The organism is Streptomyces sp. NPDC003027 (genome assembly GCF_053591435.1).
This window is the reverse complement of the sequence record NZ_JBSFTU010000007.1, coordinates 112,102-169,772: the sequence shown is the minus strand read 5'-3', so window position 1 is coordinate 169,772 and position 57,671 is coordinate 112,102. Positions and strand designations below refer to the sequence as shown.

42 protein-coding genes and 1 pseudogene (2 of these 43 only partly in view) are annotated in these 57,671 nt (G+C 72.7%); 14 read left to right on the top strand and 29 right to left on the bottom strand.

All coding sequences use genetic code 11. From position 1 onward, the window contains the following. A protein-coding gene (locus tag ACWDX6_RS08420; protein WP_451484153.1) for a response regulator crosses the window boundary here: on the top strand, nt 1–8 show its 3' end. Its footprint begins 760 nt before the window's first position; 8 of the gene's 768 nt are visible here — the last part of the coding sequence; its start codon lies off the left edge, out of view; the stop codon is at nt 6–8. 371 nt (nt 9–379) lie between these two features. Then, nucleotides 380–2,335 (top strand): BTAD domain-containing putative transcriptional regulator, encoded by a 1,956-nt coding sequence (locus ACWDX6_RS08415; RefSeq protein ID WP_451484152.1) that lies wholly within the window; start codon nt 380–382, stop codon nt 2,333–2,335. 33 nt (nt 2,336–2,368) lie between these two features. Here the strand turns inward: ACWDX6_RS08415 and ACWDX6_RS08410 are convergent, their stop codons facing one another. From ACWDX6_RS08410 to ACWDX6_RS08355, 12 genes and pseudogenes are all read right to left on the bottom strand, one after another. Continuing rightward, complete coding sequence (locus ACWDX6_RS08410; protein WP_451484151.1) at nt 2,369–3,688, bottom strand: MFS transporter; 1,320 nt, start codon at nt 3,686–3,688, stop codon at nt 2,369–2,371. Beyond that, nucleotides 3,685–4,500, bottom strand: coding sequence for a thioesterase domain-containing protein (locus tag ACWDX6_RS08405; RefSeq protein ID WP_451484150.1), 816 nt, complete (start codon nt 4,498–4,500; stop codon nt 3,685–3,687). Before ACWDX6_RS08405 ends, ACWDX6_RS08410 begins: the two co-directional genes overlap by 4 nt. Further along, nucleotides 4,497–6,935: a non-ribosomal peptide synthetase gene (locus ACWDX6_RS08400; protein WP_451484149.1), complete on the bottom strand. Its 2,439-nt coding sequence runs from the start codon at nt 6,933–6,935 to the stop codon at nt 4,497–4,499. The genes ACWDX6_RS08405 and ACWDX6_RS08400 overlap by 4 nt, the downstream gene beginning before the upstream one ends. After that, nucleotides 6,932–8,443, bottom strand: a complete 1,512-nt coding sequence (locus ACWDX6_RS08395; protein WP_451484148.1) for a serine hydroxymethyltransferase — start codon at nt 8,441–8,443, stop codon at nt 6,932–6,934. Before ACWDX6_RS08395 ends, ACWDX6_RS08400 begins: the two co-directional genes overlap by 4 nt. Continuing rightward, nucleotides 8,436–11,615 carry a non-ribosomal peptide synthetase gene (locus ACWDX6_RS08390; RefSeq protein WP_451484147.1) on the bottom strand — a complete coding sequence of 1,060 codons (3,180 nt, stop codon included), beginning with the start codon at nt 11,613–11,615 and terminating at the stop codon, nt 8,436–8,438. The genes ACWDX6_RS08395 and ACWDX6_RS08390 overlap by 8 nt, the downstream gene beginning before the upstream one ends. Before the next feature lie 303 nt (nt 11,616–11,918). Then, complete coding sequence (locus ACWDX6_RS08385) at nt 11,919–13,025, bottom strand: aminotransferase class I/II-fold pyridoxal phosphate-dependent enzyme (protein ID WP_451484146.1); 1,107 nt, start codon at nt 13,023–13,025, stop codon at nt 11,919–11,921. Continuing rightward, nucleotides 13,022–13,930: a diaminopimelate epimerase gene (dapF, locus tag ACWDX6_RS08380; protein ID WP_451484145.1), complete on the bottom strand. Its 909-nt coding sequence runs from the start codon at nt 13,928–13,930 to the stop codon at nt 13,022–13,024. Before dapF ends, ACWDX6_RS08385 begins: the two co-directional genes overlap by 4 nt. 73 nt (nt 13,931–14,003) lie before the next feature. Then, nucleotides 14,004–14,690 carry a 2OG-Fe dioxygenase family protein gene (locus tag ACWDX6_RS08375; protein ID WP_451484144.1) on the bottom strand — a complete coding sequence of 229 codons (687 nt, stop codon included), beginning with the start codon at nt 14,688–14,690 and terminating at the stop codon, nt 14,004–14,006. Nucleotides 14,691–14,725: 35 nt separating this feature from the next. Beyond that, nucleotides 14,726–15,772, bottom strand: a complete 1,047-nt coding sequence (locus tag ACWDX6_RS08370) for an iron-containing redox enzyme family protein (protein ID WP_451484143.1) — start codon at nt 15,770–15,772, stop codon at nt 14,726–14,728. Between the two features lie 195 nt (nt 15,773–15,967). Beyond that, on the bottom strand, nt 15,968–16,696 hold the full coding sequence (locus ACWDX6_RS08365) for a 4'-phosphopantetheinyl transferase family protein (RefSeq protein ID WP_451484142.1): 729 nt from the start codon (nt 16,694–16,696) through the stop codon (nt 15,968–15,970). 40 nt (nt 16,697–16,736) lie between these two features. Beyond that, nucleotides 16,737–17,936 carry a cysteine desulfurase-like protein gene (locus tag ACWDX6_RS08360; protein ID WP_451484173.1) on the bottom strand — a complete coding sequence of 400 codons (1,200 nt, stop codon included), beginning with the start codon at nt 17,934–17,936 and terminating at the stop codon, nt 16,737–16,739. A 149-nt stretch (nt 17,937–18,085) separates the two neighbouring features. Next, nucleotides 18,086–18,166: pseudogene (locus ACWDX6_RS08355) on the bottom strand (RNA polymerase subunit sigma); the annotation flags it as partial. A gap of 128 nt (nt 18,167–18,294) precedes the next feature. Here ACWDX6_RS08355 and ACWDX6_RS08350 point away from each other — a divergent pair. Further along, the gene (locus ACWDX6_RS08350) at nt 18,295–20,019 is read left to right on the top strand and encodes a sigma-70 family RNA polymerase sigma factor (RefSeq protein WP_451484141.1); all 1,725 of its coding nucleotides are present in this window, start codon (nt 18,295–18,297) and stop codon (nt 20,017–20,019) included. Nucleotides 20,020–20,059: 40 nt separating this feature from the next. On the opposite strand, the gene ACWDX6_RS08345 is transcribed toward ACWDX6_RS08350, so the two are convergent. The 3 genes from ACWDX6_RS08345 to ACWDX6_RS08335 all read right to left on the bottom strand — a co-directional run bounded on the left by ACWDX6_RS08345 (nt 20,060) and on the right by ACWDX6_RS08335 (nt 23,391). Further along, nucleotides 20,060–21,394, bottom strand: coding sequence for an ABC transporter substrate-binding protein (locus tag ACWDX6_RS08345; RefSeq protein ID WP_451484140.1), 1,335 nt, complete (start codon nt 21,392–21,394; stop codon nt 20,060–20,062). Between the two features lie 77 nt (nt 21,395–21,471). Beyond that, entirely contained in the window at nt 21,472–22,461 is a 990-nt protein-coding gene (locus tag ACWDX6_RS08340; RefSeq protein ID WP_451484139.1) for a carbohydrate ABC transporter permease, read from the bottom strand. Between the two features lie 3 nt (nt 22,462–22,464). Further along, nucleotides 22,465–23,391 (bottom strand): carbohydrate ABC transporter permease, encoded by a 927-nt coding sequence (locus tag ACWDX6_RS08335; RefSeq protein ID WP_451484138.1) that lies wholly within the window; start codon nt 23,389–23,391, stop codon nt 22,465–22,467. A gap of 271 nt (nt 23,392–23,662) precedes the next feature. On the opposite strand from ACWDX6_RS08335, the gene ACWDX6_RS08330 reads away from it, so the two are divergent. Next, the gene (locus tag ACWDX6_RS08330; protein ID WP_451484172.1) at nt 23,663–24,649 is read left to right on the top strand and encodes a LacI family DNA-binding transcriptional regulator; all 987 of its coding nucleotides are present in this window, start codon (nt 23,663–23,665) and stop codon (nt 24,647–24,649) included. A gap of 30 nt (nt 24,650–24,679) precedes the next feature. On the opposite strand, the gene ACWDX6_RS08325 is transcribed toward ACWDX6_RS08330, so the two are convergent. Then, entirely contained in the window at nt 24,680–25,678 is a 999-nt protein-coding gene (locus ACWDX6_RS08325) for a LacI family DNA-binding transcriptional regulator (protein ID WP_451484137.1), read from the bottom strand. A gap of 439 nt (nt 25,679–26,117) precedes the next feature. Between ACWDX6_RS08325 and ACWDX6_RS08320 the strand changes: the two genes are divergently transcribed. Beyond that, on the top strand, nt 26,118–28,088 hold the full coding sequence (locus tag ACWDX6_RS08320; protein ID WP_451484136.1) for a glycoside hydrolase: 1,971 nt from the start codon (nt 26,118–26,120) through the stop codon (nt 28,086–28,088). A 33-nt stretch (nt 28,089–28,121) separates the two neighbouring features. On the opposite strand, the gene ACWDX6_RS08315 is transcribed toward ACWDX6_RS08320, so the two are convergent. Next, entirely contained in the window at nt 28,122–29,888 is a 1,767-nt protein-coding gene (locus tag ACWDX6_RS08315; RefSeq protein ID WP_451484135.1) for a glycoside hydrolase family 35 protein, read from the bottom strand. 201 nt (nt 29,889–30,089) lie between these two features. Between ACWDX6_RS08315 and ACWDX6_RS08310 the strand changes: the two genes are divergently transcribed. Next, nucleotides 30,090–30,827 carry a response regulator transcription factor gene (locus ACWDX6_RS08310; protein WP_451484134.1) on the top strand — a complete coding sequence of 246 codons (738 nt, stop codon included), beginning with the start codon at nt 30,090–30,092 and terminating at the stop codon, nt 30,825–30,827. A gap of 404 nt (nt 30,828–31,231) precedes the next feature. Here ACWDX6_RS08310 and pstS read toward each other — a convergent pair whose 3' ends face one another. Then, nucleotides 31,232–32,356: a phosphate ABC transporter substrate-binding protein PstS gene (pstS, locus tag ACWDX6_RS08305; protein ID WP_451484171.1), complete on the bottom strand. Its 1,125-nt coding sequence runs from the start codon at nt 32,354–32,356 to the stop codon at nt 31,232–31,234. A 242-nt stretch (nt 32,357–32,598) separates the two neighbouring features. Between pstS and ACWDX6_RS08300 the strand changes: the two genes are divergently transcribed. The 3 genes from ACWDX6_RS08300 (at nt 32,599) to ACWDX6_RS08290 (ending at nt 34,731) form a co-directional block, all read left to right on the top strand. Beyond that, nucleotides 32,599–32,820: a hypothetical protein gene (locus tag ACWDX6_RS08300; RefSeq protein ID WP_451484133.1), complete on the top strand. Its 222-nt coding sequence runs from the start codon at nt 32,599–32,601 to the stop codon at nt 32,818–32,820. A gap of 100 nt (nt 32,821–32,920) precedes the next feature. Further along, nucleotides 32,921–33,280: an ArsR/SmtB family transcription factor gene (locus ACWDX6_RS08295; protein ID WP_451484132.1), complete on the top strand. Its 360-nt coding sequence runs from the start codon at nt 32,921–32,923 to the stop codon at nt 33,278–33,280. Between the two features lie 95 nt (nt 33,281–33,375). Continuing rightward, on the top strand, nt 33,376–34,731 hold the full coding sequence (locus ACWDX6_RS08290; protein ID WP_451484131.1) for an MFS transporter: 1,356 nt from the start codon (nt 33,376–33,378) through the stop codon (nt 34,729–34,731). On the opposite strand, the gene ACWDX6_RS08285 is transcribed toward ACWDX6_RS08290, so the two are convergent. The 5 genes from ACWDX6_RS08285 to ACWDX6_RS08265 all read right to left on the bottom strand — a co-directional run bounded on the left by ACWDX6_RS08285 (nt 34,694) and on the right by ACWDX6_RS08265 (nt 42,187). Continuing rightward, a complete protein-coding gene (locus ACWDX6_RS08285; RefSeq protein ID WP_451484130.1) occupies nt 34,694–37,768 on the bottom strand; it encodes an alpha-mannosidase in 3,075 nt (1,024 codons plus the stop codon). The genes ACWDX6_RS08290 and ACWDX6_RS08285 overlap by 38 nt on opposite strands. Before the next feature lie 13 nt (nt 37,769–37,781). Continuing rightward, entirely contained in the window at nt 37,782–39,089 is a 1,308-nt protein-coding gene (locus tag ACWDX6_RS08280) for a glycoside hydrolase 5 family protein (RefSeq protein WP_451484129.1), read from the bottom strand. A 29-nt stretch (nt 39,090–39,118) separates the two neighbouring features. Further along, nucleotides 39,119–39,961: a carbohydrate ABC transporter permease gene (locus tag ACWDX6_RS08275; protein ID WP_451484128.1), complete on the bottom strand. Its 843-nt coding sequence runs from the start codon at nt 39,959–39,961 to the stop codon at nt 39,119–39,121. Nucleotides 39,962–39,963: 2 nt separating this feature from the next. Then, nucleotides 39,964–40,836, bottom strand: a complete 873-nt coding sequence (locus ACWDX6_RS08270; RefSeq protein WP_451484127.1) for a carbohydrate ABC transporter permease — start codon at nt 40,834–40,836, stop codon at nt 39,964–39,966. A gap of 67 nt (nt 40,837–40,903) precedes the next feature. Further along, nucleotides 40,904–42,187: an ABC transporter substrate-binding protein gene (locus tag ACWDX6_RS08265; RefSeq protein WP_451484126.1), complete on the bottom strand. Its 1,284-nt coding sequence runs from the start codon at nt 42,185–42,187 to the stop codon at nt 40,904–40,906. Between the two features lie 165 nt (nt 42,188–42,352). Between ACWDX6_RS08265 and ACWDX6_RS08260 the strand changes: the two genes are divergently transcribed. Next, on the top strand, nt 42,353–43,372 hold the full coding sequence (locus tag ACWDX6_RS08260; RefSeq protein ID WP_451484125.1) for a LacI family DNA-binding transcriptional regulator: 1,020 nt from the start codon (nt 42,353–42,355) through the stop codon (nt 43,370–43,372). 431 nt (nt 43,373–43,803) lie between these two features. Next, entirely contained in the window at nt 43,804–46,254 is a 2,451-nt protein-coding gene (locus tag ACWDX6_RS08255; protein ID WP_451484124.1) for an endo-beta-N-acetylglucosaminidase, read from the top strand. A gap of 267 nt (nt 46,255–46,521) precedes the next feature. Here ACWDX6_RS08255 and ACWDX6_RS08250 read toward each other — a convergent pair whose 3' ends face one another. Next, entirely contained in the window at nt 46,522–46,974 is a 453-nt protein-coding gene (locus ACWDX6_RS08250) for an SRPBCC family protein (RefSeq protein WP_451484123.1), read from the bottom strand. 76 nt (nt 46,975–47,050) lie between these two features. Beyond that, a complete protein-coding gene (locus ACWDX6_RS08245) occupies nt 47,051–47,236 on the bottom strand; it encodes a hypothetical protein (RefSeq protein ID WP_451484122.1) in 186 nt (61 codons plus the stop codon). A gap of 307 nt (nt 47,237–47,543) precedes the next feature. Between ACWDX6_RS08245 and ACWDX6_RS08240 the strand changes: the two genes are divergently transcribed. Next, nucleotides 47,544–51,668 (top strand): molybdopterin-dependent oxidoreductase, encoded by a 4,125-nt coding sequence (locus ACWDX6_RS08240; protein ID WP_451484170.1) that lies wholly within the window; start codon nt 47,544–47,546, stop codon nt 51,666–51,668. 28 nt (nt 51,669–51,696) lie between these two features. Here ACWDX6_RS08240 and ACWDX6_RS08235 read toward each other — a convergent pair whose 3' ends face one another. From ACWDX6_RS08235 to ACWDX6_RS08220, 4 genes are all read right to left on the bottom strand, one after another. Further along, complete coding sequence (locus ACWDX6_RS08235; RefSeq protein WP_451484121.1) at nt 51,697–53,631, bottom strand: ABC transporter permease; 1,935 nt, start codon at nt 53,629–53,631, stop codon at nt 51,697–51,699. Between the two features lie 39 nt (nt 53,632–53,670). Continuing rightward, a complete protein-coding gene (modA, locus tag ACWDX6_RS08230; protein ID WP_451484120.1) occupies nt 53,671–54,477 on the bottom strand; it encodes a molybdate ABC transporter substrate-binding protein in 807 nt (268 codons plus the stop codon). Between the two features lie 32 nt (nt 54,478–54,509). Next, entirely contained in the window at nt 54,510–54,905 is a 396-nt protein-coding gene (locus ACWDX6_RS08225) for a TOBE domain-containing protein (protein WP_451484119.1), read from the bottom strand. A gap of 187 nt (nt 54,906–55,092) precedes the next feature. Then, nucleotides 55,093–55,575, bottom strand: coding sequence for an Lrp/AsnC family transcriptional regulator (locus tag ACWDX6_RS08220; protein WP_451484118.1), 483 nt, complete (start codon nt 55,573–55,575; stop codon nt 55,093–55,095). A 310-nt stretch (nt 55,576–55,885) separates the two neighbouring features. Here ACWDX6_RS08220 and ACWDX6_RS08215 point away from each other — a divergent pair, with 310 nt between their 5' ends. Next, complete coding sequence (locus ACWDX6_RS08215; protein WP_451484169.1) at nt 55,886–57,397, top strand: FUSC family protein; 1,512 nt, start codon at nt 55,886–55,888, stop codon at nt 57,395–57,397. 147 nt (nt 57,398–57,544) lie between these two features. Continuing rightward, nucleotides 57,545–57,671, top strand: partial view of a lactonase family protein gene (locus ACWDX6_RS08210; RefSeq protein WP_451484168.1) — the beginning only. It continues 923 nt past the right edge of the window; the window shows 127 of its 1,050 coding nt (coding positions 1–127); the start codon lies at nt 57,545–57,547; its stop codon lies beyond the right edge, outside the window.

Here is a 57,671-nt window from a genome sequence, read left to right as displayed (position 1 = left end):
CCCGGTGACCGGCCGCACGTCACAGGGGGCTGGTACGCCTTTCGGAGTACGCCCGATGCTCCCTGCAGGGCATGGTGCGGCCCCGGTCGCCGGATTACATTCGCCGCCATGCCTCGAGTGACGCCCTGCCAGACGCACCTGCACGGCAACGGGACTCCCGGTGCGTGGTCCGGATGTTCCTCCCGGCGCGCGCCCTGGTGACCGGCCCGGGGCATTGACGCATCGCCGAGACGCCGCCGGCCGCCGCCGGCCGGACGCACCGGCTCTCCATGGACGCACGATACGCGGCGCGACCCGCCGCCTTCGCGACCCCGGGGCCCGAACGGCCACCACCGGGACCCGACATGAGAACACGCGAGCCCGAGGGGTGAACGGGAACATGACCGGCACGGGGGCACCTCTGCGCATCCAGCTCTTGGGACCGATACGTGCCTGGCGGCACGGTGAGGAGGTGGCGCTCGGCTCACCCAAACAGCGTGCTGTCCTCAGCCTGCTCGCCACCAGGGCGGGCGAGGTGGTGAGCGGGGAGACCATCACCAGCGCCCTCTGGGGCAGCGACACCCCGCAGACGGCGGTCAACGGCGTCCACACCTATGTGGCCAGGCTGCGCCGCGCCCTGGAGCCCGGGCGCGGCGCCAGGGCGGCCAGTACGGTCCTCTCCTCCGAACCCGGGGGCTACTGCCTGCGCATGGACCCGGCCGGGGTGGACGCCGCGCTCTTCGTCGAGCGGCACGGCCACGCGCGCAGGTCACGCGACGGCGGCAGTGCGGAAACGACTCTGCGGCTGTACGAGGACGCTCTGGCGCTGTGGCGGGGCGAGGCGTACTCCGGGATCCCGGGGCCCTTCGCCGCCATGGAAGGCATCCGCCTGCGGGACCTGAGACTGACCGCGGTCGAGGAGTGGGCCGCCGTCATGCTCGAGGCCGGCCGGTACGGCGAGGCGGTCGACGCGCTCTCGCGCGCCGTGTCGGAGGAACCGCTGCGCGAGAAGCTCCGCTGGCTGCTGATGCTGGCCCTCTACCACGCCGGGCGACAGGCGCACGCCCTCGCCGTGTACACCGAGACCCGGCGGCTGCTGCGCCGGGAACTGGGCATCGAGCCGGGAACCGAACTCCAGGACCTCCACCGGCGGATCCTCGCCGGGCAACGAGAGCTGCGGCCCATCGGCGGGCACATGGCCCCCCGGCCCCGGCAGGGGCCCGGCTCCGGCGTCCCCAAGCCGGCACAACTCCCCTCCACCGCCTGGGGGTTCACCGGACGCGACCGGGAGCTGAGACAGCTGGAGGGTCTCCTGGCCGACGCCTCCGCACAGCGGAGCACCCCGGTGATCGTGGCCCATGGACCCGCCGGTGTCGGCAAGACGGCCCTCGTACTTGAACTGGCGTACCGGCTCGCGCCCCGCTTCCCCGACGGTCAGCTCTATGTGGACCTGTGCGGCAACGGGCTGCGCGGGCGGCCGCTGAGCGCCTCGGACGCCCTGCTGCACCTGCTCACCAGCCTCGGAGCCGACAGCGCGCGGATACCCCGGGACGTGGCGGGCCGTGCCACGCTCTACCGCAGCCTGATGTACGGCAGACGCATGCTGGTGGTGCTCGACGACGCCCTGAGCGCGGATCAGCTCAGGCCCCTGATCCCGCGCGGCGCGTCGTGCGTCGTGGCCACGAGCCGTCAGCGGTTCGGCGGACTGGCCGCACGGGACGGGGCGCGCATGGTCACCGTCGAACCGCTCCCCGACGAGGAGGCGGCACGCCTGCTCGTCACCCTGTCCGGAGGACGGCTCGCCGCAGACGCCGAGGCCGCCGGGCGACTGGCGGCGCTGTGCGGTGGACTGCCGCTGGCGTTGCGCATCACCGCGGAGGGGCTCACCGCGAACCCGGGCGTCCCGCTGGGAACGCTGGTGGAGCGGTTCGCGGCGGAGAGCGGCCGACTGGACCGCCTCACCGTGGAGGACGACGCCCTGGCCAGCGTCCGCGACGCCTTCGAGACCTCGTACCAGACGTTGTCCGCCGAAGCGGCGCGGATGTTCCGCCTGCTGGGGCTGTGCAAGGACGGGCCGATCACGGTCTCCGTCGCGGCGGCGCTCGCGGACACGGACCGCGACACCGCCCGTCGGCAGCTCGATCTGCTGGTCGCCGGCCATCTCCTGGAGGAGCACGGGCACCGCTACCGCCTCCACGACCTGCTGGGGATCTACGCGGCGGAGTGCGCGAAGCGGGAACCGATGCTGAACCGGAGGGCCGCCCTGGCGCGCCTGGCCGAGGCGAGTCCGGGTGCTCCGCACGAGGGGGCGGCGGCCGAGGACCGGGGCGAGGTCTTCGCGGTCGCCCCGGCGTAGCGCGGTGGCCCCGCCCCCGGACCGCCGGGGATCTCACCGCACGGTCAGCGCACTGTCCTCGGGCCCGGTCGGCATGGCGCGCAGCCTGCCGACGGGGGACAGGAAGATCGGGACCAGCATCGCGGCGGAGACCAGGCCCGCGATCCACAGCGCACCGTGGAGACCCGCCATCACCGCCAGCAGGCCGCCGACCGGCCCTCCCAGCGCGCCGCCGCCGTACAGCAGCATGCGCATCGCGGCCGTCATCCGGCCCATCAGATGCTGCGGAGTGATCGTCTGGCGCAGACTCACGATGAGGACGTTCGAGACGCTGCTGCCGAAGTACTCCAGGAAGAACGAGGCCACGAACAGGCCGATGAGCAGCCAGCGCGGTCCGCCCGCCACGGGTATCAGCAGGGGGCCCAGGAAGATGATCGAGACCGACACCCGATAGGCGGTGCCCACCGACAGCCGGCGCACCACCATGCCGGACACCAGCGCGCCCAGCAGACCTCCGACCGCGGCCGCTCCCATGACGAAGCCGACCGCCGCGGCGGACAGTTCCCTGTCGCGCACGGCGTACAGCAGGAACAGCGTCTGCACCATGGTGAGCAGGAAGTTGCAGGAGCAGCCGACCAGTCCCATCGCGCGCAGCCAGCGGTTGCCGAACACCCAGCGCAGGCCCTCGGCGAGTTCGGCGCGCAGCCGGCGTTGGGTCCGGGGCGCCTCCGGGGCGGGTTCCGGCTTCCTGATGAGGAGCAGCGACAGCACCGACAAGGCGTACGAGAAGGCGTTGGCGGTCATGGCGAAGGGCGCCGAGAAGGCGCTCACCAGCGTGCCGGCCAGCCCCGGTCCGGCGATGTCCGCCGACGACAGCGTGGCGTTGAGCTTGGTGTTCGCCTCCAGCAGGCTGCGCCGGTCCTTCACGAGCACCGGAACGTACGACATCCAGCTGACGTCGAAGAGGACCGACGCCACACCGATGCCGAGCGCCAGGAGGTACAGCGCCGGGAGCGTCAGCAGACCGAAGTGGTGGAGGAGGGGGACCAGGCCGATCAGCACCATCCGGACCAGGTTGGCGCCCAGCATCACCGGCCGCTTGCGCACCCGGTCCACCCATACGCCGAAGAGCAGGGCGAGCCCGAGGAAGGGCACCAGCTGGGCGAAGCGCAGCAGGCCCAGCTCCTCGGCCCCCACCTGGAAGACCAGCACCGCGGTGAGGGGCAGCGCGAGATGGGTGATCTGGGTGCCGTACAGGGAGAGCGCCTCGCCCGCCCAGAACACCATGAAGTCCCTGTTGCGCCAGAGCGGCCTAGGGGGGCCCGCCGCCTGGGCCCCGGCGGCCGGCGCGGTGGGCGTGCCGTGCTCCGTCATGCTGGAGTCGCCTCTCGTAGGGCGTGGTCGACGATGGCGCTGATGGCGCTCAGCCCCGGCCCGTGCCACACGGAATGGTGGTCACCGGGGGCGGTGTGCTCGGTGAGCCGGCTGACATAGGGACGCCAGTCCAGCAGCCTCTCCGTCGACTCCGTGGCCTTGATCAGGATCGCGGGGCCCTGGTGCACCGCGTCAAGGCGGTGCTCTCGCATGGCCCGGACGTGCGTGCGGAACAGGGCGTACCGCTCCAGCAGGAACTCCGCGTCGAACTCCTCGGGCACGGCGCCGTCGCGCTCCACCGCGGCGAAGATCTCGCCGGGCTCCGCCTCCGGCCCCATGCCCGCCAGAGCCTTGTCGACGGCCGGTGCGCGGTCACGGGTCACGCCGAGGAAGTCGTACAGGAAGTAGCGGGCCAGCTGGTCCTCCGGCGGCACCGCCTGCGTCCCGGGCAGCGCCGCGTCGACGATGACGAGCAGCGGCACCTCCTCCCCGGCGGCGGCCAGCAGCCGCGCCATCTCATAGGCGACGACACCGCCCAGCGACCAGCCGAGCAACTGGTAGGGGCCGTGCGGGCGGGCCGCCCGGAGCGAGGCCGTGTGCAGCTCGGCCAGCTCCCGGATCGACGTGGCGGGCTCGGAGACGCCGTCGAAACCGGGCGCCTCGAACCCGAACACGGGGCGCCGGGCGTCCAGTCGGTGCGCCATCGGCGAATAGCAGTACGGCGAGCCGGAGACCGGATGGACGCAGTGCAGCGGGAGCAGGTCGCCCCCCGCCCGGAGGGGGACGAGACTGTCGACGGAGGGTTCGATCACGGTGCCGGTGCTCCCTTCGATGTCGATGTCGATGTCGATGCCGGTGCGGGCTGCGCGAGCCGCTGGTCGATGACGGAGGCGATGTCGCCGACGGTGCTCCCGCCGTACAGGAGCCGTACGTTCACCCTGACGCCGAAGTGCTTGTTCAGCCGGGTGACGGCGCGCATCGCCTGCAAGGAGTTGCCGCCGACCGTGAAGAAGCCGCTGTCCGCGCCGATCCCGGGCACCCCGAGCACGGCCGCGAAGATCTCGGCCACCTTCCGCTCGGTCGCCGTGGCCGGTGCGACCCGGCTCCCCATGGGCCCGCCGGTGTCGTCGGGCGGTGCCGGCAGCGCCTTGCGGTCGACCTTGCCGTTGGGCGTCAGGGGCAGCTCCTCCAGGACGACGACGGTGCCCGGCACCATGAAACCGGGGAGGGACCGGGCAGCGTGCTCGCCGAGCGCCCCCGGCTCCACGGTCCGGCCCGCCTCGGCGACGACGTAGGCGACCAGCCGCCGGTCGCCCGTCCCGTCGGGGTGGGCGGTGACGACCGCCTCCCGGACGGTGTCGTGGGAGCGCAGTACGGCCTCGATCTCGCCCAGCTCGATCCGCAGACCGTGCAGTTTGACCTGGAAGTCCGCCCTGCCCAGCAACTCGATCAGCCCGTCGGGCCCGTAGCGGGCCACATCGCCCGTCCGGTAGAGCCGCTCGCCCGACACCTCGCCGCAGGACCACTCGAGGAACCGCTCCGCCGTCTGCTCCGGCCGGCCCAGATACTCCCGGGCCAGCCCGATCCCCGCCAGGAACAACTCGCCGGGAACACCCGGCGGCACCGGCTGGAGGAGTTCGTCCAGGATGTAGGTGCGCTGATTGGCCATGGGGCGCCCGTACGGGATGCTCGTCCAGCGGGAGTCGGTCTTCACCACCTCGTAGAGGGTGGAGTGGATGGACGACTCGGTGGCCCCGCCGAGGGCGACGAAGCGCAGGGCGGGGGCGATCGCCCGGGCCCGGTCGGGGAGCGACACGGGGATCCAGTCGCCGCCGAGCAGGGCCAGGCGCAGGTCGCCGAGCGGCCCCGCACCCGTGCTGTCCAGGTGGTCCACGACCATGTCGAGCAGGGCGGGAGCCGAGTTCCAGACGGTGACCCGGTGGGCGGCCAGCAGCTCCGCCCAGTGCTCGGGGTCCTTGGCCCGCTCCGGCTCCGGCAGGACCACGGTGCCGCCCGCGGCCGTCAGCCCGAGGAACTCGTACACGGACATGTCGAAGCTCGGCGACGACAGGGCGAGGACCCGGTCGCCGGCGCCCACCCCGAAGCGGGTGTTGAGATCCGCGATGTTGTTCATCACCCCGCGGTGGCGCAGGGCGATCGGCTTGGGCGCGCCGGTGGAGCCCGAGGTGTGGATGATGTACGCGAGGTCGTCCGGTGTGGCGCCGCCCCGGGGCCGGTGGGCCGGGCGCCCGGCGAGGAGCGCCTCGTCCCGGTCGAGGAGCACCACCGGAGTGCCCGGTCCGGCGTCCGGGAGGCTCGCGGCCGGACCGCTCCGGCTGACCACCACCGCGCAGTCGGTGCCGGTCACCATCGTGGCGAGGCGCCGGCGCGGGTAGTCCGGGTCGAGCGGCACGTACGCGCCGCCCGCCTTGAGCACCCCGAGGATGGCGACCAGCAGTTCGGCGGACCGGTCCAGGCAGATGCCGACCCGTCGGTCGGGGCCGACGCCCAGCTCCCGCAGATGGTGGGCGAGACGGTTCGCCGCCTCGTCGACCTCGCGGTACGTCCGCGTCCCGGCACCGCCCACCAGGGCGACGGCGTCGGGCGACTCGTCGGCGCGGGCCTCGAACGCGGTGTGCAGGCACACCCCGTGCGGAAGATCCGCCTCGGTGTCGTTCCACTCGACGAGCATCCGGTGGAGTTCGCCCTCCGGGAGCAGGCGCAGCCGCGACACCGGCCTGTCCGGGTGGGCCAGCCCGTCCTCGAGCAGCGTGCGGTAGCCGGCGAGGAGACGGTCCATGGTGGCCTGGTCGAAGAGTTCGGGGGCGTACCGCAGCTCCGCCGGCGGAAGGCCGTCGTCGTCCTCGCCCGGCGGACGCAGCACCAGCTCGAACTCGTCCTGTCGCGTCGGCCCCGCGACCGGCTCCCGCCCGGCGCCCGTGTCACCGGAGCGGGCCAGCTCGGCCAGGGTCGCCTCCCCCGTGACGGTCCGGTCCAGCCGGACGGCACCCCGCGCGGGAGTCCGTACGGCGAAGCCGAAAGCGGACTGTCCGCTCCAGCGGTGGAGGAGCGCGGTGAATCCGGCCAGCAGCATCTCCTCCGTGGCGGTCCCGGCCGAGGGACCGAGCCGTACGCGGACGCGGGCGGTACGGTCCGGAGTGGTTCCGGGCCGTCGGGGCCGGTCGGCCGGCAGCAGTGCGGGCGGCGCCGGTACGGGCGGCCTCAGGGGGGCGGTGTTCCGGCTCAAGACCTCTCTCCCGGCTCGCGGTCGGAGCCTTCGACGCCGCCGATGGCGGCTCCGAAGGGCAGGGGGTGGGTGCGGCACAGGGCGGCGACCTGGGCCGCGACACGGTCGCGGACCTCGGGGTCGGTGCGGAACTCGGTGTCGCCGAGCACGGTGGTGGCGGCGAGCACCTCGTCGAGCAGACCGGCGCAGACCCGCATCTCGTCGGGCCCCATGCCCCGTTGCGCCGCCACGTTGGTGCCCAGTCGCAGACCGCCGGCGACGAGAGGGGGCTTGGTGTCCTTGGGGATGCGGTTGCGGTTGGTGAGGATGCCGCACTCCTCCAGGGCGCGCTCGGCGACCACACCGGTGATGCCGCGGTCGAGCATGTCGAGCAGCACCATGTGGTTGTCCGTGCCACCGGTCAGGACCCGGTGACCGAGCCCGGCCAGGGCGTCGGCGAGCGCCGCGGCGTCGTCGACGACCAGCCGCATGGTCGCCTTGAACGCCGGTTCCGCCACCAGCTTGAGCGCGTGGGCCTTGGCCGCGATCGACGCCGGGTTCGGCGTTCCCTGCGACTGGGGGAAGACCGCGCGCTGCATCAGCCGGGCGAGCGGTGTGCCGCGGCTGTCCGGGCCGGGCGTCCGGTGCTCCCGGCCGATGAGGATCAAGCCTCCACGCGGCCCGCCGAGCTGCTTGTAGGTGCTGGTGGTCGTCACATGGGCCAGGTCGATGGGGCTGGGGTGTTCCCCCGTGGCCACCAGACCGGCGATGTGCGAGATGTCGGCCACCAGGTAGGCCCCGACCGAGTCCGCGATCGCCCGGAACCGGGCGAAGTCCAGCGTCCGCGGGTAGGCGCTGGCTCCCGCGATGAGCACCGTGGGGCGATGGGCCCGGGCCAGCTCGTCCACCTGGTCGTAGTCGATGAACCCTTCGTCGTCGAGGCCGTAGTGGACCGCCTTGTAGTGGCGACCGGTCACGGAGGCGGCGGAGCCATGGGTGAGATGGCCGCCGGAGTCCAGGTCGAGGGCGAGCAGGACGCCGCCCGGGGGCAGCAGCGCGGCCAGTACGGCCTGGTTGGCCGAGGAGCAGGAGTGCGGCTGCACATTGGCGTAGCGGGCGCCGAAGGCGTCTCTGGCCCGTTCGACGGCCAGCCGCTCCGCCACGTCGAACCGCGCGGCGCCGGGGTGGTAGCGGGCCCCCGGATAGCCCTCGGCCGTCACGTTCGACAGGGCGGCGCCGCCGGCCGCCAGGACGGCCGGGCTCGCGACGCTGGCGGACGCCACCATGGCCAGGGTGCCGGCCTGCTCCTCCACCTCGCGGTCGAGGACCCGGGCCAGTTCGGGATCGGTCCGGCTCAGCAGGGTCGCTCCGCGGCGCAGGAGCAGAGCCTGTGCGGAGTCGAAGCCTGAGCCGGAGTCGAAGCAGGGAACGGAGTCGGAGGGGGAGCCGGTGGCGGGCCGGGTCCCGGAGCGGGAGCCGCTCGGCCCGGTGTGCGGGGACGGGATGGGTACCCGTGGGGCATCAAGCACGGTTGCCCGACGCCTCCTTCGACGCCAGCAGCGCGTCGATGGCCGTGGCGACCGTGGCGACCGTGGCACCGCCGTACAGCAGCCGGACGTTGACCTTGACACCGAAGTGCTTGTTGAGCCGGCTCACCACCCGCATCGCCTGAAGCGAATTGCCGCCCAGCTCGAAGAAGTTGCCGTCGGCGCTGACGTGCGGCACGGACAGGACGGCGCCGAAGACCTCGGCCACCTTCTCCTCGGTCGCGGTCACCGGGGCGACGAAGCTCGCCGTCCCGTCACCCGTACCCGACACCGGGGCGGGGAGCTTGGCACGGTCGATCTTGCGCGCCGCCGTCAGCGGGAACTCCGACAGCTCCACCCAGGCCGTCGGCACCATGTACTCGGGCATCGTGCGGCCCAGGTGCTCGCGCAGCTCGGCCACGGTCGGCGAGGTGTCGCCCAGAACGGTGTAGTACGCCACCAGCTGCTTCTCGCCGTAGTCCTCGCGCAGCAGCACCAGAGCCATGCGGACCTTCGGGTGCGTGAGCAGCCCCGACTCGATCTCACCGAGCTCGATCCGCAGTCCGCGCAGCTTCACCTGGTTGTCGAGCCGCCCGATGAAGTCGATCTGCAGATCGCGGGTCCAGCGCACCAGGTCCCCGGTGCGGTAGACCCGGCCCTCACCCAGGAACGGGTCGGGGACGAACTTCTCGTCCGTCAGCTCCGGCAGGTTGAGATAGCCGCGGGCCAGACCCTCGTCACCGCCGATCAGCAACTCGCCGGGGACACCGACCGGCACGAGGTTGAACTGCTTGTCGACCACGTAGTGCAGGCGGCTGAACTCGGGCCTGCCGATGGGCGGCGAGGACAGCCATTCCTTCTGCTCGCACAGGTACTCGGTGGTCGCGATCGACGCCTCGGTGGGGCCGTAGAGGTTGAGGAACATACGACCCGGCAGGTTCCACTTGTTGACCAGCTCGGCCGGCAGCGCCTCCGCACCGCCCATGATGTACTTCAGATCCGGGTACGGCCCCGCCTCCACCACGGACAGGATCGCGGGGGACAGACCGGCGTAGGTGACCCGCTGGTCGCGGATCAGGGCACCGAGGGCCTCGGGCGACGAGGCGTCCTCCGGCGCCACCAGCACCATGGCCGAGCCGCTGATCAGCCCGGCGAAGATCTCGCCCTGGGACATGTCGAAGGTCAGCGCGGGCAGCTGGAGCAGCCGGTCCTCGCTGGTCCACTCGCCGAAGCTGCGCCGATACGCCTCGACGAACATGCGCAGGCCCCGCTGCTCGATCATCACGCCCTTGGGGCGCCCGGTCGACCCCGAGGTGTAGAGGACGTAGACCAGGGACTCCGGCCGCGCCCACTCCTCCAGCGGCTCGTCGTCCGGCTGCGCCTCGATGAGCTCCCAGTCGGCGTCGATGCGGACGCTCTCCCACCCGCACGACTCCGGCAGGTCGCCCAGCGCGGCCTCCCGGGTGACCACCAGCGGGCTCCTGGTGTCCCGGAGCATATGGTCCAGCCGGGCATTGGGGTGCGAGGGGTCGATGATCGTGTAGGCGGCGCCGGACACCATGACGCCCAGGATCGCCACGAGGGTGTCCAGGTCGCGGTCCATCGCGATGGTCACGACCTCTTCCTGCCGGACTCCACGGGAGCGGATGTACCGGGCGAGCTTGCCGGCCCGGCGCATCAGCTCGCCGTACGTCATCTCCACTCCGCGGCAGACCGCCGCGACCAGCTCCGGGTTGTCCCGGGCGATCCGCGCGATCGTCGCGTGCACCGGCTCCGTCGGGTAGTCGAAGTCCTCCCCGCGGCCCACGTCGAGCAGCTCGCGGCGCTCCTCCTCCGACAGCAGCGGCAGCGCGGAGACCGGGGTGTCCGGGGCGTCCGCCGCGGCGGCGAGCACGTTCCGGAAGTGCCCGACCATGGCCTCGACGCGCCAGCGGTCGTACAGGTCGGTCGCGAACTCGACGATCAGACGCAGCCGGTCGGCCCCCTCCACGAAGCTGAAGGACAGGTCGAACCGGGAGCGGGAGGTGGCCAGCGTGATCGACTCGGAGGTCAGCCCCGGCAGCTCCAGCGCGTCTCCGGTGCTCGACTCACCGAGCAGCTGGCAGGCGATCTGGAACAGCGGGTTGCGCCCCGCGTCGCGTGTCGTCTGCACCCGGTCCACGACGTGGTCGAACGGCACGTCCTGGTTGTCGTACATGTCGAGGTTCGCGTCGGCGATGCGCTCCAGGAGTTCGGTGAAGGTGACACCGCCGGACAGGTCGCAGCGCAGCACGGTCATGTTGATGAACAGACCGACGACGTCTTCGAGGTCGGGGTCGGTGCGGCCGAGCATGGGGACCCCGAGCGCGATGTCTTCCTGGCCGCTGTAGCGGCTCAGTACGACGTTGAGCGCCGCGGCGACCACCATGTAGAGGGAAGCGCCCTGCTCATGGGCGAGGGTGCGGGCCTTCGCGAGTAGTTCGGCCGGGAAGTCGACCACGAACGTCTCGCCGTTCTGCGTGGGCTCCGCCGGCCGGAGCCGGTCGGCGGGCAGTTCGAGCGCCTCGAGACCGGCCAGGCGCTCCTCCCAGAACTTCAGCTCCTCCTCCCAGACACCGTCGGCCCGCTGCTTGCGCTGCCGCTTGATGTGGTCGGCGTAGCCGACGGTCAGCTCCGGCAGCGAGGGTGTCCGGCCGGCGGCCAGATCCGTGTAGCCCTGGGAGATCTCACGGCTGATGACACCGCCGGACCAGCCGTCGGTGACGATGTGGTGGAAGCTCATGCCGAGCACGTGGTCGTCGGCGGCCATCCGGAACAGCTGGTACCGGAAGACCGGTCCCGAGGCCAGGTCGAACGGGGTGTCCACCTCGGTCCGCAGCGCCTGGCGCAGCGCGCTCTCGGCGTCCTCGGGCGACAGGCCGGACAGGTCCCGGACGGGCAGGGGACGGTCCTCCGCCGGTGAGACGACCTGGTAGGGGACGCCGTCCGCCGAGTGGAAGGTCACCCGCAGCTGCTCGTGGCGCTTCGCCAGCAGGTTGAGCGCGCCCTCCAGGGCGGAGGTGTCGAGCGGGCCGCGCAGTCGGTAGGCGAGGGGGACGTTGTAGGTGGTCTCCCCGGGACTCATCTGGTCCAGGAACCACAACTGTTCCTGCCCGAAGGACAGTTGGATGCGCGAATCGGCGGTGTGCATGCTCATCGTCACAGGACTCCATTCGGCTGTTCGGGTGGGTGCCGGGCGGGCGCGGAGCAGCCCGGCCGGACACACGTGGGCGGCGGGAAGCCGGCCCCACGGCAGCGGCGAGCAGGGGGCGAGAAGAGAGACGGGGAGGAGAGCCGGTGCCTCGGCGGACCGGGCGTCCCCCTAGGGGAGGGGGGGACGGCTGCCCCCCGGGGCGGCGCGGCGGGACAGCAGCCCCAGGGGGAGAGACCGGGACGGCAGCCCCGGGAGAGGACCCGGGACGGCGGTCCCGGGGGACGAGCGGGACCGGCGGTCCCGCGATCAGCGGGAGGGGACGGTGCCGGCCGCCGGAGAAGAGGGCCTGAGCACCCGCTCGACGCGGGCCAGTCCCTCGGCCACCGCCTCGGGGGAGCGCGCGAAGCAGATCCGGAAGCCGTCACTGGCACCGAGCGTCTCGCCGGGCATGAGCAGCACGCCTCGGTCCAGCGCCCTGCGGCACATCGACAGCGGCTCCTCGCCGGTAATCAGCCAGAGCCAGGCGAACGGAGTGTCCTCGGGCTCCACCAGGGTCACCGCGTCCGCGTTGCGCCGGGCGAAGTCCCGGACCAGGGCGAGACCCTGGCGGGTGAGCTCGTGGTAGGAGCGCAGATGCCGCTCGCGGTGGGCCAGCACATCGCAGGCCAGCGTCTCGCACAGCACCGAGTTGGAGATGGTGGACAGGAACTTGCGCCGGGCACACCTGTCCACGACGTCCGGTGGGCCGTAGAGCCAGCCGACCCGCAGTCCCGGGAAGCCGTACACCTTGGAGAGGCTGGACACCGAGATTACCCGGTCGCTTTCGACGGCGGCGGAGCGCGAGAGGTCGAGCGCGTACTCCTCGTCGAGCAGCAGGTGCGCTCCCGTACGCGACGCCAGCGCCACCAGGCCGTGCAGGTCCTTCTCCGCGATGCGCCGACCGGTCGGATTGCACGGGCTGTTGGCGACGATCAGCCGCACGTCCGGCCCGGCCACCGCCTCGGCGGCCTCGACGTCGAAGCTGAGATCGGGGCGGAACCCGACGAGTTCGACCCGGCAGCCGAGCTCGGGGGGCACGTCCCAGGACTGCTGCCAGCCGGGCCGGAAGGCGATCACCCGGGACCCGGGGGTCAGCAGCGCCGCGTAGACGAGGTAGAGCGCCTGCTGGGCGCCCTGGGTGACGAGGACCGAGTCGGCCGCCCCGCCGTACAGGCCGGCGACCGCCTCGCGCAGGGCGCCGAGGCCCCGGTCGTGACCGTAGTCGAGCTCCAGGCCGGCCGGTACGTCCAGGGCGTCGAGGCGTCCGGGGACCATGTTGCTGTCGCCGAGGTCGATGTCGAAGCGGCCCACGGCGTCCTCGAACACCCACCGCTGGATGGGATAGTCGCGGGACCGCGGAGAGGAGAGGGTCACCGTACGCTCCCCGCCGACGCCATCCGGTCGAGCCGCGCGCGCAGGGCGGGCGCGAACGATCCGGCGGCCACCTGCTCCGCGTCGCCGGTCATGGTGACCCGGCCGTCCTGGGCGACGGCGATCTCCACACCGCCCCCGGGCATCCTCACCTCGACCCGGTCGTCGCACAGCCCGAGTTCACGGGCGGCGGACACCGCGGCACAGGCACCGGCGCCGGACGCCGTCACGTACCCGGCGCCGCGCTCGAACACCTCCAGCTCCATCACGGCCCGGTCCACCATCCGCGCGAACTGCACATTGGTGGCACGGGGGAACCGGACGTGCCGGGCTATCCTCGGGCCGAGCCGCCGGGCCAGCTGGGGGGACGGGGCGTCCACCAGCACCACGGTGTGCGGATTGCCGTTGTACACACAGGTGACGGTCAGCTCGTCGCCGTCCACGGACAGCGGTACGCGCACCGCCCGGCCGGTGTACGGGGACCCGTCCACGTGGAGCAGGGGCAGATCGGCGGCGTCGAAGCTGGGACGCCCCATCTCGACCTCCACCCGCCCCCGGCCCGCGTCGAGGACCCGTACCGCGGAGTCGCCCGCGGCCGTACGAAGGGTGAACCGCCGGCCTGCGGCCCAGGCGCCGGACTCCTGCTCGGCGAGGTGCAGCGCGAACATCCGCAGACCGTTGCCGCTCCTGCCGCAGTCGGACCCGTCGGAGTTGTACAGGTCGAGCATGACCGGCACACCCGGGCGGGGCGGCTCCAGCGGCCCGTGGAGGACTCCGTCCGCCCCGACGCCCCGGTGCCGGTCGCAGACCAGCCGGATCGCCTCGGGGGACACGGGGAAGTCGGTGTGACGGGGGTCGATCACCAAATAGTCGTTGCCTGCGGCCTGGTACTTGAAGAAGTCGATCACGGATGATCTCCCTTGGCTGGGGGCGCGGCGCCGCCCCGAGGCGGCGTGCCTCACCCCGGGGCGGCGCCCCGGTTCACTGCTCGGCGAGAGCGGCGGCGTCGTGGTCGTCGCCGTACCACTTCTCCGCCCACCGGGAGAACGCGACGATGACGATGTCCCGGTGGCCCGGGCCGCCGTCCGCGGAGAGCACGTCCGTGACGTCATGGGCGAGCGCTCGGTCGTCCAGCAGGACGGCCTGTCCCGCTTCCAGCGTGCCGGTCCAGAACGGCGCGTCGGCCCCGGGGTTCCACAGGCGGGTGGTGCCGCCCGCGACGTTGACCTTGTTGAGGACGGCGATCATCACGAACTCGTGCCCGTCGTGGTGCACCCCCTCCGGAGTCAGGGGCCCCGGCCTGCCGCCCTCGGCACGGGTCCTGTTCTGGTGCACGTTGATCTGCCAGTCCTCGGATCTGTCGAGACCGAGTTCACCGATGCCGAATCTGATCAGCGGCGTGAAGTCCACCTTGATCGGCTCGTAGACGCGGCGGATGCCGCCACCGACCGAGTTGAACTTCTTGTACGTCGTGTAGTCGCGGTGCGGGAGACGCTCGAACGACCACTCCTCGCCGCCCCGCGGGGTGAGGCGGTACTGCGAGAACCGCTTGAAGCGGGTGCCGTTGCCCATGTACTCGTCGACCGGGCAGTCCTCGTAACTGGGCACGATCTCGGGCGAGACATCAGGCAGGTCGATGATGGCGAACCGTTCGCTGCCGAGGGGCATGGTCTCTCCTTCAGAAGTGAGGGTCTCGTCGGACGTCAGGAGGCGACGGAGGGCATGCGCTCGTCGAGATAGGCGGCGGAGGAGTTGAGCCGCCACAGGATTCCGCGCGCGATGGCACGGCGCATCTGCGCCGATCCGGCGGCGGGCAGCACCACGTTGTGGAACCATCCCTGCGCGTGCTGGGAGTCGATGGTGATGTGCAGCCGGTGGTAGGTGATCCCCACCTCCGGCAGACCCAGACGCTCCCAGGCGTGCACGACCTGGACGAACCTGTCCGGTGCCATCCACTCCGTCATCCCCAGGAAGCCCACGGCCTCCGGGTACATGGAGCGGTGCCGGCACAGCATGACCGCGAGGTTGCCGTTGAGCAGCGAGGTGGCGGTGAGCGAGCGGTCGAGCTCGTCCTCCGAGATGTCGAAGACCTCGTAGATCTTGTTGAAGAGATGGGTGTGGACCTGGGCGTGATCGCCGTTGCCCATCTCGTCCCAGAAGTTGACGGCGATCTCCATCTTGGCCGCGCCGGCGGTCCCCACCTGCATCATGGCGAGCAGGTCGTCGAAGCGGCCGTCCACGACCGACTCCTGCATCACGTAGTTCCGCAGGTCGCTCTCGGTGGCCGTGTTGCGGATGAACTCGTGGTAGTAGGGGTGCTTGTACACCCGGTGGCCGCGGGCGGTGCTCTTGAGCCAGGACAGGTACTCCCGCGGCTCGGTGGGCGCCTCTTCGAGCAGCCCCGGCTCGATCAGCCGGTCCTGGGCGGCCGCGGTGGCGGTCTCCAGGAGCCGGGCTATCTCGTACACGACCACCGATCCCTCGGCGCTCTGCTGCCGCGGGATCTTCGTGTACAGCTGGTAGATGCGGTCGAGCAGATACTGCTGCGCGTACAGGGCGCCGCTGTCGCCCGCGGCCGCTGCGGCGTTGATGTCGGCCACCTCGCCCAGGACGCGACTGCGCTCGCTGCCCGACAGCGCGGAGTCGACCTTCTCGGGTGCGGAACCGAGGCATGCGCACACCCTGTCCACGGTGGACAGAAGTGGGTCACCGGATACGGTCAGACCCTTGGAGCCGCCGACTTCTGGCATGTGTTTCCCCTTGGATTCACTGGGTGTGAACGAAACCCTGGCCGGCCGTCCCCGGAATGCGGAGGAAGATCACAACTCCCGCCGGGAAGGCGGCCGTTGCCATTCTGCGGGGGGCTCACTGGACGGATGATGTACACCGTCTGTACGAGCGAGTGGGACGTGCCGCCGGGGCGGGGCACCACCGAGGAGAAGCCGTCAGGCGTCGTCCGGCAGGTGGGCCAGGGCCACGGCGGCGTGGTGGCCCTCAGGGGCGAGGACGTCGGACAGGGTCCATCCCGGGGGCGAGGCGGGGACGGGACCGGCACCGACGTAGTCGGCGGCCGGCTCGGCGGAGAGGCCGACGCCCGTGCCCTTGAGGTACGCCTCCTTGCGGGTCCACACCCGGGTGAAGGCCGACGGACGCCCGGCGTCCGGCAGGATCGCGAGTTCGGCCGCCTCCTGAGGATGCAGCACGTCGGCCACCTCGGCGATGGCCGCCGCGTCGGGGACCGGCTCCACGTCCACGCCCACCGGCGTGGTCGCGAAAGCGAGCAGACTCAGGCCCCCGCAGTGCGACAGCGAGAAGTGCAGGCCGCCTCCGCGCACCACCGGTCTGCCGTGCGGCTCGTCGCAGTGCGCGCACGGGGCACGCTCCACGACCACCTCACGGGCCGCCACACCCAGATACGCGCCCAGCAGCCGGCGCAGGGCGACATGGGCGCACGCGTACGCGTCCCGGTCGGCGGCCCGTACCAGCTGCGCGGCATGGGCGAGCTCTTGGTCGTCCAGGATGCCGGGGGCGTGCCGGGACGCGTACGCCCGGTACTCGGCGGTGTCCACCAGCCACAGCGCGGGAACGGCCGGGCGCGGTGCGGCGGGCGGGTCGAGGCGGGAGCCGGACAGCCGGCGGGGGACCAGCAGCCGTCCGGTGTCGGTCGCGGCCACGCGGGGGCGCCTCCGGTCGGGGTACTAGGGGGCCGCGCCGTCAGAGGAAGGCGGCGAGGCCGTCGAGGAACCTGTCCACGTCCTCCGCCGTGTTGTAGGGCGCCACGCCCACCCGCAGCGCGGGGCCCTCCCACTTCAGCGCGGCGAACGGCTCGTACGCGTAGAACTGTCCGGCCGGGGCCAGGACGCCGAGCCCGGCCAGGTGCACCTGCGCCTCGCGCACGTCGCGGCCCGCGAGGGTCATCAGCAGTGTCGGGGTGCGGTCACGGGCCTGGGAAAGCAGGGTGACGGCGTCGCCAAGGGCCCGCAGCCCCTCCTCCAGCCTGCCGCGCAGCGCCCGTTCGTGCTCGTGCACCGACTCCAGGGACCGCGCCAGCCGCTCCCTGCGCGAGGCGCCCGTCCCCGGGTCCAGCGCCGCCAGGAAGTCCACCGCGGCGGTGGCGCCCGCCAGGGTCTCGTAGGGGAGCGTGCCGAACTCGAAACGCTCCGGCACGGTGTCGGAGGAGGGCAGGAGCTTGTCCGGGCGGAGGGTCTCCAGGAACGCGGGCGCTCCGGCGAGCACCCCGCAGTGGGGGCCGAGGAACTTGTAGGGCGAGCACACGAACAGGTCCGCCCCGGTCGCCGGCACGTCCACGAGGTGGTGCGCCGCGTAGTGCACCCCGTCCACGTACACCAGCGCGCCGACCTCGTGGGCCAGGTCGGCGATCCGGCGGACGGGCGGCTTGGTGCCCAGCACGTTCGAGGCCGCCGTGACCGCGACCAGCCGCGTCCGGGGCGAGAGGACCCGCTCGTACGAGTCGAGGTCCAGCTCCGTCGTCCCCGGGTCGATCTCGATCCAGCGGACCCGCACCCCGGCCCGCTCGGCCGCCTGGATCCAGGGCCGTACGTTGGCATCGTGGTCGAGACGGCTGACGACGATCTCGTCGCCCGCGTTCCACCCCTTGGCCAGGTGGCGGGAGAAGTCGTACGTGAGCTGCGTGGCGCTGCGCCCGTGGACGATGCCGTTCGCGGGCACGTGGAGCAGGTCGGCGTAGGCGGCGCGGAAGTCCGCCACGGCGCGCTCGGCGTTGAGCTCGGAGGGGCTGACGGTCCCTCGGTTGGACAGCGGCCCGGTCAGCGTGGCGGCGATGGCGTCGGCGACGGGGCGGGGGGTCTGCGTGCCGCCCGGCCCGTCGAAGAAGGCGAGACCGTGATCGAGCGAGGGGAAGTGCGCCCGGAGGGCGGTGACGTCGATGGCCATGGCCTCGGCTTTCTGTCGCACGACTTGCCTGGGGGCGGGGTGCCCGGAACCGACCTAGACTCTGGCACCCGGCCCGCTTCACGTAAACACGGCCTCATCCGAAACTTCCGGCCGCCTTCCCGCCCTTCGTGCGATCCGGGCGCTGCCCGTCAGCGAGGCCGGCGGGCGCTGAGCCGGGCGGCCCGGCGCGTCAGGTGGTCGCGCTCGGCGAGGTCGGGCGCCTTCCGTGCGCGCCCTCCAGGGCCATTTTTTCTACGCCCGCGGAAACTTCGCCGTTTTCTGTTATCCAGGGGGCGCCCCGTGGTCTCCCAAGTGCTGGGCATCGACAACAGGCGGGACAGGCAGGGTGAATCAAGGCGTGGACACACAGAACGGTACCGAGCTGGTCAGGGCGGCGCAGGGCGGGGCCCGGTGGGCGCGGGATCAGCTCGTCGCCGCCTATCTTCCCCTGGTCTACAACATCGTGGGCCGGGCGCTGAACGGCCACCACGACGTCGACGACGTCGTGCAGGAGACGATGCTGCGCGCGCTCGACGGGCTCGGCGGCCTGCGCTCCCCGGAGAGCTTCCGGTCCTGGCTGGTGGCCATCGCCATGAACCGCGTCCGCAGCCACCAGCACACACAGCGGTCCGGGGCGCGCGCCCACGGACTCGACGACGCGGGTGACCTCGCCCATCCGGAAGCCGACTTCGTGGACCTGACGCTGGCCCGGCTGAACCTGTCCGGCCAGCGGCGCGAGACCGCCGAGGCGACCCGCTGGATGGAGCCGGACGACAGCGCCCTGCTGTCCCTGTGGTGGCTGGAGTGCGCCGGAGAGCTGACCCGGCACGAGGTGGCGGCCGCCCTCGGGCTGTCCACGGAGCACACCGCGGTGCGCGTGCGGCGGATGAAGGAGCAGCTGGAGGCCGCCCGCGTGGTCGTACGGGCCCTGTCGGAGAATCCGCTGTGCCCCACCCTCCGCTCGGGGCTCGGCATGTGGGACGGACGTCCCTCCGCCCTGTGGCGCAAGCGCATAGCCCGGCACGCACGCGACTGCGCGCACTGCGCGGGCCTGTGGAGCGGCCTCGTCCCGGCGGAGGGGCTGCTCGCCGGACTGCTGCTGGTACCCCCGGCGGCGCCGCTGCTCGCGAGCGTCCGCGAGAGCGCCGGCTTCGAGCCGGCGTCCGCGTCCGCGCCTTCTCCGATGCCGGGGTACGAGGGCGGCGGCACCGACGAGTTCGCGTCCGCGTCTTCCCCTACGCCGGGGTACGAGGGCGGAGGCTCCCACGGGCGGGGCGGGCCGGCGGGTCCCGGCGCGCCGTACACCGCCCGAGGCTCCGGTCGCTCCGCCGGGCCGGGCTCCCGGAGCGCCCGCCGCCGCCGGCAGCGGCGCGCCCGCCGCCGGGCCGTCGTGGCCGCGGGCATCGCGGTGGTGGCGGTCACCGGCGGATCCTTCGCCCTGATCACCGGTCCCGAGGGGGACGTGGAGCCCGCCGACACGACACGCGTGGCCGCTCCCGCGACAGCCCTGCCCACCCACCCGGCGCCGACCTCGGCCCCACCCTCCGCCACTCCCTCGCCGTCGGTGCCGGCCGGCCACGCCAAGAGCCCGTCCGCCACCGCGAGCCGCCCCCCGAAGCCCTCGCCGCCGAAGGCCCCCGCCACGCGCACCACGCCTGCCGCGCCCCGGCCGAAGTCCGCGAACACGACGGGGGAGCCCGCGTCCGACCCCACCGCTCAGCAGGTGATCGACCTGGCCAACGCGGAGCGCGCCGAGGCGGGTTGCGGCCCGCTGACCGCCAACCCCCTCCTCGCGGAGGCCGCTCGGCGTCATTCCGGGGACATGGCGGCGCGGGACTTCTTCGACCACACCAACCCGGACGGCGACGGCCCGGGCGAGCGCGTGACGGCCGCCGGATACCGGTGGGCGACGTACGGCGAGAACATCGCGAAGGGGCAGCGCACCCCGGCGCAGGTGATGGAGGACTGGATGAACAGCCCCGGGCACCGGGCGAACATCCTGAACTGCTCCTTCGAGGAGATCGGGATCGGCCTCCATGACGGCGGCGGCCCGTACTGGACCCAGGTCTTCGGCGCACGCTGAGCCGGGGAGCCGCCGCCGCACGGCAACACCGCGGGCGCGGCTACTTGTTGACGTCGAAGCCCTGGTCGGTGCCGTACCTGACGCTGGCCCGCTGCCAGTCCTCCAGGCCCTTGGAGAGGGGAGTCGAGGAGACGTACGCCTTGCCCACGGTGTCGTTGAAGACGGAGTTCGCGTACACCTGGTACGGCAGGTACGACCAGCCGGTGCCGACCGTGGCGGCCGACTCGGCGAAGATCCTGTTGGCCTGCTGGCCGCCGAAGTACGGGAACGCGGTCTCGAGGAACTTCTTCGACTCCAGGTCCGCGGTGGTGGCCGGGAAGGCGCCCTCGGCGACCCGGGCCGAGGCGCCGGCGCCGGTCGTCGCGTACTCGATGAAGGCGTAGGCCAGTTCCTTGTTCTCGGCGGCCTTCGGCACGGCGAGGGAGCTGCCGCCGTTCTCGGCGCTCGTCCGGGCGCCCGCGCTCCACTGCGGAAGGGGTGCCACGCGCCAGTCACCGGACGCCGAGGCGACGCCCGAGGTGAAGTTGGCGGGCATCCACGCGCCTATCGCCAGCGTGGCGATACTGCCGTCGGCCAGCCCCTTGTACCACTCGTCGCTCCAGGAGGTGATCGGCGCGACCAGGTCCTCGTCGAGCAGCTTCTGCCACGTGTCGGTGTACGCCTTGGTGCCGGCGTCCCCGAAGTCGATGGACACATCGGTGCCGGACGTCTTGTAGGGGCGGCCCCCGGCCTGCCAGATGAGACTGGTGGTGGCTCCCGCGTCGCCCGTGTCGTTGGTGATGAAGATCTTGGGGTCGGCCTTGTGCAGGGCGCGTGCCGCCTCCACGTACGCGTCCCATGTGGCGGGGACCGCGATGCCGTGCCTGTCGAAGACCTTCTTGTTGTAGAAGAGGGCCATGGGGCCCGAGTCCATGGGCAGGGCGTAGACGGACCGGTCGTACGTCACCGCGTCCCACGGGCCGGGGCTGAACGTCTTGTCGAACGCGGCCGCGCCGTACCCCGAGAGATCCTCCACCGACTTGGCGATGGCGAACTGGCCCAGGGCGTAGTACTCCACCTGCGCCACGTCGGGGGCGCCCGAGCCGGCGGCGATGGCGTTCTGCAGCGCCGTGTACTGCTTGTCGCCGGTGCCGGCGTTGACCAGCTCGACGTCGACCTGGGGGTACTTCTTCTCGAAGTCGGCGGCCGCCTTCTTCAGCGTGGGTTCCCAGGCCCACACCGTCACCTTGCCGCCCTTCTCCAGCGCGGCCTTCACGTCCTTCGGACCACCGGCGCCGTCGGCAGGGCCGGACGAGCCGCAGGCGGTCGCGCCGAGGACCATCGCACAGGCCGTGGCGACGGCACCGAGAAGCCGGCGGGTGCTGTTCGTTCTCATGGGTGGTGCTCCTGGTTCGGTGTGCGGGCGGGAGGGACGGGCACGTGCGGATCCGGCGCCGGGGCCACAGGACGCGGTTACTCCTTGACGCCGCCGGCGGCCAGGCCGGACTGCCAGAACCGCTGGAGCAGCAGGAAGATCGCGACGATCGGCGCGATCGTGAGCAGCGAGCCCATGATGATGAGGTCGAAGACGGCCTCGCCGCCCGCTGTCTGCGCCTGGGCGTTCCAGGCGTCGAGTCCGAGCGTGAGCGGGTACCAGTCGGGGTCCTTGATCATGATCAGCGGCAGGAAGTAGTTGTTCCACGTCGCGACCATGGAGAAGAGCAGCACGGTCACGGTGCCCGGCATCAGCAGGGGCAGCGCGATGCGGACGAAGGTGCGCAGCTCGCCGGACCCGTCGATGCGGGCCGCTTCGAGCAGTTCGGCCGGCACGGCCTCCCGGGTGAACACCCACATCAGGTACAGGCCGAAGGGGGAGATGAGGGACGGGATGATGACGGCCCACGGCGTGTTGGTGAGTCCCATGTTGCTGAACATCAGGAAGGTGGGGACCGCCAGGGCCGTGCCCGGTACGGCGACCGCTCCGATGACGACGGCGAACACGGCACGGCGCCCGGGGAAGTCGTACGTGGCGAGCGCGTAGCCGCCGAGGACGGAGAGGACGGTGGCGCCTCCGGCGCCCGCGGTGACGTACAGCAGGGTGTTGAGCAGCCAGCGTACGAACACGCCGTCGTCGTACGTCAGCGTGCGGGTGAGGTTGCTCCAGAGGTCGAAGTCCTCGGCGAACCACAGGCCGAAGGAGTCGAGCAGTCCCTCTTGGTCCTTCGTGGAGTTGATGACCAGCCAGAGGAGGGGGAGCAGGGTGTAGACGAGGACCAGCCCGGTCAGGAGCGTCAGCGGAACGCTGCGCCGGGGGTCGAGCGGCGTGTGCGGGCGCCGTCGCCGGCCGACCGGTCGGCCGGCGCCACGGGAGGACGTACGGGACGGGGCGCGGCTGGTCCCGGCCGTGGCGGGGGCGGGATTTTCCGCGGCGTTCGCCCGGGCGCCGTCGAGGTCGGTGGTCATGGCTCAGCCCTTCCGCATGCCGCGCAGCTGGACGGTGTAGGCGATGACCGCGGTGATGACACCCATCACGATCGCCACGGTCGCCGCGTAGTTGTGCTGCCGGCCGGAGAAGGACAGCGAGTAGGTGTACAGGTTGGGGGTGAAGTCGCTGGTGATCGCGTTCGGAGCCAGCTTCTGCAGGATGCTCGGCTCGTTGAAGAGCTGGAAGCTCCCGATGATCGAGAAGATGGTCGCGATGACCAGCGCGCCGCGGATGGCCGGCAGCTTGACCGAGGCCACGATTCGCCACTCCCCGGCGCCGTCGATCGCGGCCGCCTCGTAGAGCGAGCGAGGGACGACCTTGAGCGCCGCGTAGAAGATCAGCATGTTGTAGCCGACGAACTCCCAGGTCACGATGTTGCCGATGGAGGCCAGTACGAGCGCGGGGGAGAGCGGGTCGGGCAGCGAGACGCCGAACGCGTCGTTGACGTTGCCGACCAGGCCGAACCGGGTGCCGTAGATGAACCCCCACATGAGGCCGGCGACCACAGCGGGCACGGCGTACGGCAGGAAGACCGCGATACGGAAGAAGCCCTTGCCGTACAGCCGGCCGCTGTCGATCGCGAGCGCCACCAGCAGGGCGATGCCCAGCATGACCGGCACCTGCACCGCGAGGAAGAGGCCGACCCTGGCCAGCCCCTCCCAGAACCGCGGATCGGTCAGCGCCTGGCCGTAGTTGTCCAGGCCCACGAAGGACGTCCCGCCGATGAGGCGGTCGCGGAAGAGGCTGAGGTAGAGCGCGTATCCGATCGGCGCCAGGAAGACGAGCGCGAAGACCGCGACGAACGGGCCGGCGAAGCCCCACCCGGCGAGCGCGTGCGTACCGGGGCGGAACCGCGCGCGTCGACGGGGTGGTGATACCGCCTTCGTGGACGTCGGCAGGAGCGTCATGGTGGGTCCTCGTGTCGGTGACCGACCGGCCCGGGCGGGGAGGGAGAAGGCCCTCGGGGCCGGAAAGGGCCGGATCGGGAGCTGCCCCGATGAGAAATGTTTACGTAATCATCGGTAGCGTGATGGTGACACTCCCACTGGGGGGCGTCAAGCACGAAGCAGTGGTGGAGGGAAGGGATTTCCGGTGGCGGAGAAGGATGCGCCCGCAGGCGCGGGGACGGGCGGCGGCGGGGGCCGGACGGCCGCGGCAGGGCGCCGGCGCCGCGTCTCGATGGCGGACGTCGCACGGGTCGCGGGCGTCTCGTCGCAGACGGTCTCCCGGGTCTCCAACGGAGACCCGGCGGTGGTCGAGAAGACGCGGCAGAAGGTGCTCGACGCCATGAAGCAGCTCGGTTACCGGCCCAACAGCGCCGCCCGCGCCCTCAAACGCGGGGACTTCAGGACCATCGGCGTCATCACGATGAGCCTCTCCAGCACCGGCAACGTGCGGACCCTGGAGGCGATCGCGAGCTGCGCGTCCCGCGCGGGGTACGCGGTCACGCTGATCCCGCTCGACGCCCCGACCCAGGACAACGTCAAGGGCGCCTTCACGCGCCTCGACGAGCTCGCGGTGGACGCGGTCGTCCTCATCATGGAGGTGCATCTCCTCGACACGACGTCGCTGACCCTGCCGCCCCATGTGACCGTGGTCGTCGTGGACTCCGACGCCGGCGACCGCTTCCATGTGGTGGACACCGACCAGCAGCAGGGCGCGCGGACGGCGGTACAGCACCTCCTGGAGCTCGGTCACCGCACGGTGTGGCACGTCGCCGGGCCGCGGGAGTCCTTCGCGGCGGGCCGTCGCGAGGCGGCGTGGGAGGCGGCGCTGCGTGCGGAGGGCCGCGAGGTTCCCCCGCTCCTGCGCGGTGACTGGACCTCGGAATCCGGCTACGAGGCGGGTCTCCGGCTGGTGGACGAGGCCGAGTGCACGGCGGTGTTCGTGGCGAACGACCAGATGGCCCTCGGGGTGCTGCGGGCGCTGCACGAGCGCGGCAGGCGGGTGCCGGAGGAGGTCAGCGTGGTCGGTTTCGACGATGTGGCGGAGGCGGGTTCCTTCATCCCGCCGCTGACCACGGTCCACCAGGACTTCGCCAAGGTCGGGGAGCTGTGTGTCGACGCCGTCCTGCGGGAGTTGGGCGGCGGAACGCTGGAGCGGGGCACGACGCTCGTCCCGACCCGCCTCGTCGTCCGCGCCAGCACCGCACCCGGCCCGGTCTGAACGGGAGGCCCGAGCCGGGTGCCCGACCGGTCAGGTCCCGCCGCCTCCCGGGGCCGGCGGCGCGGTGCTGGCGCGGACGACGAGGGCCGGTTCCACCGCCATCCGGCGCGGGCCCTCCGCCCTGCCGTCGATCTGGTCGAGCAGGAGGGCGACGCAGTGGCGGCCCACCAGGTCGAAGTCCTGGCGCACCGTCGTCAGGGGCGGCTGGAAGAAGGCCGCCTCCGCGGTGTCGTCGAAGCCGATCACGCTGACGTCCCCCGGCACGTCGCGCCCGGCCTCGTGCAGGGCGCGCATCAGCCCGAGCGCCATCTGGTCGTTGGCGGCGAAGACGGCCGTCACCTCCGGGCGCCCGGCCAGTTCCCGGCCGGCCCGGTATCCGGACGCCGCCGTCCACGCGCCGTACAGGACAGGGGGGATCGGGGCCCCGGCCGCCGCGAGCGTGGCCCGCCAGGACTCCGCGCGCCGCCGGGCGGCGAAGGAGTCGCGAGGGCCGGCCACGTGCCAGACCGTGCGGTGGCCCAGGCCCAGAAGATGGGTGACCGCGCTGTGGGCGCCGAGGGCCTGGTCGAAGTCGACGTGGGGATGGCGGTGTCCGGCGTCGCCGTCGGCGACGACGACCGGCATGGCGGGCGGCAGGCGCAGGGACGGAGTGTCCAGTATCTGCGACTCGACCAGCACGATGCCGTCGACGGACTGGAGCATCAGATGCTGGAACGCCCGCTGCACGGCCGCCTCCGTCTGAGCCCGTACACCCATGAAGTTCACGGAGAAGTCCGCCTCTCGCGCGGCGTCGGCGATGGCGCCGAGCGTCCGCGCGTTCCCGTGGGCGCTCACGTCGAAGCTGATGATGCCCAGCGCCCCGAACCTGCCGGTGACCAGGGCGCGCGCCGCCGTGTTGGGGCGGTAGCCGAGCGTCCGCATCGCCGCGAGGACCTTCTCGCGGGTCGTCGAGTCGACGTTCTCCCGGTTGTTGGAGACCCGGGAGACGGTCTGCGACGACACTCCGGCCAGGGCTGCGACGTCCGCCATGGAGGGCCACTGCCTGGCAGGGCGCGCGCGTGGCGTCCTGGTCCTCTTCTCGGTCGCCATCGGCCCGCCCCCTCCGCCCGCCCCGAACCCCTGGAAGCCCTGGAAAGGGCGCTGCGCGGACGCAGGGCGCCGCAGCCGCATGTTGACGCAAACACATCTCCCGGTCAAACCGGTGCCCGCTCCTGTCAGGAGCCTTGACAGGGATGGAGGGCGCTTCCAGACTCTCCCCACGGCGCCGGTGTTTACGCAAACATCGTCGATTGATCTCGCCGGCCGGCATGACGGACAACCACGCCCCGCACGCCCCGCCCCACACCCCAGGGAGTCGCACGTGTCTGCCACCCGTACGCGATCAGTGCCCCGCCGCCGGCCTCGCGCCCGCCCTCGAACCGGGCCGAGGTCCCCCCGACCGGTCGCGGCACTCGCCGCCGCCTGCGCCGTGGCCGCCCTCGCCGCCACCGGAACCACCGGACTCGCCGGGCCTCGAGCGACGGCGGCCGAGGCGGCGGCGGCCGAGGCGACGGCGGGAACGCTGACGGTCCGCCTCGATCCCAGCTACCAGCAGCCGTCGTTCCAGGGGTGGGGGACCGCCCTCGCGTGGTTCGCCAACGTCACCGGCGGCTGGCCCGACGCCCAGCGGAACCGGCTGGCGGACGACCTGTACGGCGCCAACGGGCTCGGCTTCACCATCGCCCGGTACAACATCGGCGGCGGCGACAGCCCGGAGACCGCGCCCTACATGCGCGCGGGAGCGGCGGTGCCCGGCTACTGGAACCGGCCGGGACCGGAGTCGCCCGACTGGTGGGACCCCGCCAGGGCCGACCACTGGAACCCGAACGCCGACGCCAACCAGCGATGGTGGCTCACGGCGGCCAAGGCGCGCGGCGCCCGGACCTTCGAGGCGTTCTCCAACTCCGCTCCGTACTTCATGACCAACAGCGGCCTCGTCTCGGGAGCCACGGACCCGAACAAGGACAACCTCCGCTCCGACCAGTACGAACGGTTCGCCGCCTACCTCTCCGGCGCCCTCCGGCGCGCGCAGGACTCCACCGGCGTACGGTTCGACTCCCTCTCCCCGGTCAACGAGCCGAACACCGGATACTGGCGTGCCGGCGGCCGCCAGGAGGGCTCGCACTGGGACCCGGCCTCGCAGGCCCGCATGGTCTCCACGCTCCGCGCCACGCTCGACGCCGACGGGGTCGCCACCCCGATCGCGGCGATGGACGAGACCAACTCCGGCCTGTTCCGTACCAACTGGGAGTCGTACGCGCCCGCCGTGCGCGACGCCGTCGGCCGGCTCAACACCCACACGTACGGCACCAACGGCCGTACCGGTGTGCGGGACATCGCCAAGGGCGAGGCCATCCCGCTGTGGATGTCCGAGGTGGACCTCGGCGGCAGCGTCCCGCAGTCCTTCACCGACATGAGCCCCGCGCTCGACCTGGCCCGTCGCATCAACGACGACATCAAGGAGCTGGAGCCCCGGGCCTGGGTGCTGTGGCAGGCCGTCGAGGACTACGAGAACATGACTCCGGACCGCGAGAACTCCAACTGGGGCCTGATCCAGACCGACTTCACCCCGGCCGACGCGGCGACCGAACCGATCCGCAAGAACAAGAAGTACTGGGCGATGGCCCAGTACAGCCGCTTCGTCCGCCCCGGCGCCCGCGTCATCAACACCGACGACCCGCACACCCTGGCCGCCCTGCGCCCCGGCGGGCAGGGAGCCGTCGTCGTCCACACCAACCCCACCACCGCCAACCGGGAGATCACGCTCGACCTGAACGGGTTCCAGAGCGTCAGCGGCGCCCCCGTCCAGCGCTACACCACCGACGCCTCCAGGAACCTCCAGCGGGAGGATGACGTGACGACCGCGGGCAAGACCCTCAAGGTCACCGTCGGGCCCGGATCCGTCACGACCTTCGTCCTGCCCGGCGTCTCCGGTGTGAACCGGGCCGCCGCCACGGCGCCCGTCGGCGCGCCCCGCCAACTCGTCAACGACCACAGCGGCATGGCGCTCGCCGTCACGACCGTCAACGGCGCGAGCGTGCCCGTGCAGCGCGTCTCCGACCCGGCCGACCCGGCCCAGCGGTGGACCTTCACCAAGCTCTCCTCGTCCGACTGGGGCAACACCGCCACCTACCGCGTCACCCACGTCGGGACCGGCAGGGCCCTCTCCGTCACCGGGGGAACCCTGACCCTGGCGACGCCCGGATCGTCGACCGGGCAGCAGTGGACGCGCTCGACCACCGGCAACGGCCGCACCACACTGATCAACACCGCCACCGGCAGTCTCCTCGACGTGACGGGCGCCTCGACGAGCGACGGCGCCCCCGTCGGCGTCTACCGGCCCACGACGGGCGGCAACCAGTCCTGGACCCTCCCCGTCGCCGCCGCGGCGAAACCCTGACCGGCCCGCCACGGCACGGCCCGGCGTGGAGGCCTACTCCTCGGTCGGGCCGAGGTCGTGCGTGTCCCTGAAGTCGACCGTGCGGGCCCGGCGGGCGGCGTGGAGTTCCAGCAGGACGATCTCGTTGGGGCCGGGGCGCAGCACGGGCCCCGGGACGTAGAGAGACCGCTGGGGCCCCCGGGACCAGTACCGGCCGAGCGGAAAGCCGTTGATCCAGGCGTTGCCCTTGGTCCATCCGCCGAGGTGGAGGAAGGTGTCGGCGAGGGGCCGGGAGGCCGTGCCACCGAGTTCGAAGGTGCCGCGGTGGAACGCCGGACCGACCGGTGCGGCGGTGGTCGGGGCGAAGTCCAGGCCGTCGAGGGAGGTCAGCGGCAGCGGCCGGTTGGTCCAGCCGACGAGTTCCGTGCCGTCCAGCGTCACCCTGCCGGGCAGTCCCTTGCGGTCGTGGATGCCCGGCCCGTAGTTGACCCGCCCCTGGTTCTCCACGAGCAGGCCGAGGACGGAGCCGGAGCGAGGCACGGTGAAGGCGATCGCGTGCTCGTGGTTCTCCCGCTCCAGGACTCCGACGGGCCGCCCGTCGAGGAGGACCTGGGCGCGGTCGCGCACCTGCTCCACTTCGAGCAGGACGGGTCCGGCGGCCGGCAGGGCCGTCTCGTACAGGACGAATCCGAAGTCCTGCCCCAGCTCCTCCATCGTCAGCGGATGCCGGGAGGCCACGCTGTCGCCGAGCGCCGGAGCGCACGCCAGCAGACCGGCGCTCTCGGTCAACTCCACCGCGCCCAGGGCGAGTTTTCCGGCCCGCGCCGGCACCGACTCCGCCGGGACCGGGGCGTACTTCGCGATCACCTCTCGGAAGGCCGTGAACTTCCCGGTCGGGTCCCCGGCTTCGTCGAGGGGCGCGTCGTAGTCGTAGGAGGTGACGGTCGGCCGGTAGGTGTGCTTGTCGTTGGCGCCGTTGGTGAAACCGAAGTTCGTCCCGCCGTGGAACATGTAGAAGTTGACCGACGCGCCCGTGGCCAGGAGTTCGTCGAGTTCGCGCGCCGCCAGGTCCGGGTCGCGGACCACATGGTGGCCGCCCCAGCGGTCGAACCAGCCGATCCAGAACTCCGAGGAGAGCAGGGGCCCGGCCGGCCGGCGGGCGCGCAGGGCGGCGAAGTTCTCGGCGGAGCGGCTCCCGAAGTTCGCCGTCGCGAGCACCCCCGGCAGGGCTCCCCGCTCCAGATCGGCGGGCTGGTCGCAGGTGAACAGGGGGACGTCCACACCGTTACGGCGGAGCGAGGCGGCGAGATGCTCCAGGTAGGCGGTGTCGTCGCCGTACGCCCCGTACTCGTTCTCCACCTGCACCGCGAGCACCGGTCCGCCGCGCGTGGCGAGGTAGGGCGCGAGCGGGGTGAGGAGCCGCTCGAAGTAGTCGTCGACCGCGGAGAGGAAGCGGGGATCGCGGGAGCGCAGCCGGATACCGGGCTCGGCCAGCAGCCATGACGGCAGGCCCCCGCCCTCCCATTCGGCGCAGATGTACGGGCCGGGGCGGAGCAGGACGTGGAGCCCCTCGGCGGAGGCGAGGCCGAGGAAGGCGGGCAGATCGAGCGCGCCGTCCAGGCGGAACCGGTCCGGCCGCGGCTGGTGGAGGTTCCAGGGGACGTACGTCTCGACGGTGTTGAGGCCCATGAGACGGGCCTTGCGCAGGCGGTCGGCCCACTGGGCGGGGTGGACTCGGAAGTAGTGCAGGCCGCCGGACAGGAGCCGGAAGGGTTCGCCGTCGAGTCGGAATCCGCCGTCGTCGATCTGTAGAACGGGCATGTGCTGCTGCTCCTGTGCTGGAGGGGAGGCGCGTCGGCGCGGGCAGCCCTGCTGCCATTCCCTGTATGTTTACGTAAACATGCAGGGATGGCAAGCCCTCCGGCTTCCGACGGGCATCCCGGTACGGGCAAGAGCCCCTGCCCCTGACGGAGGGCGGTCGTACGATGGTCGGCCAGGACCGGATCGGGCCCGGAGGACAGCGTGGACCAACTCCCCGTGGTGGACGTCGACCGGCTGCTCGCCGTCGTCGCCGACTGCCACTCCGCGCGTACGCTGCCGGAACTCGGCGGCCTGCTCACCGAGTCGCTGGCCGGGCGCCTCGACCTCCGGCACGCCGCCGTCCTCACGGGGGACACCCGCCCCCGTCTCTTCCGGGACGCGACGGCGCAGGCCTCCGGACTCGCGGTGCCGACCATGGACGCGTACCGGGAACGCTTCCACCGGCTCGATCCCATCGCCCTCGCCGCCTCGCGGGCGACGGGTCGCGCGTCCGCGAGGCCCCTGACGCTGCTCGACGTGGAGCATCTGATCGAGGGGGAACGGCGTTCGTACGTCGACGACTTCCTGAGGCCGGCGGGCATCGGCGCGGTCATGGCCAAGTCGTGGTCCTCGCCCGACGCCGGTCTGCTCTTCGGCGTGGCGCTCTTCGACGCGCAGGAGAGGGCCTTCGGCGCCCGGGAGACCACCCTGCTCGGGTCCCTCGGCCCGGCGGTCCTGCGGATCGCGGCCGGGCTGCTCGACGCCAGGCCGCCCTGGGCGCCGCTGCTCACCCCGCGCGAGACGGAGGCGGTCGCCCTGCTCAGCGAGGGCCTGACCGACGATCAGATCGCGCACCGCATGGTCGTGGACGTGGGGACGGTGAAGAAGCACCTCGCCGCGGCCCGCCGCAAGTCCGGCAGCCCCAACCGCGTCGCCCTCGCCCGGGCCTGGGCGGGCTGACCGGACTCCGGCGACCGCGGCCGCCTCCGTCGCGCCTGTCACCAGCGCCGGCAGCAGTCGCGGCACCGGCTCCGTGCCCCCGCCTCGGCTCCGCGGCCCGCTCGGTCGCCCCGGTCTCGACCCGTGCCCCGGCTCTCCGGCCCCTGCACCGCCGTCTCAGCCGCGGCCGCGGCCCCCCTCGGGCCTCGCCGCTCCACCGTGCCGGTCCGGTCCCCCGTTCCGGACCGGCACAAGAGGAAGGCTGGCTTCCTCTCGTGCGGCCCTCAGGATCGCCCATCACGGGGACACCGGCCATGGGTCGAAAGGAGAAGATCCCGGGGCCGGGCGTGAGAGCGGGACCTGTCCCTGCCGGCGGGCACCGTCGTCGCGTCCGCCTCCTGCGGGCTCCCGGCGCGCTTCCCCGCTCAGGACAGCGTGCCGACGACCTCTCGTACCTGAGCCGCCACGGAGTCGGGCAGGGGAGCGTGGTGGATCGAGGGCAGCAGCCGCTGCCCGTCCTCGCCCGCGGTGTAGGAGAGGAAGGACTTCAGCGCGGGAAGGGTCTCCGGATCGTTGCCCCTGTCGCAGACGATCTCGTACGTCACCAGGACGATCGGGTACGCGCCTTCGGCGGACGTCCTGTAGTCCAGGTCCAGGGCCAGGTCCCCGCCCTCACCGGCGACTTCGGCCTCGGCGATGCCCGCCGAGGCGCTCCGGGTGCTCGGCGCGACGGGTTCGGACGCGCCCGTCGCGACGCGTACGGTGTCGATCCCGCGCTTGACGGCGAAGGACAGCTCGAAGTAGCCGATGGCGCCCTCGGTCTGGGCCACCGTGCCGGCGACCCCGTCCGAACCGGTCCCCGACTGACCGCCCCGCGCCTGCCACTTCTTGCCCGCCGGGTACGGCCAGGACGTCCGGGCCGCGGCCTTGAGATAGGCGGTGAAATTCTGGGTGGTGCCGGAGTCGTCGGCGCGGTGGACCGGGACGACGGGCAGATCGGGCAATGTCGTCCCGGGGTTGAGGCGTTGGATCGACGGATGGTTCCAGCGGGTGATCCGGGCGTCGAAGAGGCGGGCGAGGGTCGGGGCGTCGAGCACCAGGCCGCTCACCCCCGGCACGTTGTGGCCGATGGCGATCGGGCCGCCGGCCATGGGCAGGTCGATCGCCCGCCCGCCGTCGCAGACGCCCTTGCTCTCCTCCACGTCCTGGCGGCTCAGCGCCTCGTCCGTGCCGCCGAACGCGGTGGCCCCGCGCTGGAACTGGGCGACGCCCGCCCCCGATCCGAGCGGGTTGTAGGCGACCTCCACCCCGGCGCAGGCTCGCTGGTACTGCTGGATCCACCGCTTCATCGCGTTCTGCTGCGCCGAGGACCCGGAGCCGCGTACCTTGCCGGACGCGGCGCACTCGACGTCCGGTACGGCCTGCGCGGCCGACGGCCTGCCGTCGCCCTCGGAGCCGCCCGCGCCACAGGCCGCGACCAGCAGCGTTCCGGCCACCGCGGCCGCCACGCCGCGCCGGCGGCCGGCCCGTCCCCTGCCTCGGAGCCGCACCATGTCCCCCCTTGGGGTGTACGCGCGTGATCCCTGCGGACCGACGCGGATGAACGGCCGCGGCGCACACCGGCGGCCCGGTGCGAGAATGATCAGCGAGAGCGTGGAGCACGAGGTGGAGCCGAGGTGAACGCGAGTCGTCCTTCGGACGACCTTCAGGCGGTGCGCGTCACCGCCGGCTCCACCGGGCGAGAGTTCGAGACTGTTCCTCGGTGGCCCCGGCGGCGCATACTGGCCTCACGATGACAAACCGATCCGCGCCCCGGCGCCACCTGCCCACCAGCCCCTTCGCGGCCCCTTCCGACCCTGTGATCAAGGATTTCTCCGTCGGCGACCGCGTGTCCCACGATCGTCACGGTCTGGGGACGATCATCGGCCAGGAGTCGACGGGTGCCCTGCTCGTCGACTTCGGTGCCAGCCGGCTCCGCATCCTGAGCCCCTACAAGGGCATGCACAAGCTCTGAGCACGCCCGTGAGCCCCGTCCCCCGGCGCGCAGTGCCGGGGGGGCGGGGCTTTCGCGTGCGGCGGGAGGGGTTCCCGAGGTCCGCGCCTACCATGGGCGCATGGCCGAACGCGAGGGATCCCCGACCGCGAACGGTGCGCACCAGCGCACCCCCGGCGGCCCGGAGCTGGCCGCCGCCGCCGGGGTGTTCGCGCTGCTCGCGGACCCGACCCGGCTGCATCTGGTGTGGCTGCTGACCCGGGGGGAGTCGGACGTCACCGCCCTCGCCGAGGCGTGCGGCGCCGCCCGCCCGGCCGTCAGCCAGCATCTGGCCAAGCTGAGGCTCGGCGGCCTCGTCCAGCACCGCAAGGACGGGCGCAGGGTGGTCTACACGCTGCCGGACGGGCACATGCGGCGCCTTGTGGTCGAGGCGATCAGCCACGCGGACCATCAGGTCACCGGGGAGCCCTGGCACGACTGACGCTCTTCGGCGCCGATCCGGATATCGTCATGTGCGCAACCATGCACATGTCGGTTACGGTGTGAGGGTCCCGTAGCCGAGCGAGGGGCGGGCCCATGCCGACCGTGCTGCGCCACCGAACGTACCGGCGCCTCCTCACCGCCCAGGTCGTCGCCCTGGCCGGCACCGGCCTCGCGACCGTCGCCCTCAGCCTGCTCGCCCACGACCTCGCGGGCGCCGACGCCTCCGCGGTCCTCGGCACCGCACTGGCCCTCAAGATGACCGCGTACGTCGGCGTCGCACCGGTCATCAGCGCGCTCGCCGACCGCGTACCCCGGCGGGCGCTCCTGGTCTCCATGGACCTGATCCGCGCCGCGGCCGCGCTCACCCTCCCGTTCGTCACCCAGGTGTGGCAGATCTACGCCCTGATCCTGCTGCTCCAGGCCGCGTCCGCCGCCTTCACCCCCGCCTTCCAGGCCACCCTTCCCGACGTCCTGCCCGACGAGCGCGACTACACCCGCGCCCTGTCGCTCTCACGGCTCGCCCACGACCTGGAGAACGTCCTCAGCCCGGCCCTGGCCGCCGCCCTGCTGACCTGGTTCGCCTACGACTGGCTCTTCGCCGGAACCGCCCTCGGCTTCCTCGCCTCCGGCGCCCTCGTCCTCTCCGTCCTGCTCCCCCGACCGGAACCGGCCGAGCGCACCGGCGGCCTGTACGCCAGAGCCTCCTTCGGCACCCGGCTCTTCCTCGCCACCCCGCGCCTGCGCGCCCTCCTCGCCCTCGACCTCGTCGTCGCCGCCGGCGGGGCGATGGTCCTCGTCAACACCGTCGTCCTGGTACGCGACACCCTCGGACGTTCCGCCGCCGATGTGTCCCTCGCCCTGGCCGCGTACGGCGCCGGCTCCATGACCGTGGCGCTGCTGGTGCCCCGCGCCCTCGACCGGATCGGCGAACGGAGCCTCATGCTGCCCGCCGCCTTCGTCCAGACGGCCGTCCTCGCCCTCCTCCCGCTCGGCCTGCGCGGCGGCGGGGCCGCCTGGCCCTGGCCCGCCCTGCCGGCCGCCTGGCTGATCCTCGGGGCCGCCACCTCGGCCGTCCTCACCCCCGCCGGACGCCTGCTGCGCCGCTCGGGGCGCCCGGCCGACCTTCCCGCCCTGTTCGCGGCCCGGTTCTCCCTCACCCACGCCTGCTGGCTGCTCACCTACCCGCTCGCCGGCTGGACGGCCGCCGGCGCCGGTCCGCCGGCCTCGGCCGCCGTCCTCACCGCGGTCGCCCTCGGCGGGGCCGTCGCCGCCGTACGCCTGTGGCCGCGCACGGACCGGGGCGAGCGGGAAGACGCGGTCGCCGGACCGGCGCCGGCCCACCCGCGCCCGCAGGATGGTGGCCGGCGCCACGCTCGTCCCGCCCCGTTCGGCTCCCCGCCGCCTCCCGGGGTCAGCCCACGGCCGCCGAGCGGGCGAAACGCAGCGTGAGGAGCTCGAAGGGGCGCAGCCGAAGCTCCACGGCGCCGTCCACGACGCGCACGCCCTCCCCGGTGGAGTCGGCCGACGGGCGCTCCAGGAGGTCGCAGACCTCCACGCCGTCGAACCCCCCGGGAAGCGCGGGCGTGAGCCGGGCCCGGGCACGCCCGCCCCGGGACTCGTAGACACGGACGACCAGATCCCCGCTGCGGTCGTCGGCGAGCTTCACGGCGCTGACCACCACGGCGTCGTCGTCCACGGCGACGAGCGGGACGACATCGGCGCCACCCGGCACCCGCCGCTCGGGCAGATTGACGCGATAGCCCTCGCGCACGGCGTCACCGACGGCCGCGCCGGGGACCAGCGCGTGGCGGAAACGGTGCACACCCTGGTCGGTGTGCGGGTCGGGGAAGCGCGGGGCGCGCAGCAGGGAGATCCGTACGGTCGTCGTGGTGCCCCGGTCCTCGGCCCGCACGGTCCGGGTGACGTCGTGGCCGTAGGTGGAGGCGGTGACGAGGGCGACTCCCCAGCCCGGCTCCTCCAGATGGACGAAGCGGTGGTTGCAGGCCTCGAACTTCGCCGCCTCCCAGCTGGTGTTGGTGTGGGTGGGCCGGTGCAGATGGCCGAACTGGGTCTCGGCGGCGTAGCGGTCGGTGTGGAGGTCGAGCGGGAAGGCGGCCTTGAGGAACTTCTCCGTCTCGTGCCAGTCGATCTCCGTGTCCAGGTCCAGCCGCTTGGCCCCGGCGGTCAGCGTGAGCGTCTGCACCGCCCGCGACGCGCCGAAGGAACGGGTCACCCGGACCGACACCGACCCCGGGCCGTCGGCGACCACCGTCACCTCGTCGGCCTCGGTCAGATCGGTGACCGTGTTGCGATAGAACTGGTCGACGTCCCAGGCGTCCCACATGTTGGGGAAGTCCGGGTGGATCTGCAGCAGGTTCGCGGCCGCGCCCGGGGCGATCGTCTCGCGACCGGCGGCGAGGTCGACCACCGACACCACCAGGCCCCGCGCGTCCACGCCGACCCGCAGCAGCCCGTTGGAGAGCACATGCCCGCCGTCCGGCGCCGACTCCACCGTGCAGTCGCCGGACGCCTCGACGACCCTGCGGGCCCCGCCGGCCGGAACCCCGGAGCGCTCGTGCGGGGCCGCGTTGAAGACCACCTCGCCGCCCGCCGCGCCGTCACCCGCCGCGCCGTCGTCCGCGAGCGCCCGCTGAGCGCGCTCCACGACGCCGGTCAGCTCCTCGGCGACCGCCGCGTACGTCCGCTCCGCCTCCCGGTGCACCCAGGCGATCGAGGACCCCGGCAGGATGTCGTGGAACTGGTGCAGCAGCACCGTCTTCCAGATCCGGTCCAACTCCTCGTACGGGTAGGGGAAGCCGGCCCGCACGGCCGCGGTCGCGGCCCACAGCTCGGCCTCCCGGAGCAGGTTCTCGCTCGCCCGGTTGCCCTGCTTGGTCCTCGCCTGGCTGGTCAGCGTCGCCCGGTGCAGCTCCAGATACAGCTCGCCCACCCACACCGGGGCGTCCGGGTACTCGGCCTCCGCCTTGGCGAAGAACTCGGCCGGCCGCTCCCAGCCCACCCGCGCCGAGCCCTCCAGGTCCCTCAGCCGCGCGGCCTTCGCGACCATCTCCCGCGTGGTGCCGCCGCCCCCGTCCCCCCAGCCGGTCGGGGCGATCGAGTGCCGCGCCCGCCCCTTGTCCTTGAAGTTGCGGGCGGCGTGGGCGATCTCCTTGCCCCGCATCGAGCAGTTGTACGTGTCGACCGGCGGGAAGTGCGTGAAGATCCGCGTCCCGTCGATGCCCTCCCACCAGAAGGTGTGGTGCGGAAAGGTGTTGACCTGGCTCCACGAGATCTTCTGCGTGAGCAGCCACCTGGAGCCCGCCGCCCTGATGATCTGCGGCAGGCCGCCGGCGAAGCCGAAGGTGTCGGGCAGCCACGCCTCCTCGTTCTCGACCCCGAACTCCTCCAGGAAGAACCGCTTGCCGTGCACGAACTGGCGGGCCATCGCCTCCGAGCCCGGCATGTTCGTGTCCGACTCCACCCACATGCCGCCCGCCGGGACGAACCGGCCGTCGGCGACCGCCTTCTTCACCCGCGCGTACACCTCGGGCCGGTGCTCCTTGATCCACGCGTACTGCTGGGCCTGCGACATCGTGTAGACGAAGTCCGGCTCGTCCTCCAGGAGCGCCGTCATGTTGGCGGTGGTCCGCGCCACCTTCCGTACCGTCTCGCGCAGCGGCCACAGCCATGCCGAGTCGATATGGGCGTGGCCCACCGCGCTGATCCGGTGCGCCGACGGCTCGGCGGGCGAGGCGAGGACCTCCGCGAGCCGCTCCCGGGCCGCGGCGGCCGTGCCGTTCACGTCCTGGAGGTCGATCGCGTCCAGGGCCCGCTCGACCGCCCGCAGGATGTCCCAGCGGCGGGCTCCCTCCACCGGCAGCTCCGCCATCAGCTCGCCGAGGACCTCCAGATCCATCACGAGCTGCCACACCGTCTCGTCGAAGACCGCCAGATCCATCCGCGCCAGGCGGTACTGCGGTGTGTCACCGGCCGTCTCCCTGTCCCCCAACCCGGTCGGCAGGAAGGGGTGGTAGTCCAGGATCACCGGGTTGGACGCGGCCTCCACATGCAGCAGCACCTCCTCGCCACCGGCCGCCGGGGCGGCGATCCGCACCCACTGGTTGCGGGGGTTGAGCCCTTTCACCGGAGAGCCGTCGGGGCGGTAGACGAGCCCCTCGCACTGGAACCCGGGCATGTTCGCGTCGAAGCCGAGGTCGATCAGGGCCTCGACGGTCCGGCCCGCCCAGGCCGCCGGCACCGTGCCCGACACGGTGAGCCAGCTCGTACCCCAGGGCGCGCCCCAGACGTCGCCCACGGCGATCGGCGTACGCGGGGCGGCGAGCCCCTCGGCCACCGGCACCGGTTCGTCGGGCGCGGTCCAGATCCCGACCCGGAGCGGCACCGACTCCGGATGGATCGCCGGCCGGACGCGCTCGTCGAGGACGCGCTTGAGGCGGGACTCGATCAGGCTGCGGTCGTCGTGCATGGCAGTCGCTCCCTCAGATGGAAAAGGTGGGTCGGGCCCGGACGACGCCGCCGACCGTGACCGTCTCGGTGATGCCGCGTCCGATGAGATGGTCGCGGTCCGCGGCGCGCGAGGCCAGCACGACCGCCGGCCTGGCGCCGTCGGCGGCCAGGCGCATGAACGCCTCGAAGAACACCCCGCCCGGCGCGCAGACCGAGCGCCCGGGGGCCTCGTCGGGGAGGTCGAGGACCAGCGCCGTCGTGCGCGGCAGGGGCCGGTGCTCGCGCGTCCGCAGCTCGGCCACCACCCGGGCGAGCGCCCGCCCGGCCGGCTTCACCTCACGTCCGGTGGTCAGCAGACCCAGGCTGTATTCGAGTTCCGGGAAGTCGGCGAGCGAGCGGTCGACGTCGTGGGAGCACCACCAGGTGACGCCCCACAGGTCCGGGCAGTCCAGCGCGGCGGCCACCGTCGTTCGGGTGAAGTCCGCGGCCCGCTCGGCGGCGACGTGCGGCGCGGGCGCGCCGACCTCCTGGAGCCAGACGGGCCGGTGCGGGTCCTCGGCCCACGCCTTGGACAGCTCGATCATGTACGCGGCGTGCTGACCGGTCGCGAAGGAGTCGGGGCCGTAGCGCTGCGCGGTGCCGTTGAAGACCCACGAGTGCACGGCGGTCGCGGCGCCGAGCCGGGCCGCGTGGGCCGGCGTGAAGGGATGGCCGTCGAGGTACCAGGCGGCGTCGTACGCGGCGTGCAGATGGGTGCGGCCCGGGGCGCCGTCCTCGCACGCCGTGAGCATCCGGCGCAGCCAGCGCTCCGCCTGCCCCGGTGTGATCCGGTCGGGATCGGGATGCGGGTCGCCGGAGAACTGGTTGATCTCGTTGCCCAGTGTCATGCCCAGGAAGCCCGGCCGGTCCGCGAGCGCCGAGGCGAGGGTGCGCAGATAGGCGGCCTGTCCGTCGAGGACCTCGGGGTCGGTGAAGATGTTCCGCCGATGCCAGGTGACGGTCCAGGACGGCTGGAAGTCGAAGCTGGAGAGATGCCCTTGGAGCCCGTCGACGGCGACGTCCAGGCCGCGCTCGGCCGCCGCGTCGACCAGCCGCACCAGCTGCTCGACCGCGCGCGGGCGGATCCAGGTGCGGTTCGGCTGGAAGACGGGCCAGAGCGGGAACGCCCGGATGTGGTCCATGCCGAGCGCGGCGATCGAGTCCAGGTCGGCCCGGACGGCGTCCAGGTCGAAGTCGAGCCAGTGGTGGAACCAGCCTTCACTGGGCGTGTAGTTGACGCCGAAGCGGGGGGCGGCGGCCCGGTGGCCGGCTCCGGCGGGGCTGCCCTGAGGGGTGGTCATGGGTGCGGCGGATCCTTCCTGTGCGGGGTTCATCCCTTGACCGCGCCCTCCTCCACGCCCTTGAAGAAGAACCGCTGGAGCGTGGCGAACACGGCGACGACCGGCAGGAAGGCGATCATGGTGCCGGCCGCGATCAGCCGGGGGTTGGCGGAGAAGGTGCCGTTGAGGTACTGCAATCCCACCGTGAGGGTGTAACGGCTGGGGTCGTTGAGGACGATCAGAGGCCAGAGGAAGTCGTCCCAGGCGCCGATGAAGGTGAAGATCACGACGACGCTGAGCATGCCCCGGACGTTCGGCAGCCCCACATGGATCAGACGCTGCCAGACGGTGGCGCCGTCGACCAGGGCGGCCGCGTCGAGGTCGGGCGGGACGGCCTGGAACGCGGTGTACATCAGGAGCACGTTGAGCATCGCGATGGCACCGGGCAGGGCGACGCCGAGCAGGGTGTCGGTCAGACCGAGGCTGCGTACAGTCACGTACTGCGAGACGATGGTGACCTCGCCGGGCAGCACGAGCGTGGCCAGGAAGAGGCCGAGGACCAGCCGTACGCCCCGGAAGCGCAGCCGGGACAGCGCGAAGCCGGCGAGGGTGGCGCCCACCACGTTGCCGACCACCGCGACGGCCGCCACCACCAGGGAGTTCGCCGCGTAGGTCCACACCGGGACGGTGTCGGCGACCTTCCCGTAGTTGGCGAAGGTCGGGTCCTGGGGCAGGAAGTCGGGTGTACGGGAGAAGACGTCCTCGCCGGGGCCCTTGAGGGAGGTCGACAGCTGCCACAGGAACGGTCCGACGGTGAGCAGCAGGACCAGCGCGAGCAAGGCGTAGCGCACCGCCTTCTCGGCCGGCGAGGGGGTGTTGAAGCTCCGGGCCACGGTCACACCCCCTTCCGGTTCAGCCGCGCGAGGAGCAGCATCGGGCCGATGGTGATCAGGAAGAGCAGCAGGCTGAGGGCGGATGCGTAGCCGATGTGACCGGTGAAGCCGCGGCTGTACATCTGGATGAGCATGACCACCGACATGTCGCGGCCGCCCGGGCCGCCGGTGCCGTCGGACAGGACGTACAGCTCGGAGAAGACCCGCAGGGCCGAGACCGAGATCAGTACGGAGACCAGCATCATCGCGGGCCGTACGCCGGGCAGGGTGACGTGCCAGAAGCGGCGGACGGCCGACGCGCCGTCGACGGCGGCCGCCTCGTGCAGCTCGCGGCCGACGTTCCCGAGCGCGGACAGATAGATGACCATGTAGTAGCCGAGGCCCTTCCACACGGTGAGGGCGATCGCGCTGAACAGCAGCAGCCAGCGGTCGGTGAGGAAGGAGACCGGCCGGTCCGCCAGGCCGAGCTGTCCGAGCAGACCGTTGAGCAGGCCGCGCTCGTCGAGGACCCAGCCCCAGATCAGCGCGACCACGACAGCGGAGGCGACGACCGGGGTGTAGAACGCGGTACGGAAGAAGGTGATGCCGGGCAGCTTCTTCTCCACGAGCAGGGCGAGGAGGAGGGGCAGCAGGGTGAGCAGCGGCAGGCAGACGAGCAGGTAGACGATGCTGTTGATCAGCGCGTCGACCAACTGCTCGTCGTTCAGGGCGCGTTCGTAGTTGTCGAGGCCGGTGAAGTGTCCGCCGCCGAGCGGCTTGGCGTTGGTGAACGACAGGATCACGGTGTTGACCGCGGGCCACAGGTTGAAGACGGCGAGCCAGACCACGGCCGGCCCGGCGAGCAGCCACGGGGTGAACCAGCGCCGGTGCGTCATGAGGTGCGGGCCTTCCTGGCGGGAGCGGCCGTGCGGACGGCGGGCCCGTCCGCACGGGGGCCGGTTCTCAGTCCTTCAGCATCTGGTTGCAGCGGGCCACCGCCGTGTCCAGCGCCTCCCGGGAGCCGGCCTGGCCGCTGAGGGCGAGCGCGATCTGCTGGTTGACGACCGTCTTGATCGCGTCGTTGGCCTGTACGGGCTCCAGCATCCGGGCGCCGGCGAGCGAGGCGAAGGCGGTGACCTTGGCGTCACCCGCGTTGGTCCCGTCGCTCTTGCTGAAGAAGGCGTCGTCCGACGAGGCCTTCGTCGAGGGGAAGATGCTGGTGAGGCGGGCGAAGGCGGCCTGGTTTCCGGTGTTGGTCACCCAACGGGCCAGCGCCAGGGCGGTGGCCCGGTTCTCGGTCGCTCTGGAGACCGACAGACCCTGGACGTACAGCGGCGGGGTCCCCATGGCGGGGGAGGAGACCACCTTCGGGGCGAGGCTCGGGTTGTCGGTCGCCAGGGACGTGATGTAGTTGCCGCCGGCGGTGGTCCAGGCGGCCGTCCCGGAGTTGAACAGCTTGGTGTTCCCGGCGTACGTCTCGGTCAGCACGTCCTGGGGGAGCAGCCCCTCCTTGAACGCCGCGCGGTACGTGTCGAGCAGTGCGGCGGCCTCGGGGGTGTTGAAGGTGAAGCTCTTGCCGTCGTCCGACATGAGCTTCACCCCGGCGTTGGCGAAGTCCATCAGGCCGGGCTTGCGGCTCATCAGGTACACCGAGCCGCCGGACCTCCGCTTGACGGTCCTGGCCGCGGCGATCAGCTGGTCCAGGTCGGCCGGCGGCTTCTTCGGGTCGAGGCCGTAGCGGGTGAGGAGCTCGGAGTTCCAGTAGTTGACATCGGTGTTGAGGTACCAGGGATAGCCGTGGACACCGGTGTGCCCGGCGAACCGGTAGGCGTCGACACCGCCTTCGACGTAGTCGGCCTCCAGCTTCGGGTCCGCCGCGGCCACGTCGAGCAGCATGCCCTGCTTCACCAGCGGCAGGGCGAAGTCCGGCGGCAGATTGACCACGTCGGGCAGGCTCCCGCCGGCCGCCTGGCTGAGCACCTTCTCGGAGTAGCCCTCGCCGGGCTGGTCGAGCCACTCCACCCGGACACCGGGGTGCTTCCTCTCGAAGGCGTCGATCACGCCCTCCATGTACGCGGTGAACTTCGGCTTCAGGGCCCAGGTCTGGAGCGAGACCGTGCCCTTCACCTCGCCGCTTCCGGCCGCGCCCCCGCCGTCGGTGCCGCTCGGGTCGCCGAGCCCGCAGCCCGCCAGCGCGGCCGCCGCGACCGCGGCCGCGGCCATCCGTATCCAGTGGCTTCTTCGCATCTGAGAGATCTCCCGGTCGGTTCTGATCTGTTCTGGCGGAGGGAAGCACAGCTACTAAACCGGTCTAGCGATGGGGGACTATGCTCCGGCTAGACTCCGCTGTCAAGGGAGTGCGGAGAACACGCGTGGAAGTGCCGAGGACGCGTGTGACGGAAGGGGCGCCGCGTGGGCAGACCGACGATCGCCGACATCGCCCGGCGGGCCGGCGTGTCCAAGGGCGCGGTGTCGTTCGCGCTGAACGGACGGCCGGGGGTCAGCGAGGCGACCCGCGAGCGGATCCTGCGCGTCGCCGAGGAGATGAACTGGCGCCCGCACAGCGCCGCACGCGCACTGGGCGGGGCGCGGGCCGGGGCGGTCGGACTGGTCATCGCCAGGCCGGCCCGGACCATCGGTCTGGAACCGTTCTTCAGCCAGCTGCTGAGCGGTCTGCAGGCCGGACTCTCGACGCGCGGTACGGCGCTTCAGCTCCTGGTGGTCGAGGACACGGCCGCCGAGATCGACGTCTACCGCCGCTGGACCTCCGAACACCGGGTCGACGGCTTCGTCCTGGTCGACCTCCAGGTGCGCGACCCCCGGATCCCCGTCCTCGAAGAGCTCGGCGTCCCCGCGCTGGTGATCGGCGGACCCGGCCGGCACGGCGCCCTGCCCAGCGTCTGGGCGGACGACCGCGAGGCGATGGTGTCGATCGTCGACTACCTCGCCGCGCTCGGCCACCGCCGGATCGCCCACCTCGCCGGACTCCCCGCCTTCCAGCACACCCAGCGCCGCATCCGCGCCGTCCGCGACAGCGCCCGCCGCCTCGGTCTCACCGAGGCCGTGTCGCTGCCGACCGACTTCAGCGACGCCGAGGGCGCGGCCGCCACCCGGGCGCTGCTCGCCCGGGCGCGGCGGCCCACGGCGATCATCTACGACAGCGACGTGATGGCGGTCGCCGGGCTCGGGGTCGCCACCGAGATGGGCGTGGCGGTTCCGGGTGAGCTGTCGATCGTCTCCTTCGACGACTCCGCGCTCGCCCGGATCGTCCACCCCTCGCTCACCGCGCTCTCCCGCGACACCTTCGCGCTGGGCGAGCAGGTCGCGCGGGCGCTCCTCGCGGTCGTCGACGACCCGGGGGCCGCGGGCGACATCAAGAACCCCACGCCCCGGCTCACGGTCCGCGAGAGCACGGCGCCACCGGCCCCTTGACCCGGTCGACTAAAGCCGTTTAGCCTCCCGGGGCGAGACGGCCGGTTCCGCGTGCAGATCGCGGGACCCCCGACGGGGCCGGAACGACCGGCCGACCCCGACCGACCCGGGCTCGCGCGAGCCCACCGAGCAGGACCCGGCCGCCCCGCTGAGCAACCGAGCAGGACCGGGCCGACCCCGACCGACCCGGGTCTCGGGTGGAGGCTCGACCGAGCAGGGGCCCCGGCCGACCGGCCGAGCCCACCGAGCACGACCCGGCCGACCGGCGGATCCCACCGAACAGGGGCCGCGACCGGCCGTGCCTCGACCGGCCGTGCCTCGACACGGACGCCGCCGCGCACCTCGTGCAGCCCGTCCTTTCGCGTCATCCGCACCACCAGTACCTCCAGCACGCCCAGCACCCCACCCCTCCCGCTGGACCGGAGCATCGGATGAGACGACACTTCCCCCTCCTGCTGAGCGCGGCCCTGATCGCCGCCCTGCTCGGCCTCGCCCCCTTCACCCCCTTCACGCCCGAGGCGCGCGCCGAGCCACGTACCCAGGCGCGCGCCGCGATACCGGCCGCGGGCGACCAGCCCTACGCCTCGTACTGGCACCCGAACACCCTCCTGGACTGGGACCCGGCCACCGACCCCGACGCGCGGTTCAACCGCTCCCGCGTCCCCCTGCGGCCGCGCGTCTCCGACCCCGCCCTGAAGGCCAACGCCCACGCCCGCCCGGGCGAGGGGAAGATCGCCTCCCTGGTCTCCTTCGGCCCCACCTCGAACAACCCCTCGCAGGGCTCGGACAACCCCCACTACTACGCCTTCGGCCACTGGCAGTACATCGACACACTGGTCTTCTGGGGCGGCTCCGCCGGCGAGGGCCTCATCCTCGCCCCGAACGCGACCGTCATCGACGCCGCCCACCGCAACGGCGTCAAGGTCTACGGCACCGTCTTCTTCCCGCCCACCGCCTACGGCGGCCAGCTCCAGTGGGTGCGCGACTTCGCCCAGAAGTCGGGCGGCAGGTTCCCGGTCGCCGACAAGCTCGCGCAGGTCGCCCGGTACTACGGCTTCGACGGCTGGTTCATCAACCAGGAGACCGCCGGCGGCGACGCCGCCCTGGCGACCGCACTGCGCGAGGAGATGCGCTACGCCCGCGGCCTCGGCCCGATCGAGTTCATGTGGTACGACGCGATGACCGAGTCGGGCGCGGTCAGCTGGCAGGACGCCCTCACCTCCGCCAACGACTCCTTCCTCCAGGAGGGGACGCTCCGCACCTCCGACTCGATGTTCCTCGACTTCGGCTGGAGCGCCTCGGGCCTCGACTCCTCCCGTACCCTCGCCCGCGACCTCGGCCGCTCCGAGTACGAGCTGTACTCCGGCATCGACACCGAGGCGAACGGCTACCACACCTCCGTCCCCTGGGCCTCGGTCTTCCCCGCCGGAAAGCCGCACGTCACCTCCCTCGGCATCTACCGCCCCGAGTGGACCCACACCTCCTCCGCCGACCGGGCCGACTCCCACGCCCGCGAGTCGCGCTACTGGGTCGGAGCCAACGGCGACCCGTCCGACACCACCACGACCTCCGCCTGGAAGGGCCTCGCCCACTACGTCCCCGAGTCGTCCGCCGTCACCGCCAAACCGTTCGTCACCTCCTTCGGCGCCGGTCAGGGCGACTTCTTCCACTCCGCCGGCGTACGGGTCTCGTCGTCCGGGTGGAACAACCTCTCGCTCCAGGACGTGCCGCCCACCTACCGCTGGCTGGTCGACTCCACAGGAAGCCGCCTCACCCCGTCGATCGACTTCACCGACGCCTACGAGGGCGGCTCCTCGCTCCGCCTGACCGGCACCCTCGACGCCGTCAACACCGTCCGGCTGTACCAGACGAGGCTCCCGGTCGCCGCCGACACCAAGCTGTCCATGGTGGTCAAGACACCCACGGCGGGGCCCACCCGGCTCCAGGCCGCCGTCTCCTTCACCGACGCGCCGACCGCCTTCACCACGCTCGACCTCGGCTCCACCGCCACCACGGGCTGGGAGCGCAAGACCTTCGACCTCTCCGCCCACCGCGGCCGGACCATCGCCCAGATCGGACTGCGGGCCTCCGGCTCCGACCCCTCGTACGACGTGAAGGTCGGCCAGATCGCCGTCCACGACGGAACGGTGGACCGCACGGCCGCCCCGACCGGCCTCACCGTGCTCGGCACCACCGACGCCGGCCCGACCCGGAAGTCGCTGCGCCTGACCTGGACGGCGCCCGCGTCCGGCTCCGTGCACCACTACGAGGTGTTCCGGCGCAACGCCGACGGCACCCGCACCTTCCTCGGCGGCACGCCGAACGACGCCTACTTCGTCTCCCGGCTCGACCGGGCGGGGTCGGAGACCACGACCACGCTCGACGTCGAGGCGGTCTCCACCGAGTACGGCCGCTCGCCCGCCGCCACGACCACCGTCGCCTGGTCGAGCGCCACCGACGCGAATCTCGCGCTGAACCGCCCCGCCACCGCGTCCGGCCGGTGCAACGACGCCGAGGCACCGGCCAAGGCGGTCAACGGCAGCGTCTTTGGTGGCAACGCCGACAAGTGGTGCACGACGACGACCGCCAAGTGGCTGGAGGTCGACCTCGGCTCGATCCGTACCCTCGACCGTCTCGTGGTGCGGCACGCGGGCGCGGGCGGTGAGGACCCCGCCTGGAACACCCGCGACTTCACGATCAAGGTCCGGGGCTCCACCGCCGACCCCTGGACCACCGCCGCCACCGTCACCGGCAACACCGCGGCGACGACCACCCACCCGGTGACCCTCAGGGCCCGCCACATCCGTCTGGAGATCACCCGGCCGACCCAGACCGGCGACCCCGCCGCACGGATCTACGAGTTCGAGGCCTGGGGGTCTTGACGTAGGGCAAAAAGGGAGGAAAATCTCAAATACACCAGAAAACCAGAGCGAGCCGCACTCGACGGTGAAGACGTTCACCGTCCCGCGTGACCCACTCGCTGGCTCTGGCCAGGCCCCCGGTAGAACTCCCGGGCTCCGGGCTCTCTGCGACGGCCGAGAACCCGGAGTGACGGTGACGGACTACCGGGGACTGTCATGTCCGGGCCCGTCCATGCTCGTCCCCGTCCCTGCTCGTCCACGCTTCTCCGGGTCGCGTGGACCATGCCGTCAGGGTGTGACGCCGCGCTCCAGAATGGCCTTGAGGTTCTCCTCGTCCTTCGGGATCTCCTTCCGGGCCCGCGGCCGGACCATGAGGGGGACGAGGACCTTGCCGATGCCCTGACCCTCGAAGTCGACGGCGAGCGTCACGCGAGAGCGCTCGCCGGTGCCGAGCGGCTCGATCGTGCCCTGGATGTCGCCGCGCACCGGCCCGTCGATGCCGTGCACGTGCCAGTACCGCGGCGGATCGACCTCGATGACCTGCATGGTGGTGGAGAACTCCCGCCGCCCGAGCCGCCGGGTGACCGCGACCTTCGAACCGACCGCGAGGGGCGCCTCGCTGATCCGGCGGACCGAGACCGCGCTCTCCTGCCACTCCGGAAGGTGCGTAGGGTCGGCGATGTAGGAGAAGACCTCCGCGGGGCTACGGGAAATGTCGATGGTTTCCTTGATGGCAGACATTTCGCCCTCTTCGTGGTTGTTCATCGTCACTTCACACGAATCGTCCCACGGGCGGGAACGCCCCGCCAGGGACCCGTCAGGCCAGCGCCTCTCGCCGAGCCCGCGCGCCGGCCTCGAACGCCGCGATCGCGGTGGCGGCGTCCCGTGGCTCCCGTAGTCGTCGCGGGTCAGCCGTGTGGTCCGCCCGCAGCGTCAGCGGCTCGCTCAGGTGGCGCGGCCGCCAGGCGATGGTCAGGTGGCTCAGCCGGGCCGGTATCGCCATGGAACGCTCCGGGCCGCGTGGACGGGACGGTCCGTACCCTGACACACTCGCCTGCCGCCCGCTGCCGGTTGCCCCCTCACCTCAGGGGCGACGGAGGAGGGCTCACACACGCCCGCGCACGGGTGTGTGACCAGCGTTACCGATCATGATCGGCCCGGTTGACACGGATGTAACGGGCGTTGCCTACCGTCGGGGTCCGAACGGTTCCACAGAGAGGCCCCCGGTGACGAAACACCCCACGCGGACCCCGCGGGCCGACACCGACCAGGTGCGGACCGTCTGCTCCTACTGCGGTGTCGGCTGCGGCATGCTCCTCGACATCGCCACCGGCCCCGACGGCCGCCGCAGGGTCCTCAAGGCGACCGGCGACAAGGACCACCCCGCCAACGCCGGACGGCTCTGCACCAAGGGCGCCACCACGGCCGACATGCTCGCCGCGCCCGGCCGGCTGACCACCGCGCTGGTCCGCGAGAGCCGCGAGGCCCCGCCCGTCCCCACCGACACCGACCGAGCCCTGGCCGACACCGCCCGCCGGCTGCGGGCGATCGTCGACGAACACGGCCCCGACGCCGTCGCGCTCTACGTCTCCGGCCAGATGAGCCTGGAGGCGCAGTACCTCGCCAACAAGCTCGCCAAGGGCTTCCTCGGCACCAACCAGATCGAGTCCAACTCCCGGCTCTGCATGGCGAGCGCCGGAACCGGCTACAAACTGTCCCTCGGCGCCGACGGCCCGCCCGGCTCCTACGACGACTTCGACAGGGCCGACGTCTTCCTCGTCATCGGCTCCAACATGGCCGACTGCCACCCCGTCCTCTTCCTGCGGATGATGGAGCGCGTCAAGGCGGGGGCGAAGCTCATCGTCGTCGACCCCCGCCGCACCGCCACGGCCGACAAGGCCGACCTCTTCCTGCGGATCAGACCGGGCACCGACCTCGCCCTCCTCAACGGCCTGCTCCACCTGCTGTACGAGAACGGGCACACCGACCCCGCCTTCATCGCCGCGCACACCGAGGGCTGGGAGGCGATGCCCGCCTTCCTCGCCGACTACCCGCCCGCCACCGTCGCCGAGATCACCGGCATACCCGAGCAGGACATCCGTACCGCCGCCGCCTGGATCGGCACGGCCGGGGAGTGGACCAGCTGCTGGACCATGGGCCTCAACCAGTCCACCCACGGCACCTGGAACACCAACGCCCTGATCAACCTCCATCTGGCCACCGGCGCGATCTGCCGCCCCGGCTCGGGCCCCTTCTCCCTGACCGGCCAGCCCAACGCCATGGGCGGCCGCGAGATGGGCTACATGGGCCCCGGCCTCCCCGGCCAGCGCTCGGTGCTCGTCGCCGAGGACCGGGCCTTCGTCGAGGAGCTGTGGGACCTCACCCCCGGGACGCTCCGCGAGGACGGCTCGGGCCGGGGCACGGTCGACCTCTTCCGGCGGATGGCGGACGGGGAGATCAAGGCCTGCTGGATCATCTGCACCAACCCCGTCGCCTCCGTCGCCAACCGGCGTACCGTCGTCGACGGACTGCGCGCCGCCGAACTGGTCATCACCCAGGACGCGTTCGCCGACACCGAGACCAACGCGTACGCCGACGTGATCCTGCCGGCCGCCCTGTGGAGCGAGACCGAGGGCGTACTGATCAACAGCGAGCGCGGCCTCACCCTCGCCCAGCCCGCCGCCGACCCGCCGGGCGAAGCCCTCGCCGACTGGCGGATCATCGCCCGCATCGCCCGGGCGATGGGGTACGAGAAGGCGTTCGCCCACGACACCGCCGAAGAGGTCTTCGAGGAGATCAAGCTCGCCCGGAACCCGAAGACCGGCTACGACCTCGGCGGCGTGACCTACGAGCGGTTGCGCGCGACCCCCGTGCAGTGGCCCGCCGCGACCCTGGACGGCCCCGCACGCAACCCGATCAGGTACGTCGGCGGCGAGGGCGCCGGACCCGTCTTCCCCACGGCGAGCGGCCGGGCCGTCTTCCACGCCCGCCCGCACATCGACGCGGCCGAGATGCCCGACGACGACTACCCGTTCGTCCTCAACACCGGCCGCCTCCAGCACCAGTGGCACACCCTCACCAAGACCGGCAGGGTCGGCAGGCTCAACAAGCTCAACCCCGCGCCCTTCGTCGAGGTGCACCCCGAGGACGCCGGACGGCTCGGCATCGCGGACGGCGACCCGGTCGCGATCGTCTCCCGGCGCGGCAGGGCCGTGCTCCCGGCCGTCGTCACGGACCGGGTCGCGCCGGGCTGCTGCTTCGCCCCGTTCCACTGGGGCGACCTGTACGGCGAGGAGTTGAGCGTCAACGCCGTCACCAGCGACGCGGTCGACCCCCTGTCCTTCCAGCCCGAGCTGAAGGTCTGCGCCGTCGCCCTGTCGAAGGCCCCCGCCGCCGAGGCGGACCCAAGGACCGCGCCGCCCGAGACCACCACGTCCGCGACGGATCCGGAAGCCGCCGCGTCCGAGGCGGGCCGGGACGGCGACCTCTTCGAGGCGGGCCGGGCGCTCACCGCGGCCGTGCGACCGAGCGCCGTCCTGCCGGCCGGACCCGCCGCCGCCCTCGGCCTCGCCCCCGTCCCGCCGCCCGTCCTGTCCGAACGGGAGCGGCGGTATCTCGTCGGCTTCCTGGCCGGCCTGGAATCGGGCGCACCGGGCGTCCCCGTCCTGCCTTCCGGCGCGCCGTTCAGCGCGGAGCACGCCCAGTGGGTGAACGGCGTCCTCGCCGGGCTGTACTCCCGTACGCCGGACAGCGCGGTCACCGGCGCGTCCGCCGCGCCCGAGGCGGGCCGCGAGGTCGTGGTGCTGTGGGCCTCGCAGACCGGCAACGCCGAGGAGTTCGCCGCCGCCACCGCCGAACGGCTCACGTCGGCCGGGCACCGGGCCGCGCTCGCCGCCATGGACGGCACCGACCTGCGCGCCCTGCCGCCCACCGCCGATCTGCTGCTGATCACCAGCACGTTCGGCGACGGGGACGCGCCCGACAACGGCTCCGGGTTCTGGGACGCGCTCGCCGCCCACGACACCCCGCGCCTCGACGGGCGGCGGTACGCCGTCCTCGCCTTCGGAGACTCCTCCTACGCCGACTTCTGCGGGCACGGACGGCGCCTGGACCGGCGCCTGGACGAACTCGGGGCCGTACGCCTGGCACCCCGTACCGACTGCGAACCGGACTACGAACCCTCCGCCCAGGCCTGGCTCGACCAGGTCCTCACCGGCCTCACCGGCCCTACCGGCCTCACCGGCCCTACCGGCCTCACGGACCAGCCGACAGTCCCCGCCCCGGCGACCGCGCCCACCGCGGGCGCCCGCCGCCCCAGGCCCACCACCGTGCCCGCCCGCCTCACCGGCAACCGGCTGCTGAGCCTGCCCGGCGCGGGCAAGGAGATACGGCGGTTCACCTTCGACACGAGCGGGAGCGAGACCCAGCTCCTCCACGAAGCGGGCGACGCCCTCGGCGTCCACCCCGTCAACTGCCCGGAGCTGGTGGCCGAATGGCTCGCCGTCACCGGCCTGGACGCCGCGGAGCCCGTCGAACTCCCCGGCCTGGACGCCGTACCGCTCGGCGAGGCCCTGCACCGCCACCTCGACATCACGCGCCTGACCCCCGCCCTCCTCGGCTTCGTCACCGAGCGCACCGGAGACCGGGACCTAAGACGGCTCCTGCGCCCCGACAACAAGGACGGACTCGCCCAGTGGTCCTGGGGCAGGCAGGCCGTCGACGTGATCGCCGAACACCCCGTCCGCGCCGGTGCGCAGGAGTGGGCCGACGTGCTGGGGCGCCTGCGACCCCGGCTGTACTCGATCTCCTCCAGCCCGCTCACCGACCCGCACCGGGTGTCGGTCACCGTCTCCGTCGTCCGGTACGACAACCGTCACGGCCGCCCGCGCAAGGGCGTCTGCTCGCCCTTCCTCGCCGACGCGGAACCCGGCGCCACGGTCCCGGTCTTCGTCCGCGCCGCCCCGCACTTCCGGCCTCCGGCGGACCCCGCCACACCCATGGTGATGGTGGGCCCCGGCACCGGAGTGGCCCCCTTCATCGGCTTCCTCGAAGAGCGCCGCGCCCTCGGCCACCCGGCCCCCAACTGGCTCTTCTTCGGCGAACAGCACCGCGCCACCGACTTCCTCTACGAGGAGGAGCTCACCGCCCTGCTCGCCGACGGCACCCTGGACCGCCTGGACACCGCCTTCTCGCGGGACCAGCGCGCCAAGGTCTACGTCCAGGACCGGATGCGCGAGCACGGCTCCCAGCTGTGGTCCTGGCTCCGCTCGGGCGCCCACTTCTACGTCTGCGGCGACGCGGCGCGGATGGCCGAGGACGTCGACCGGGCGCTGCGGGACATCGCCGTCGCGCACGGCGGCCTCGACGAGGAGGCCGCCGCCGTGTACGTCAAGCAGCTCGCCGCCGACAAGCGGTACGTCCGGGACGTCTACTGACCCGCGGGCGCGGCCGTACGCGCGGGGGTCACAGAGCCACCAGGGTCACTTCCGTCGCCTTCACGCCCGTCCAGACCGGCACGCCGTCCGCCAGACCGAGCTCGGCGACCGCCTGCGGGGTGATCTCCGCGACGAGCGACGGCACGTGCTCGGACGTGATCAGCACCCGCAGCCGGCTGCCGCTCGCCGTGATCTCCCGCACGGTGCCCGGCCAGACGTTACGGGGGCTGCCGCCGGGCTTCTCACGGTGGACGGAGACGGCCTCGGGCGCGATGATCGCGAGAGCGTCCGTCCCGGGGGGAAGCGGCTCGGCGGCGACCAGGCCGCCCCCGTCCGCCAGCGCGAGCCCGTCGGCGGTGGCCGTGCCGGGCCAGGCGTTGCGGCCCAGCAGCCTGGCCACCCACGGGGACCTGGGGTGGCGGGAGACCTCGGCGGGGGAGGCGTCCTGGAGGGTGCGGCCGTCCTCGAGGACCAGGACCCGATCGGCGAGCGAGACCGCCTCCACGGGATCGTGGGTGACGATCAGACAGACGCCGCCGAAGCCGGCCAGATGGGTCCGCAGGGTGTGCCGCACATGGGCCCGGGTGGTCTGGTCGAGCGCGGCGAGCGGCTCGTCGAGGAGCAGCAGCCGGGGGCGCGCGGCGAGCGCGCGGGCGAGGGCGACCCGCTGCGCCTGGCCGCCGGAGAGCTGGGCGGGACGGCGGTGCGCGAGGTGACCGACGCCGAGGCGGTCGAGCCATTCCCGCGCCTCGAGCCGGGCCGCGGCCCGCGGCACGCCACGGGCGCGCAGTCCGTAGGCGGTGTTGGCGAGCGCGGTCAGGTGCGGGAAGAGGGCGCCGTCCTGCGGCACCCAGGCCACCTGGCGGCGGTGCGGTGGCAGTGCCGTGACGTCGTCCCCGCCGAGCCTGAGTGCGGCACGGGCCCGCGGCGTGAGGCCCAGCAGGGCCCGCAGCAGAGTCGTCTTCCCGGCGCCGTTGGGCCCGACGACGGCGATGGTGGTGCCGGGCTCGGCGTCCAGGACGAGCTGGGCGAACCCGGTGACCTCCGCGTGCAGCGCCCAGCGCTCCGCCGGCCGTGCGACGGGGGAGGCACCGGCTGCCGGAGCCGGCTCCGGCACGGCCGGGCCGGGGGAGACGGGCGCGGGCCGGGCCTCCGGGGCGCCACCGGTCCACCGGCCGCGCAGCGCGATCAGCACCGCCATCGCGATGGCCAGCAGCAGCAGGGAGACCGAGGTCGCCGCCGCCGGCTCCTCCTGGAGCAGCAGATACACCTGGAGCGGCAAGGTCTGCGTGGTGCCGGGCAGGTTCCCCGCGAAGGTGATGGTGGCACCGAACTCGCCGAGCGCCCGCGCCCAGGTCAGGGCCGCGCCCGCGACCAGGCCCGGGGCGACCATCGGCAGGGTCACCGTGAAGAAGACCCGGAGCGGCGAGGCCCCGAGGGAGGCGGCCGTCTCCTCGTACCCCGGCCGCAGCCCGCCCAGCGCGCCCTCCAGGCTGATCACCAGGAACGGCATGGCGACGAAGGTCGCCGCGACGACCGCTCCCGAGGTGTGGAAGGGGAGCGTGACGCCGAAGGCGCTCTCCAGCCACGGCCCGAGCAGCCCGCGGCGGCCGAAGGCGAGCAGCAGCGCCACCCCGCCGACGGTCGGCGGCAGGACCATCGGCAGCAGGACCAGGGAACGGACGAACGCCTTGCCGCGGAACGGTACGCGGGCCAGCAGCCAGGCCAGGGGGACGCCGAGCAGCAGGGAGAGGCCCAAGGCCCAGAACGAGACGATCAGCGACAGGCGCAACGCCTGGACGGTCCCCGGGCCGGTCAGGTGGTCGGCCAGCTCCCCCCACTGCGTGCGGGCGAGGACGCCGACCAGCGGCAGCAGCAGGAACGCGACGGCCAGCAGCGCGGGCACGGCGAGGGCGATCGGGGTACGGGCGCGGCCGGGTGCGCGGCGGCGGAGGTGTGTCATCGCTGTTCCATGCCTTCTCCGTGCTTGCTCGGGCTCTCGCTAGGGCTTCTGGAAGCCCGCGTCCCGGAGGATCTTCTGCGCTTCGGGCGTGTTCAGCCAGGCCACGAACGCCGAGGCGGCTTCCGCGTTCCGCGAGCTCTTCAGGGTGGCGGCGGGGTAGGAGGCGATCGCGTTGCGGTCGTCGGGGATCTCGACGGCGTCGACCTTCTCGGCGGCGCCGGCCGCGTCCGTGCGGTAGACGAGACCGGCGTCGGCCTCGCCCAGCTCGACCTTGCTCAGGACGGACCGGACGCTCGGCTCCTGCGAGACGGGCCGCACCGGGATCTCCTGGGCGTCGAGGATCTGCCGGCTGTACCGGCCCGCCGGGACCTCGGGTGCGGCCAGCACGACCTTCAGCCGGGGGTCGCCGAGGTCCTTCAGCTCGTCGACCTTCTTCGGGTTGCCCTCCCCGGTGGCGATGACCAGCCGGTTCCTGGCGATGACGGTCGGCGTGCCGGTGTCGGCCCGCAGCCCGTCCATCGTCCGGGTGTCGGCGGTGACCAGCGCGTCGGCGGGAGCGCCCTGCCGGACCTGGGCGGCGAGCTCCTGGGAGCCGGCGAAGGAGAAGGACACCTCCGTGCCCGGGTGGCTCTTCTCGTAGGCCGCGCCGGCGGTCGTGAACACATCGGTGAGCGACGCGGCGGCCAGCACCGTCAGACGGGCCGCGGGCGCGCCCGCGGAGGACTCCGTGGACTTCGCGGCGCCGTCCGTACCGCTGCCGCCGCAGGCCGTCAGCGAGACGAGCAGTCCAGCGGTCAGGACGGCGGACGCGGCCCGACGCCCGGGGGAGAGAAGGATCGAGGTCATGGGCAGGGGGCTCCTTGGGTGCGGGGCCGCGTTCAGGCGCGGTCGATGTGCACGCTGGTCGACTTCACGCGGGCGGTGGCCTGCATGCCGACCTCCAGGCCGAGCTCCTCCACGGCCTCGCGGGTCAGGAGCGAGACGAGCCGGTGCGGACCCGCCTGGATCTCGACCTGGGCGGCCACGTCGCCGAGCTTGATCGCGGTGACGATGCCGGGGAAGGCGTTGCGCGCCGAGGTGTACGAGCCCTCCTCGTCCTCCTGCGCGCTCTGTGCGATCTCGACGGAGAACGCCGCGAGGTCACGGCCGTCGATCAGGCGGCGGCCGCTCTCGTCGCGATGGGTCGCGACCCGTCCGGCATCCGCCCAGCGGCGCGCGGTGTCGGTACTGACGCCCAGCAGACGCGCCGCCTGCCCCATGGTGTAGGACTGCATGTGCGTCACGTTAGGCCGCTCAGGCTCTCATCTGCAATCGTTCCTGATCCATTTCGTAGCATCCGCGAGTCGGCCTGGAGGAACCCCCAAGAGCGCCGCTCAGAGGGTGCCGAAGCGTCGGCCAACCGTGCGTACGACCACGTTGGCCCCCGTCGTCCAGTCCCTCCGCCCGGCCGCCGCTCCGCGCTCAGCCGCCGCCGACCGACGCCCGCCCCACCGCCTCCACCAGCGGCAGCAGACGGTGCGGAACCCGCTCGCGCAGCGCCATCTCCGTACGGGTCCGGACCACTCCCGGCAGCTGGATCAGCCGCTGGATGACATCCTCCAGATGGCCGTTGTCCCGAGCCACCACGCGCGTCAGCAGATCCCCGCCGCCCGTGATCGAGAACGCCTCGACGATCTCCGGGATCACGGCGAGCGCGTCCCCCACCTCGTCGAGATGCCCCTGGGTCACCTCGATGTGGACGAAGGCGAGCACCGGATGGCCGAGCGCCGCGGGGGAGAGGACCGGACCGGTCGCGGTGATCACACCGTCCCGCTCCAGTCGGTCGATACGGGCCTGCACCGTGCCCCGGGCCACCCCGAGGATCCGCGCGTACTCGCGCACGCTGGTGCGCGGCCGCTCGATCAGCAACCTCAGGATGCGGGTGTCGAGCTCGTCCACCGCCATGGTCCGTTGGCCTCCTCCTGGCTGAGTTCTCCTCGCGATGACTGTACCAATGGCCCACCATCGAGAGGATGAGTTGAGCCAGCGGCGGCCAGGTGTTTTCCTTCGGAAGAGTACGAGCAGATGGCGCCGCGCACGCGCCGGACCGGCGACGCGGCCGGTGCCGGACCCGCGGCGCCTTTCCCATGCCCGGCGGCCGCCACCAGCAGGCCGGGGCACGAGAGCATGTCGAAGAGGGTGTGTGTACGGCAGCGGGGGCGGAACGACCGTCGTGAAGAAGAGCCGGGCGGCCTGTCGCCGACTGGTCCGGCACATGTTCGTGGCTCCCGACCCGGGCCGGGTCCGACTGCGGATCTCCTCGCGCGCCGTCCTCGGCGTCGGCCTCTCCGTCGCCGCGGCCGAACTCTCCGGACTCTCCCTCACCGCCTCCATCACCGGCGGTCTCGCCGCGCTGCTCGCACTCTTCACCGTCGGCGATCCCACCGTGCGCCGCCAGCTGGTCACCACGGCCCTGCTGCCCGCCATCGGATTCCCCGTCCTCGCGCTGGCCACCGTGCTGCACGGGGCGCCGCCGCTGCGGGACGCCGCCTGGCTGTCCGTCGTCCTCGCCGGCGTCTACGCACGCCGCTGGGGACCGCGCGGCCACGCACTCGGCATCTTCGCCTTCATGATGTTCTTCGTCACCCAGTTCCTGCACGCGCTGCCCGCCCAGCTGCCGGAGCTGTACGCGGCGGTGGCGCTCGCCCTCGTCGCCTCCGGCGCGGTCCGCTTCGTGGCCTGGTGCATCGAGCGGCGCGTCCCGCCGCCCGCCGCGCCCGCCCCGCTGCCGGGCAGCGGCCTCGCCCGGCCCACCACCCGGCAGGCGATCCAGGCCACCGTCGCCTGCGCCGTCGCGCTCGCCGCCGGACAGTTCATCTCCCACGAGCGCTGGTACTGGGCCGTCGGCACCGCCTGGTGGATCTTCGTCAACACCGCCTCGCGCGGCGAGACCCTCGTCCGCGGCTTCCGCCGGGTCGTCGGCACCGTCACCGGCATCGCCGCCGGATTCCTCATCGCCGTCCCGCTGGCCGGCGCCCCCGCGCCGACGGCCGCCCTGGTCGCCGTCTGCGTCTTCGGCATCTTCTACACCGCCCCGCTCTCGTACAGCTGGATGATGTTCTTCGTCACCGTCATGGCGGGCCTCCTCTACGGCCTGCTCGGCGTGCTGCACCCCGGGCTGCTGCTGCTCCGCTTCGAGGAGACGGCCGTCGGCGCGCTCGGGGCGGCCGTCGGCGTCGTCCTGCTCCCCGTCACCACCCACGCGGCCACCAACGCCTGGATCGAGCGGGCCGTCACCTGCGTGCACGACTGCACCACCGCCGCGGCCCGGCGCCTGGCCGGCGACCCCGAGGCCGACCCGGCGCCACTCGTCGCCGAGCTGGAGCTGCTGCTCGGCCGGGTCCGGCTCTCCCTCGCCCCGCTCGTCCACCCGCTCAGCCCGCTGCGCGCCCGCAAGGCCCGCGCCCGCCGGGTGCTCGCCCTGCTCGACGACTGCGCCCGGGAGATCAAGGGGCTCACGACGGTCGCCGCCGACCCGGACGCCTCCCACGACGCACGGCTCGCCGCCGCCGCCTGGCGCGTGGAGGCGGCCGTCCGTGCTCTTGTGCGCCCGGCCCGCCCGGCCCGCCCCGCCCGCCCCGCGGTGCCGGACGTCGGCGCGCTCCCGCCGCACCACCCCGGCGCCGAGGCCGCCCTCGGCCATCTGCACGGCCTGGAACGGGCCTTGGTCGACCTGGCCGCCCCTCTGCGTACCGCACCGGGCGCCCCCCTCGTCCCCGCGGCCTGATCCCGCTCCCCGAAGACCCGGTTGGTCTAGACCGCCTGCTACCGTCGGCCGCGACTACGGCCGGTCGACCGCGACCGGCCGGCGGACAGGGGAGGCGCCGTGCGCGACGCGGAGGCGGGTCGGACCGAAGAACGGGACAGCGAGCGTGTGACGGTTCGGGGCGGCCCTCAGGGCCGCCCTCGCGCGTTCATCGGCTCCTTCACCTCCGCGGGCGGCCGCGGCGTCCTCACGGCCGATCTGGACGCCACCACGGGCGCCCTGACCATCACCGGGA

Bases quoted from the DNA above. Each gene is read 5' to 3' on its own strand.
- ACWDX6_RS08240 (WP_451484170.1), top strand. From the start codon at position 47,544: ATGCTCCTCGACATCGCCACCGGCCCCGACGGCCGCCGCAGGGTCCTC.
- ACWDX6_RS08410 (WP_451484151.1), bottom strand. From the start codon at position 3,688: ATGACGGAGCACGGCACGCCCACCGCGCCGGCCGCCGGGGCCCAGGCG.
- ACWDX6_RS08340 (WP_451484139.1), bottom strand. From the start codon at position 22,461: ATGACCACCGACCTCGACGGCGCCCGGGCGAACGCCGCGGAAAATCCC.
- ACWDX6_RS08390 (WP_451484147.1), bottom strand. From the start codon at position 11,615: ATGAGCATGCACACCGCCGATTCGCGCATCCAACTGTCCTTCGGGCAG.
- ACWDX6_RS08330 (WP_451484172.1), top strand. From the start codon at position 23,663: ATGGCGGACGTCGCACGGGTCGCGGGCGTCTCGTCGCAGACGGTCTCC.
- ACWDX6_RS08265 (WP_451484126.1), bottom strand. From the start codon at position 42,187: ATGCGAAGAAGCCACTGGATACGGATGGCCGCGGCCGCGGTCGCGGCG.
- ACWDX6_RS08255 (WP_451484124.1), top strand. From the start codon at position 43,804: ATGAGACGACACTTCCCCCTCCTGCTGAGCGCGGCCCTGATCGCCGCC.
- ACWDX6_RS08225 (WP_451484119.1), bottom strand. From the start codon at position 54,905: ATGCAGTCCTACACCATGGGGCAGGCGGCGCGTCTGCTGGGCGTCAGT.
- ACWDX6_RS08345 (WP_451484140.1), bottom strand. From the start codon at position 21,394: ATGAGAACGAACAGCACCCGCCGGCTTCTCGGTGCCGTCGCCACGGCC.
- modA (WP_451484120.1), bottom strand. From the start codon at position 54,477: ATGACCTCGATCCTTCTCTCCCCCGGGCGTCGGGCCGCGTCCGCCGTC.
- ACWDX6_RS08375 (WP_451484144.1), bottom strand. From the start codon at position 14,690: ATGCCCCTCGGCAGCGAACGGTTCGCCATCATCGACCTGCCTGATGTC.
- ACWDX6_RS08215 (WP_451484169.1), top strand. From the start codon at position 55,886: ATGTTCGTGGCTCCCGACCCGGGCCGGGTCCGACTGCGGATCTCCTCG.
- ACWDX6_RS08290 (WP_451484131.1), top strand. From the start codon at position 33,376: ATGCCGACCGTGCTGCGCCACCGAACGTACCGGCGCCTCCTCACCGCC.
- ACWDX6_RS08270 (WP_451484127.1), bottom strand. From the start codon at position 40,836: ATGACGCACCGGCGCTGGTTCACCCCGTGGCTGCTCGCCGGGCCGGCC.
- ACWDX6_RS08415 (WP_451484152.1), top strand. From the start codon at position 380: ATGACCGGCACGGGGGCACCTCTGCGCATCCAGCTCTTGGGACCGATA.
- ACWDX6_RS08360 (WP_451484173.1), bottom strand. From the start codon at position 17,936: ATGGCCATCGACGTCACCGCCCTCCGGGCGCACTTCCCCTCGCTCGAT.
- ACWDX6_RS08285 (WP_451484130.1), bottom strand. From the start codon at position 37,768: ATGCACGACGACCGCAGCCTGATCGAGTCCCGCCTCAAGCGCGTCCTC.
- ACWDX6_RS08245 (WP_451484122.1), bottom strand. From the start codon at position 47,236: ATGGCGATACCGGCCCGGCTGAGCCACCTGACCATCGCCTGGCGGCCG.
- ACWDX6_RS08300 (WP_451484133.1), top strand. From the start codon at position 32,599: ATGACAAACCGATCCGCGCCCCGGCGCCACCTGCCCACCAGCCCCTTC.
- ACWDX6_RS08335 (WP_451484138.1), bottom strand. From the start codon at position 23,391: ATGACGCTCCTGCCGACGTCCACGAAGGCGGTATCACCACCCCGTCGA.
- ACWDX6_RS08325 (WP_451484137.1), bottom strand. From the start codon at position 25,678: ATGGCGGACGTCGCAGCCCTGGCCGGAGTGTCGTCGCAGACCGTCTCC.
- ACWDX6_RS08235 (WP_451484121.1), bottom strand. From the start codon at position 53,631: ATGACACACCTCCGCCGCCGCGCACCCGGCCGCGCCCGTACCCCGATC.
- ACWDX6_RS08280 (WP_451484129.1), bottom strand. From the start codon at position 39,089: ATGACCACCCCTCAGGGCAGCCCCGCCGGAGCCGGCCACCGGGCCGCC.
- ACWDX6_RS08370 (WP_451484143.1), bottom strand. From the start codon at position 15,772: ATGCCAGAAGTCGGCGGCTCCAAGGGTCTGACCGTATCCGGTGACCCA.
- ACWDX6_RS08295 (WP_451484132.1), top strand. From the start codon at position 32,921: ATGGCCGAACGCGAGGGATCCCCGACCGCGAACGGTGCGCACCAGCGC.
- ACWDX6_RS08220 (WP_451484118.1), bottom strand. From the start codon at position 55,575: ATGGCGGTGGACGAGCTCGACACCCGCATCCTGAGGTTGCTGATCGAG.
- ACWDX6_RS08315 (WP_451484135.1), bottom strand. From the start codon at position 29,888: ATGCCCGTTCTACAGATCGACGACGGCGGATTCCGACTCGACGGCGAA.
- ACWDX6_RS08250 (WP_451484123.1), bottom strand. From the start codon at position 46,974: ATGTCTGCCATCAAGGAAACCATCGACATTTCCCGTAGCCCCGCGGAG.